Origin of the sequence: Bacillus sp. 5mfcol3.1 (assembly GCF_900114335.1) — a bacterium.
Classification (GTDB): Bacteria; Bacillota; Bacilli; order Bacillales; family Bacillaceae_G; genus Bacillus_A; species Bacillus_A thuringiensis_S.
Genome location: NZ_FOST01000009.1, coordinates 1 through 57,671, shown reverse-complemented (window position 1 = coordinate 57,671; position 57,671 = coordinate 1). Strand labels below are relative to the sequence as shown.

The window sequence follows — 57,671 nt, the reverse complement described above, 5'->3', positions numbered from 1 at the left end:
CTACGCCATTTACAGAGACGCCTGATATAAATGAAAACGATAGTGTGCTCTCATCTGCTTTTGATTTCTTACCAATTCCAGTAAATTCCTTACTAAGTGCTGGACTTGATACTTCTAACGGCGCAAAATGAGCCATACTCCATAATTGAGGTGTTAACTCTAATGCTAATAATGTACTTTCAGATTTTAAAGTTGTTATTTCTTTTAATGGTTCAATACCATCTTCCTTACTTACTAACGCCATAATACAAACCGCTACTGCTGTTACTAAAAGTCCTTTTATCATAGCTGAAACACCGTAATAAACAGACGCTCCATATGGCATTAACTCTTGAAATGCTGCTGCCATATTGTTTTTGCTTGTATGAGCAATAAATCCTAATAAGGTAAATAATGTCCCACATACAAAACCACTCAATAAACTCTTAATCGCTGAATAGCCAACCGTAATCTTACCTGCTTCTGAGAATGGAATTGCAAAAGATTGTGATGCTATAAAACTTATAATGAATAAAAAGATGCCATAAATAATACCAACTGTTGATGCCATAAAAATTTGATCTTTAATCGTTTTCGCAACATGCTGCTTCCCTAACCAAATTCCTGTACCAGCGAAAATAATAAATGGAATGATTAATAGTAATGTAAATGGAGTATGCCAAGATAAAGAAAATATCAATCCACTATCGTCGTTAGCTGTAAAACCAAGTAAATGATAACTTAACATCGTAGAAGTTGCACTCGAATAAAAATTCGGCAACATATCTAATTCTTTCGCAAATTTGCTAAACATCTCACTTATTATAGAAGCAAATAATAAACTACCAATCCAACCAGCAATTAACATGAGAATACTTGCAACAGCCCCACCAATAAAACCTTTTTGTAAAACGGCTTTATCTGCTTTAAATTCAACTTTAGGAGCACCATCCATTGTAGGCAATTTTACAGATTGTTCTTTTTTCTTCGCAACAAATAAAGAATACCCACACTTTTGACAATATAAATTTTTTTGAGCATTTTCATTGCCACAACCTTTGCAGTATTTTGCAGTATCTTTTTCTAATGTTATTGCATCTATAGCTCCTGCAATCTCCATACTACCTTCATTTGGACAATAATTTACTTCTTCACCATGTTGTTTTCCACATGTGCGACAATACATTTAATTCACTCCCCACTTTGCTTAATTCCACAAACTGGACAGTAAGTAGAGTTTTTATCGATATGCTCATTACATGAAATACAATTTACCGTTTCACCTTCATTTTCTACTGCTAACATCGGGTTAGGCTTTCCACACGAACCACAAAACTTATCATTTATTGATAAAGGTCCACCACATTCACATGTAGCTTTTTCACCTTGTTGTTTTTGCAATTCAACAATGCGTTTTCTTGCTTGATAAATAGCTACATCAAATTCTTGAACTGGAGCAATCATTTCTTTTAAGCTCGCTTCATTTACTCCATTTCCTCTTAATTGAACGTACACTTGCTGTCCAACCTCTAATAGAACCTCTGCTTTTTTCTGCATTTGCACTTGCATTCCTTTTTTCAATTGAGCAATTTCTTGTGCAACTTGCAACTTCATTTTCCCTTGTTCTATTCCTTCTTGTAACTTATTCATTCCACTACCTAACTTCGTCTGTAAATCTGACAAATCATTTCTCCTCCTATACGTATATATTCATATATAAAATTAACATTTTATATATTACCATGATTTTCAAGTTATGTAATCCAAATTTCATTTTTTCTGTTTTGAGCATTTTTTGTTTATAATGGTAAAGGAAAGAAATATGTGTACGGAGGAATATTATGCTGCAACACTCAATTACGAAAGATGAAATTATGATGATTGCGAATGAGTTCGTTCAAGGACTAGATCCACAGCAAACAGCTGATCAGGAACATGTCGCTACAGCTCGGCACCTATATCGTAGTGGTGTTGTCTACAATGTTGACTTTGATGGTTATACACTATCAGGAACTGTAGATGCGGAAGGCAACGTATTTAGCGTTCATATTCCGATTCGTAACGTCGCTGAAAGTTATTGTGATTGCTTCGCACCAACACAATGTGAGCATATGCTTGCTGTATTACTATCTGCAGCGTCTAGTTTCGGGCAAGTAGGAGATGTATTAACTTTATTTAAAAATAATACGAAACCTTCCCTTCCTCCTATTCGAACTGCAAGACAAGTATTGCAATCATCAGCTTTTGAAGAAACCGATTATAAAAGTTGGCAATCGTATTTTGAAAAAGAATATGAATCATTTAAAAAAGAACAAGCTCGGCTTACTTATAAACAAATGTATTTTCTTATGAGTATCTTTACAGATTTCTATACGAAACTTGAGCGGAAAGCTCCGCGTGTCATTGCGATACATGAATTATTCAGGTTACACGCAGCACTTTACTGCTTTCAAAAGTTATTAGAAGAAATTCAGGCATTCGACGCAAACAAAACGTATTCTTATCACCAACCTGTTAATGTCATTCGCCTATTTGTAGACAAAGTGGAATCCATCGTTCGGGACTTACAATCAGAAGCGATTCCTTCAGAGTCTGAAATAATTTTACAAGAAACAGCTCGTCTCGTTCATGAAGTATTCTTCTCTACCGACACTTATACGCAAGAGCGATTTTTCATTTATCGTCACATATGGAGTGAACTTTTAAACAATAAAGAGAAAATACAAGAAGAAGAAAAACGAATCGATACGAAAATCAATCCACTATCCAAAGCGTTAGCGTCTTCCCATCTTCTCTTTTTGAATGACGAAGATCTACTAGCGATGGACTTACTAAAAAAACAGCCTGCTTCTGTTGTGAGTCTATACTTCTATTGGTTAGAAGAACTATTAAGTGCCATGCAGTGGGATCGTGCGAAAAATTGGCTTTCCTTTACGTATAAACAAGTAAAGAAAACAATCCAAGATCACGAAAATACGATTTTTATAAAAGATGTCGTTCGCCTATTTGTAATCATGTATGAAACATATGCAACACATACAAATGAACAAGCGGGTTTCGAAATGATCTTACAAGAACTATTACCGTATAGTTTCACAAACTATGAACAGTACGTACTCGCGAAAAAACAGTATCGCACATGGGCAGAGCTTCATCTCCTATATGGATTTGAAGCAATTGAACTGTTAAAAGAGCCACTGAAAGATATTGAAAAAGAAGCGCCAGAAGCGGCACTTCCTCTTTACCATCTTGCTGCTGTAGAGGCGATTGAAGAACGAAATCGCAAATCATATAAACGCGCAGTTCGTTACTTAAAGAAATTACGCACATTATATAAACGATTAAAACGCACCGATGAATGGGATGCTTTCATTATTCACATCGCCAATCTCCATTCACGTCTGCGTGCACTACAAGAGGAATTACGGAAAGGAAAATTAATCGATGATCAATCAAACTGAAGTAACAATTAGGCTCCAGCATGTTAGTCAAGGTTGGTTCCTTTGGGGAGAAGATGACAGCGGTACTCCATTATCCGTAACAAGTTGGAAACGAAATGCATTCACATGGCACTCCACTTCTTTCTACGGTACTTCTCTAAAAGAAGCAACCTTCGAAGGAAAACAAGGTGTGCTGCTAACAAATGCACAAGCCTTTGAATACATTGCAAACAAACCGATGAATTCATTTGCACATATGCAAATAAACGGACCTATTACAGCCCTTACGAAAGATGCAAATGAATTATGGGATGCCTTTACGAGTGGTAGCTTCGTACCAGATATGAATCATTGGTCCAAACAACCATCTTGGAAAGTTCAAAATACACCAATTGAAGATGACACATTAGCATCTCTTTTCTCAGCAGCAGTTAATGAAAGCATATTACAAGATAATCGCTCAAATGACGGCTGGGAAGATGCCAAAAGACTATATGAACATTACGACTTTACGAAAAGACAATTGGAAACAGCACTACATGAAGAAGATTGGCTTCGAAAAATTGGTTATATTGAAGATGATCTTCCGTTTACAATCGGACTAAGATTGCAAGAACCACAAGAAGAATTTGAAATGTGGAAGCTTGAAACAATTGTGACACCAAAGCGCGGGGCGCATCGCATATATGTATATGAAAACATCGATTCCTTACCGAAAAGATGGCACGATTACGAAGAACGGATTACAGAGACACAAGAAGGTTTTAGTAAGCTCATACCGTGGTTAAAAGAAGGAGATACGTTCCGAAATGAGCTCTTTGAAACCGAAGCGTGGAACTTCTTAACAGAAGCAAGCAATGAATTACTTGCAGCCGGCATTACAATTTTACTACCATCATGGTGGCAAAATTTAAAAGCAACAAAACCGAAATTACGTGTTCAGTTGAAGCAAAATACAGCACAAACACAATCGTTCTTCGGTATGAATACGCTCGTTAATTTTGACTGGCGCATTTCGACGAACGGCATTGATTTATCGGAAAGCGAATTTTTCGAACTCGTTGAACAAAACAAACGTCTATTTAATATAAACGGTCAATGGATGCGACTAGATCCAGCCTTTATCGAAGAAGTAAGAAAACTCATGAACCGTGCCGATAAATACGGACTAGAGATGAAAGATGTCCTGCAGCAACATTTATCAAATACGGCTGAAACGGAAATTGTAGAAGATAATAGCCCGTTTACTGATATTGAAATCGAACTAGATGGATATTATGAAGAACTCTTCCAGAAGCTGCTTCATATTGGAGATATTCCAAAAGTAGATGTCCCTACTTCACTAAACGCAACACTTCGTCCGTATCAACAACACGGTATTGAATGGTTATTATATTTACGAAAGCTTGGATTTGGAGCATTGCTAGCTGACGATATGGGACTCGGGAAAAGTATTCAAACAATCTCTTACTTACTATATATAAAAGAAAACAATCTCAAAAAAGGCCCTGCATTAATCGTAGCACCGACATCTGTTCTTGGAAATTGGCAAAAAGAATTTGAGCGTTTCGCACCGAATTTACGTGTTCAATTACATTACGGAAGTAATAGAGATAAGGGCAATTCATTTGAAGATTTCCTTCAATCAGCAGATGTTGTATTAACATCTTATGCATTGGCTCAACTCGATGAGGAAGAACTGACTTCATTATGCTGGGATGCTGTTATTTTGGATGAAGCACAAAATATTAAGAACCCACATACGAAACAGTCGAAAGCAGTACGAAACTTGCAAGCAAATCACAAAATCGCTTTAACTGGTACACCGATGGAAAATCGCCTCGCTGAACTTTGGTCCATTTTCGACTTTATTAATCATGGATATCTCGGAAGCTTAGGGCAATTCCAGCGCCGCTTCGTCACACCGATTGAAAAAGATCGTGATGAAGGAAAAATCCAGCAAGTTCAACGGTTTATCTCACCATTTTTACTGCGCCGAACGAAGAAAGATCAAACAGTCGCATTAAATTTACCAGATAAACAAGAACAAAAAGCTTACTGTCCTCTTACTGGTGAACAGGCTTCCTTATATGAACAACTTGTTCAAGATACACTGCAAAATGTAGAAGGATTAAGCGGAATTGAAAGACGCGGCTTTATATTACTTATGTTGAACAAGCTAAAACAAATTTGTAATCATCCTGCTCTTTATTTAAAAGAAGAAGAGCCACAAAATGTCGTTGAACGCTCCATGAAAACAAAAATATTAATGGAGCTCATCGAAAATATAAAAGATCAAAATGAAAGTTGCCTCATCTTCACTCAATACATCGGCATGGGGAACATGCTAAAACGTGTGCTAGAAGAAAAATTCGGCCAGCGTGTCCTCTTCTTAAACGGTAGTGTACCGAAAAAAGATCGTGACAAGATGATTGAGGAATTTCAAAATGGAACGTATGACATTTTCATCTTGTCCTTAAAAGCTGGCGGAACAGGACTAAACTTAACCGCTGCCAACCATGTCATTCACTACGATCGTTGGTGGAATCCAGCTGTGGAAAATCAAGCAACAGACCGCGCATATCGCATTGGTCAAAAACGGTTTGTTCATGTTCACAAACTCATTACAACAGGAACATTAGAAGAAAAAATTGATGAAATGCTAGAAAGAAAACAATCTCTAAACAATGCGGTCATCACAAGCGATAGTTGGATGACTGAACTATCAACAGACGAACTAAAAGAATTACTTGGTGTATAAAGTGAAACTTTAATCAGTGGGGGGTTTGTTCATCCCCACTGATTATTAGTTGAACCAATCGGGCTTTTACGGGCAGTTGATCACCTCCCTAACTCCTTTGCTTTCGCTGAATTTTGAGGTGGGGGTCTTACTGCCCGTTAATGCGGGATAAAGTGAAACTTTAATCAGGCCAGTTACGGGAAATTTTACTACCCGCAAAAAAAGCGCTAATCTCGAAATGAGATTAGCGCTTTTTTCTATTCCAAAACCAATTACTTATTATAATCCCCGTTAACCCGCCGCATGTATCAAGCAATGAATCTTGCCACATTGGTGTACGGTCCCCCGTATACCATTGATGGATTTCATCAAATGTTGCATAACCTGCAACGAAAAGAAGGGCATATATAAAACATCTTTTCCTCGAATGACCTGATCGATGAAAAGCGTAATAAATCAATGAACCTAGCATAAAGAACACCATAAAATGAGCACCTTTACGAAGGAAAAACTCAATAAATCCGCCTACACCTTTATTCGCAATACTAACAGGGGTTCCTCCACCATAATCGATAGATACCCATGAAAAATGCTCTTTCACAAATTCAACATTCACATATTGTTCAATATCTGAACGCATATCCTGCTTTTTATATGGTTGTGCCGAAGAATAGAAAATCAGCCCCATCCATAGTAATACAGGAATCCAAAATAACCATTTACGATTCATTATCCAGAATTCTCCTCTCTTAATCTTTTAAGGGTACCAAAAAAAAGAAAAAATTTCACGCCAAAACATGACATTTGTACCCTATTTATAAAGTGAAAGGAGGTGATACACATGGCAATTGAAACAATCGTAATGGATTTAACTTTACGTCTTGTCTTAAACAACGGATTAGATAAGAACGGCAAAACAGTTTTCAAGAGCAAACAATTTAAACGTGTTAAAACAAATGCGAGCTTAGATCAAGTACACAACGTAGCTCATGCTCTCGCTTCCTTACAAGCATCACCACTTCACGCTGTACAACTTGTTAGCACATCAGATCTTTCTAAACTATAAAGTAAAACTCGGATCAGTGGGGATTTTATTCATCCCCGCTGATTATTAGCCGCAATTTAACCAGCAGACCCGAGTCCCGTAAATAGCGGGATAAATACAAAGGAGGGAATAACACATGCAAGTACTAGAGTTAATTTTCGCGAAAGAAGATGGAAAAACAGTCGTTTTTTCTATCGATACGCCCATCACACCAATCGATGCACAAGTCGTAAATCAAGTAATGGATACAATCCTTGCCTCATCTGTATTTTCATCCATTGATGAAAATACAAGAAAAAAGGGAGCTCGCCTTGTAGAAAAAAATGTATCTGAAGTTCCAATTACTCTATAAAATGAAAAAGACGAATCTGCATCATTTTGCAGATTCGTCTTTTTTCTTCGGCATTTCAATCGGAATAAAAATCTTTGAAAAACCGACGCATACGTACTTATAATGTTCTTCACCTATATCAAACTCAGTCGTATATGTTGAGAAGAATATATAATCATTTCGCTTCGTATAATGATCAATTAATAACCCAACTTGTGGCTCAACATACTTTTTCGCTAACTTTTTACCGGCCGATGCCAAGTCGCCAAGGAGACCCTCTTCATTCTCTTTTTGAACTTCATCTAGCTTCTTACTCACATCATTACGCTTCATAAACTGCTTCGCTGCCCATTCTGTATATTCTCCTTTACTCGGATTGCTGTTTGCTAAATATACTAGGAGAATGACAACTAAAGCCATAATAATATACTTTTTCTTCATACTATATCACCGCCTACTCTTTTCTATTTTCATATATATGTACAAGCGATGCAAATTAGAAAGACTATCACCTATTGATTGTAAACGAATAGCCAAAATTTACAATATGAAATAGAATATTAACAATCAATTTACTTAATTTATATATAATTATATTCAGAATGAGAATTATAAGGGAGGATATAGAATTATGGATAATGAAAACAACATTTTTATTTCTAGTTCTACAATGATGCTTGAACCATGTAAACACCCTTATTACCGTACAAAAATCATCGACAGTAGCGGAAACCATCTTTACTCCTGTCAGACTGCTCTCCAACTTATACAGAAATCTTGTCTAACAAATATTCATTCTACTTATCAAGGGAGACGTAATGCCGTAAAAACAAAATTTAAATTTAAACAAAACGTCCCAATTCCGATCAACCATAGAGAATATATTTGTGCTTTCCCAACAGAATCTCCTGCTTCTCCAAATTGTATTTGGCTTTTCTTCAAACATGTTCATACAATAGAGTTTTTCCAAAAAGCTAAACAAGCTAAAATTCATTTTTCAAACGGAGCTACCGTAACGATACAAATTAGTTCCCATAAGTTAAGTCAGCAATTATGGAAAGCTGGATATGTATTATCCCAAATGAACATGCAAGATTCATCACCTTAATAACAAATAGAATGGAAGGTAGTATTTCCTTACCTTCCATTCTATTTGCTATTTTTATCCTCTTACACTATCTCGCATTTTCTCGAGTGCTTGCCGATACATCCATCTTACTTGATAATATGTCATTTCCGTCTCTAAAGCGATTTCTCCCATCGTCTTTCCTACAAAAAAACGTTCAAAAATAATATACTTCTCCTTCTCATCTAACACACTCATAAAATCCTTCACTCTTATTTCAACATCTTCAAAATGAAAAATATCCTCATACTCACCTACACATACACATCTTTCTTGTACAGTAGATTCTTTCTTCAATCTTTCTAATATATAACCACGCACCGTTACAAGTGCATATGCAGGGAAACACCCCTTCTCCGCATCAAATCTTTCATATGCATGCCAAAGACCAATTAAACCACATTGATAATACTCTTCATAATCTTGGCGAATACCTAATTTCTTTATTTGATTTACAATCATCCCTTCATACAAAACAACTGCCTCTGTAAAAGTCGCTGGCTTCACACAGTACCCGTTTCTAAAAGGTATACCTTTCTAGTATTCCGCGGTACCTTCACAATATAAAAATAAAGAAAAGATTTCACTGTGATTAATTTCAAATACTACCGACGGAATTTGAAATTACACTAGATAGTATTTGAAATTTTGTTGGTGGTATTTGAAATAGGGGTAAAAATAAAAAAGGTGACTCTCTTGAAGAGTCACCCTTTCTATTTTATTTCCTTATTGGAACATACCTTGTAAAGCTCCCATTCCAAGAGTTAAAACAAAGAAAACAATAGTAATAATTGTTGCCTGCTTTTTAGTTAAACCTGCTGTAATTTGAAGACCTAGCCATGTAACTGCATATCCCCAGATTGTAAACACTTCAAATTTACTTACAATACCTTTTACAACACCACTACTTGAGGCGAAAATCGGTTCTAGGCCAGTGTACATTTCTTGACCCGTTCCACCTAAAATATATGCTAAAATCGTATTTATTAATAAACCAAGTAATGAAATAACACTTGAATATACAGTAATCGCTAATAATTTTTTATAAGAAGTATCATTGCTTATAAACACCATTAACACTTTATACACCACGGCACTAAGTAGAAAGACAAATGCCATACTAATAGCAATTACCCCAAATCCCATACCGTATGTCATTGCAGCTGAAACAGTAACACCTAATTCCTTATTAAGGTTAATTGCCTCAGGTGTTAGAGAATATACATAAGCAGCAAATCCCCCAACAAGCCCAGCTATTAAAACAAGTAGCCAAAATGCACCCCAAACTGCATTACTCGTCTTCATTCTCTCAAACTGCTCACCTGGAGAAGTAATCATTCCAAATAATGATGGCTTTTTTGAAACTACATCTTGCGTATTAATATTCGCTTCCATTATAACGCCTCCTTCTATTTATATAACCCGTTCTAACGGGCGGTTCACTTCCTCATGCAGAGGCTACGAACCGCCCACTAGAACGGTAATGTGTAGTTCTACCACACTATTAATTATTCATAACGCAATGCTTCAATTGGATCTAATTTCGCAGCTTTGTTCGCTGGAATTAATCCGAAAATAATACCAAGTGTCATCGAGAACAGTACGCCTCCAACGACAACTTCCCATGAAACGAGTGGTGGCCATTTTGCGAATGTAGAAACGATATATGCTCCGCCATACCCAAGACCAATTCCGATTAAACCACCTAGAAGTGTTAACATAACTGCTTCAATTAAAAACTGTAATAAAATTTTACTACGCGTTGCTCCAAGTGCTTTACGTACACCAATTTCACGCGTACGCTCCGTTACAGATACAAGCATGATGTTCATAACACCAATTCCACCAACGACTAATGAAATACCAGCGATACCACCGATGATCATTGTCATAATACCGGTCATCTTCGAAATACCTTCTTGAATTTCTTTTAAATTCATAACTTCATATTTACCAGTTGCATCAGTCGGTTTACGACTATTTAAAACATCTGCAGCTTTTTTACCTGCTTTTTCTAGATTATCTACATTTTTTGCTTGAACAGAGATATTTTGAATTTCATCTTTCCCATACAGTGTCGGCCATAATGAAATTGGAACTAGTGCTTCTGATGGTCCCATTCCCATAAACTCATTATCTGATTTGTAGACACCGATAATTTGCATCGGTTGACCTTTCATTTCAATAATTTTACCGACTGGATTGGCATCCTTAAACACCTTTTCTTCCATTTGTTTACTAATCATGACAACGTTATTACCTTGATCCACATCTGATTCTTGTAAAGAACGTCCCTTTAACAACTTTACTTTATTTACTGCAAAGTACTCACTATCTAATCCAGTAATACTCACCATTTCTTTTTTATCTTCAATATCAAGTGGTTCCATGGTTGAATTTGTTGTTACCACATGTGCGATTTCTGGAATTTTTTTAATTTCAAAAATGTCTTCTTCAGTTATCTTCGGTGCTTCTACCATTCCCATACCGAAAGGATCGTTTATATCTGCACTATAATGAATCGGAACTGTTTGATTACCTGCCCCAACAAACTGCGATTTCAATGCCGCTTCCCCGCCTTGCCCGATTGCAACGACCGTAATAATCGAACCTACCCCGATAATAATACCGAGCATCGTAAGAGCTGAACGTAATTTATGAGCTAAAATAGAAGATAGGGCAATTTTTATACTATCTAGTAAACTCATACCGCACACCTTCTATCTTCTGTAACTTTCCCGTCTCGCAGTACAATGCGGCGGGAAGAATACGCTGCTACTTCCTCTTCATGCGTAACCATAACAATTGTTGTACCTTCTGCATTAAGCTTCGTGAAAATATCCATAACTTGCTCACCAGACTTCGTATCAAGTGCACCAGTCGGTTCATCGGCCATAATGAACGTTGGGTTATTCGCAATCGCTCTTGCAATCGCTACACGCTGCTTCTGTCCACCGGATAACTCATTTGGTAAATGATGCACGCGGTCTGCTAATCCAACTTTACCTAACGCCTCCAAAGCACGCTTGCGACGCTCCGCTTTCTTCACGCCACCGTATACGAGCGGAAGCTCAACATTTTCCACTGCGGAAAGACGAGGCAGTAAATTAAAATGCTGGAATACAAAGCCAATATATTCATTACGAATTAAAGCAAGCTTTGACTCGTCTGCTGTTAAGATATTCACGTCATTCAGCACATATTCGCCTTCTGTTGGACGATCTAAACAACCGATAATGTTCATAAGCGTTGACTTACCAGAACCAGACGGTCCCATAATCGAAACGAACTCACCACTCTGAATCGTTAAACTAATACCATGCAAAATCGGCACCGCCAATTTTCCTTGATAATACGTTTTAGCAATATTATTTAACGTAATCATTTCTCTTTCACTTCCATTCCGTCATACACATCGTCGGAAGGATTTTTAACCACCTTTTGCCCCACTGTTACGCCTTCTACAACCTCTGTCCAGTCTCCATCAGTAGAACCTTTTTTCACATTTTGTTTACGAAGCTTCCCTTTATCCTCAACATAAACAAATGCATCATCACCTTTTTCTACAATGCTTTTACTTGGAACAGCAATCATCGTCTTATTCTCTAAGTTTACTTGCAGGGAAACGTGATAACCTGGAGATAAACCATCTTGACTATCAAGGCTAGCTTTATATGTATATTGGGACATATTTTGAGTTGCTTCACCCATGCCGCCAGCTTGCGCCATCTCTGCACTTGTTGGGAACTCACTTACCTCTGTAATCTTACCTGTCCACTTCTTCTTATTATTTGCTTTTGCCGTTACAGTGAATGTTTGATCCTTTTGAATTTGTGACTTCTGAAGCTCAGTTAACGTACCTTGAACTTGGAATGGTTCTTTAGAAGCTACTTGTAAAAACGCTTTTCCTTGACCACCTAACGCTTGAGATGAACTTTGTGCCGCATCTTTATCTAACTTTTGAACAACACCAGCGAAATTACTATAAATCGTAAGCTCTTTCTGCTTCTTACTTAACTCTTCTTTCTGCAACTTTCCTTTTTCTTTCTCAAGATCAGTTGTCTTTTGAGCTATCTCTAACTCGTTTACTTGCTCGTCCATCGGATCCGTTACTTCTTTCCCAGCTCCGCTATCTTTCGCCTTCTTAATCTCTTTCTTTAACGAATCAATCTTCTTTTTTCCTTGATCATAACGCATATCCGCCATCTTCTGATCAAGCTCAGCTTGCTTCATTTGAAGGTTAATCTCTTCATTGTCATAAGAGAATAACTTCGTACCTTTTTCCACCTCTTGCCCTTCTTTTACCTCAATATCTTTCACTTTTCCTTTGGCCGGATCTGCATAAAAACTTTCAATATTACCAGGCTTTACCTGACCAGAAATTAACTTCGTATTATTCAGCTTACGCTCTGTCACTTTCTCAAAACTTACAGCATCAGACGTTGTTGATGCACCCTTCTTCTTACCTTGCATAACAAAAATATTAATTGCCGCTACAATAACAATTAGTGCAATAACCCCAATAATAATCCATTTCTTCTTCTTGTTTGGAGTACGAACCGTATTTGGTAACATATTCTCTCTCCCTTTATAAATTAATAGTTTAATAAATAACATAATTGTATAAAACTTTCTGAAAATAAACTGTATATTATTACAATCTTTTTACAAAGTTTTACACATCCATTTATATTGTAACAAAAATTCCAATGATTAGAAATATGACATTATATCTTTTAAGATAGATTTAAGGAAAGATTATATTATATAGAAAAAGCCATCCAAAATAATAATTGGATAGCTTTTTCAAATAAAATATTACGCTACTTTAGGATCTTTTCTCTCATGCCCACGTTGAACAATAAATAAGAAGATTGTTGATAAAACCGCACCTGTTAATAGTAAGATGAAACAACCATCCCAGCCAGAACGATCAACAATAACACCAATTGCTGCGTTAGCTACAAGACTTCCGCCTACATAACCGAATAGACCACACATACCAACTGTCGTACCTACTGCAAATTTAGGTACTAATTCCATCGCACTTAAACCGATTAAGAACTGTGGTACATAAATTAAACAACCGATAATAGAAACTGCAATACTTACAACAAGTACGCTAGTTGCTTGCCAATATATAAACGTACCAATAACAACTCCAACCATACTAATAATACATAATGGCATACGTTTTCCTTTAAATAATTTATCACTTAAAAAACCAACGATTAATGAACTTGGAATTGCCATACCTTCAAAGATTGCATATGCCGCATGCGCTTCTGCTTTTGAAAATCCTTTAACTGTCGTTAAATAAAGTGGAACCCAGTTAATAACACCGAAACGAATTAAATAAACAAAAGCATTCGCAATACATAAGAACCATACAAATTTATTTTTCACTACATACTTCATTAAAATTTCTTTTGGTGACATCTTGTTAGCATTATCTGCTTTTTCAAGATTTTCATAGTCATTACGATACTCATCAATTGGAGGAAGACCTTCAGATTCTGGTGTATCCTTCGCATTAATCCAAACAAGAACTGAAATTACCATTGCGATAATTGCAGGGAAAATAAACACGCCGCCTTGCCAATGGTTTTCACCAAAAATACCTACACCAATTCCGACAAGTGGTGGCACAAGCATTCCACCAACGTTATGTGAAATATTCCAAAGACCTGTTTTCGTACCGCGTTCTTTCTTCGAGAACCATTTCGTCATAACAATACTACAAGGTGGTGCTCCCATACCTTGTACAATACCGTTAACAACAAGTAATGTAACAATCATCCCAAATGATGATGCAAAGCCGAAACAAATATTTACAAGCCCTGATAAGAATAAACCGACTGCGATAAAGCGCTGGGCGAAAGCTTTATCTGATAAATTACCCATAAAGAACTTACTAAATCCATAAACAATTGCCATTACTGAACCTAGTAGACCAATTTCAGCTGTACTAAAACCATATTCTTGTACTAAATACGTACTTGATAACGTAAAGTTACTACGAACTAAATAATAAGCAGCATATCCAACTGAAATCCCGATTAACACACGAATACGTAGTAATCGATATACACGGTCGATCATATCCGCTGGCAATCTTTCAATTGCAGGTGCTGGCTTGAGCCATTTAAACATATATTTTCGTCTCCTTTTCTCACTTCAGAGAGAGACGCTGTCTATTCCATATCTCGATTATTCCGCTATTTGATATATTTTGGTTCGTCCTTCTAACCGGCTGTCCTTCTATTTCTTTCTCATTCTTCGCAAACATCGTTGGTACGCCAAACGACACTTTTTCTAAAATGTGACCCGCTTCTTCTGATAAACAATAATCAATAAATAAATCCGCAATAATACCACTCGGTGCACGTTTTAGTTTAGAAATCGCATTAACGGATAACCCTGTTTGCTCAGGTTCGTTACTTAAAATCGGAAAGCCTTGTTTTTGAAGCATTCTCTGATCTCCCATAAAGTTGATGCCTATCATATATTCACCACTCGCAACAAGTTCTGCTGGGATGTAACCATTCACTGTTACTTCTCCCACTTGTTCTGCCAGATTCTTCACATATTCCTTCGCTTCCTCTTCACCTAACGTATCAATAAGTGATTGAAAAAACGTATATGCTGTACCTGAAACATTTGGATCGGGCATGACAATCTTTCCCTTATATACTGGATTTAATAAATCTTTCCATCTTAACGGATACGAGAGTCCGAGCGGCGCTATTTCCTCGTTCCACCGCTCTTTATTAATCGCAATTGCCAGCTTCTCCACTTCATAACCGTACCAATAACCATCTTTATCTTTAACAGTTTTTGAAATACGATTTGCATGTTGGCTTATCACAGGAATAGAAAGATTTTTTTGCTTCATCATTTGATGCGCATCTACTGTACCGCCAATAATAATATCCGCCTTCGGATTTCCAGCTTCTTCTTCCACTCTACGAAGAAGTTCTTCTGTTGAAAGACGAATAAATTCATACGTACATCCGCGCGGTTTACAAAATGATGAAAGTAACGCTTCACCAACTTCCTCACGAGCCGCTACATACGCAACAATATGACGATCATCCAAAATAGGGAGACCATTTTTACTATATTTAATAGAGGTTGTATCTCGAGAGCAACTAGACATCGCTCCTCCAATTACTAGCAAAAAGAAGAAAAAGGCTATCTTTCTCATGACGCATTCTCCTTTACGAGTAACTCTGCTAGAGAGCCTTTCATATACATGACATTCCCGTTATTATCACCGAGATATTGCACAACAAAGTACGATGGATACACAGAAATCGTAAGAATATCTTCACGATCATTCTTTACACGCTTACCTGTTTTATAAGCTGTAATATAAGCAATCGGTTCATTCTGCGATTGTAATAACTTCTGAATTTCTCCGTAATCTGTAATTTGCTTTGCGTACCGAATAGAATCAAGTATGTGCGTAAGATTGATAGTACGTACCACATCGCCTTGACGTATTACGACGTCCTTTGCTGAAGCAAAGAAATCACTAATACGCTCTGGCGTGTAATACAGGCTTAATAAATACGTTTGAAGTGCTGAAATCATCGGATCCATGCCATTCTTTCCGTATACATTTTCCCCATACTGGAACAAGTCACCTACTGCAAAAGTACGCTTATGTCCATTCAAGTACGTTACTTCTCCAGTAAATACTTGTTCTTGGCTCTTAACGCCCTCAGGCTCTATTCGAATTCGGTCAAAGAATGAAACAATCGTATGCAAACGAACTTCATCCGTTACAACAATTTCTCCCCACTTTTCATGTCTTACTTTCACTTCAATTGGAAGAGATTCATTCACCCTTTGTAAAACGGCTTGTTTATCATTTACAATGTTAATTCGATTATAGATTTGCTTCTCCATAACATAAAACAAAACAAGAGAAACAATCATACAAATGACAAACATAAGAATTTGAAATGATAGCCTTTTCATTTCTGCCTACCTCCAAGATAAAAAAACGTTGTTTCGAAAATACCGCATAATTGTTTCATAAATGTATCATTTAACCGCTTTCAAGTTTTTTATGTCTTCCATCCTTCTCGGAAGCAAAAATGTAATGAATATTGTAGTACCTATTTCTTCACTACTCTCAATCCGCATGCTTCCGCCCTGCTTATTCATAATCTCCTGACAAATATACAAACCATAACCATTCCCGTAACTAGACGGAAGTGCCTTTCCTTTCGGAGACTCATTCCACTCTGCAAGCACCACTTCATCTATACCGATCCCATCATCATGAACAAAAACCTTCGCCTCCTGCTCATTTACAATTACATTCATACGAATGTGCGAAGCATCACTATACTTAATTGCATTATCAAGCACATTTAAGAAAATTTGCTTCGTCTTATCAAAATCTGCAACAACATGTACATCCGTTAACTCATTTATCACTTCAATTTCAAACTGATTTAGACGAGGTTTCACAATTGAAACTGCTTCTTCTGCCAATTCCTTTATATTCACAACTGTAGGAGACACCTCAAACGTACTCGTCCCATATTTCGAAGACTTAAGCAGTTCCTCTACAAGTGATAATAAACGCTCACTTTCCACCGCCACATAACGAAGACTTTCCTGTACATCTTCTTTCGATTGTAACTTCGGAATTAAATCAACATAACCGATAATTGCCGTTAGCGGTGTTTTTAGCTCATGCGTAATGCGGTCTAGGAAATCTTTCTGCTTCTCTTTCTCCTCCTGCAATTGCTTAATATGCAGTTCAATTCCATCGGCCATCGCGTTAAAAGATGCGGAAAGCTGAGCGATTTCCACGTACTCATTTAACTCAATCTTACTCTTATAATCACCATTCGCGAGCCGCTGTGCCATTTGTCTCAACTGATCAATTGGTTTATGAAGAGACTTCGCCAAACGAATCGCAAAGAAAATACCGGTAGCTACTAGGCAAAGAGACGTCATTAAGAAAGTCCAGCTCACATTTGTTAAAACTTCCTTCTCACCCGTTAACTCATTTATAAAACGAATACTTCCAATGACATCGTTTCCATAATAAACCGGGCTTGAAAACAAAAGAATGGGAGCAGGATCCGCCTCCTCAAAAACATAAGACTTCTTTCCCTTCAAGGAACTCTCAATGTCGATGTTACGGTGAAGCAATGCTCCTTTTTGTGTATCTGCAACAACATCGCCATTCTTCCCGATCATCTGTACACGGACATCCATACGCTTCGCTAAATACGACGCAATTAAAAGTGAATTAGGACCAAGCGTATCCACTTCTGCTTCCTTCTCTAAATAATTCATCGTGTAAATTTGTGCTTCTACACTTAACTTTTCTAAAGAATCTGCTGCGTTATGATACATATTCTTTTCTAACGTAATATAAACAACTGCATATAAAAGAACAAAAATCGGAATTAACAGCCCAACTATTCCGAACACCATATTTCGCTTTAAAGACATACCATCACCACTTAACAATCCAGTTTATAGCCAACGCCATAAATTGTCTTAATATATTCTCCGCTCGTCCCAAGCTTCTTTCGAAGTCTCTGCACCATAATATCAACTGCTCTCGTATTTCCGATATACTCAAACCCCCATACTTTCTCAAGCAACTCATCCCTCATAAACACACGCTGCGGATTTGAAACAAACAACTGACATAAATTAAACTCTCGGTACGTTAACTGAATCTCTTGTCCACTCACATGTACCTTTCTTTCCTTAGGACAAATCACTATCTCTCCAGCCTCAATTACTTCATGACTTACAGCCGCCTCCGTCTTCTTTACACGCCGTGCCATATTCTTAACCCGAAGAATAAGCTCCGCATAATTAAACGGCTTCGTCACATAATCATCAGCACCAAGCTGCAAGCCAAGCAACTTATCATTCATCTGACTCTTTGCCGTTAACATAAGCACCGGAATATCCCTATCCCTCTCACGGAACAAACGAAGCAACTCATACCCATCCGTATCTGGAAGCATAACATCCAAAATCAATACATCCGGCCCTTCATTCCATCGCTCTAAAGCTTCTCGCCCATCAGCCGCTGCCAATACTTCATAACCTTCCATCTCCAACTGCATCCGAATCAAATTACGAATACTCGATTCATCATCAACCACAAGTATTTTCATTATTTTCCTCCTTCCATCATGTATTATAGTACAGTTTAGTATAGCAAAAATCGTACAAAAAAAGAGAGGGTATTGTCGAACATATTTTGTCGACGATACCCTCTCTTTCACTTATTATATTTATTTAGCATATCCATTCGGTTGCTTTTGATGCCAATTCCAAGCATGTTCAATGATTGTCTTAACATTTACATACTTAGGATCCCATCCTAGCTTCTCTTTCGCTTTCTTAGAAGAAGCAACTAAACGTGCTGGATCGCCCGCACGGCGCGGTGCTACCTCAGCAGGAATTTCATGATTTGTAACTTCTCGAACTGCATCAACGATTTCTTTTACACTGAAACCATTGCCATTTCCTAAGTTATAGAAATCACTCTCTCCGCCGTTCTGCAAGTCTTTAAGCCCTAAGAAATGAGCCGCTACTAAATCTTCAACATGAATATAATCACGGATACAAGTACCGTCTGGTGTATTATAATCATCACCAAACATCATAATCTTCTCACGTTGACCTAAAGCCACTTGCAGCACAAGAGGAATTAAATGTGTTTCTGGACGGTGATCTTCCCCAATAATACCATTTGGAGTTGCACCAGCCACGTTAAAGTATCTGAAAATCTTATAACGTAAATTAGAAGCTTGGCTATACCAATGAAGCATCTTCTCGATTGCTAACTTCGTCTCTCCGTACGTATTCGTAGGATTTGTCATCGTTTCCTCAGTAATAAGATCCACATCTACCTCACCATACGTTGCCGCAGTAGAAGAGAAAATGAACTTATCTACCTTAAACTCATCCATTACCTCTAATAAACAAAGTGCACCATACACATTGTTATTATAATATTGAAGAGGCTTTTCCATACTAACTCCAACTAAAGAATCAGCTGCAAAATGCATAACAGCCTCAATATTTTCTTGTGTAAAAACATCTCTTAAAAATGCTTTATCACGAAGGTCGCCATTATAAAACTTCGCGCCTTCCGTAATTGCATCTTCATGACCAGTTTGTAAGTTATCTACTACTACTACAGATAAACCTTCGTCTACTAATTTTTTCACAGCGTGAGAACCGATGTACCCGGCTCCGCCGCAGATTAGGATTGAGTTCATTGTTTTCCTCCTACTATTTTCAAATCTCTTAATTATAAAAGGACAAGGTATACGAGAACTCGTACACCTTTTATCTCTCCTTCATTACTTAGCTACAAAATAATCAGTTACATATTGTGCCCAAACTTCATAACCTTTAGCAGTTGGGAAACCAAACTCTTCTTTTAAATATGGTAGGATAGCCTTTGTCGATGCATCTGGCCATGCTCCCCAATGATCAATATATGTATAATTATTTTGCGTTGCAAATTGTTTTAACGCTTCAATCGCTTTCGGATAATTTTTCGCACCATACACTGGATTTGATGGTTGAATCATAATCGTAGCACCCTTTGCACTAGTAGAAAGTGCTTGAACGAACTTCTGTGTATTTGCTACAGAGTTTCCATTACCAGTTTTACCGTTATCAGTAATAAATGGTGGCTCAAATAAAATCACATCTGGATTCTCTTTCGCAATCTCTTTATCACGCTTATTCGCGATTAGCTCTTCTGTGCTTTCGCCCTTATATTCCTTTACAGTCACATTCCATAAACCTTTACCGTAAGCAGTTTCTAAATTAGTCGTTAACTTAGCTGCCCAAGCACCTTTTTCAGATGAAGAACCTTCATCACCAACAATAATAAGGTTTACTGCCTTTTTATCCTCAGCAGCTTTCTTTAACTTCTCTTTCACTGCATCTGGCAAGTTCTTCGCATATGCCTCATTAAAAGATGACTTCGCATCTTGTTTTTTCTCTTCTTTCTTCTCTTCTTTCTTCTCTTCTTTCTTTGCCCCGCTATCTTTCACTTCAGCCTTTGTTTTCGTTACTTCACCCGTTTGTCCTGTTGCATTCGCAATCTTCTTATTCCAGTACAATTTACCGCTCACAATCGAAGCGACAAACAATACAAAAATAACAAGGACAAGTACCGCTTTCTTATTCATCGATTCACCTCATCTATTAATCTCACAATATATAATACTAATATAAATCCATGCAAAAATAAACCCAACTCCTTCCAAAGGAGTTGGGTTATTACATATTATTTAGTCACTTCAAGATGCGCTCTTAACTTATTCGTTAAATCTTGTTTTGCTGCCTCTGGGACATAGTAGTACCAAATACCATCAGCGGCTTTGTGACCGTCACCTGGGATTTGAATATCTTCACTGTTTTCCAGACAATTTTTATAATTCTTTTGCATATCAAACATTTGATCTTGCGTTAAGTTTGTCTTCACATTTTTTTGAATTGCTGTTAACACATCACCATAACTTGTTAAAGAAGAGAAAGTTGCGCCTTTCTTAATAACAGCTTGCATCACTTGGCGCTGACGCATTTGACGTCCGAAGTCACCGCGGGGATCTTCATAGCGCATACGTGTGAATGATAGTGCCTCATCACCTGTTAAATGAATATTTCCTTTAGCAAAATGATGCTTGTCTTGTTTAAATTCTAAATCATTATTGACATCTACCCCGCCAACTGCATCCACAATATCTTTAAATCCTGCCATATTCACTTCAATATAATAATTAATAGGAACATTCAAGAATTTTTCTACTGTCGCTACAGACATGTCTACCCCACCAAATGCGTAGGCATGGTTAATTTTATCACTCTTTCCTTTTCCAACAATTTCAGTATATGTATCACGTGGAATACTCACTGTCTTCATAGAATTATTTTTAGGGTTTAATGTAATAAGTATTAAAGAATCAGATCTACCTTTTTCATTCCCTCGTTCATCTACCCCTAATAATAAAATTGAAACGGGTTCAGATTTGCTAATTTTCACTTCTTCAGTACCTTTAGAATCTTTATCGCGTTTCAATGGCTTATGAACTTCATCTAATGTTTTTGAGACAGAAGAGTATATACTATAGGCATAAGCTCCTCCACCTATAATTAGGATTCCTATAATTCCCAATATCCAAAATAGGATTTTCTTTTTCATTTTTTATCCTTCTTTCTACTTATTCACTGTTCTCTGCATCTCATTTTTGAAAATACATATATTAAAATGTATTACCACGTTTCCTTAGAAATAACCTTAGGAAGTTTTTGGCAATCAAAGTTTTAATAAAAATAAATGTATCATTTGGATTTCATGAGCATTTTTATATTACTCCACAAATATATTATATCATTTTTCTTAATCATTAAGTAAATCATATATACTACCAGATAGGTGCATACAGCTGATATAACACTTAAATACCATGATATAATAATAAATATAATCGTTATAATTATCTCTAATATAATGTCCTTCTTAACTTCAATATCCAAGAACCTTGCTAGATAAATTTCTGCAATAATACACCTAAATGCCAATAAGAATATTATACATAAAATTGTTAAGTGCAAACTATTAAATACAAACACGCTTAGACACGTTAATAATAAACTCATCGCTACCGTAATTAAATTTATTATTAGCATCCACTTTTCCTTACGAAGTGTTTTCAAATAAGTATTAATTAACAATAACATTTTACTTTCATACAAACACATTGGAAATAGCAATGCCATATAAATTAAACTATCAGTATATTGCGGTAACCACGCTGATAGGATTACTTTTGCTGGATAATAAAAAACTAACAGCCCTACTAACGGTATCATAATTGTAGTTCTTATAGTTTTATAAATAAAAGGTAAATTTTCTTGTGATGTACGACGTAAAGCAGGAAATAAAACCACTGCTATTGCATTAATGAACAGTAGCAACATATTGGCGATACTTAAAGTTAATGAAATCTTACCAAATATTTCAATACTCCAATTACGCTCAATAAAAAAGCGTACTATACCAATAATAAGCAGGCTCGCAAAATTAGCAAATAATAATTTACTCCCAACAGATATATTTACATATATCTCTTTGGCACTCATCTTAATGGATTCAAACTTCCCAAACACTAACTCCCTACAAACAAAAAATGAATAAATTACGGAAGAAATTTTCCCAATAACATCCGCAAGAATAAGATATTCAAACTCCTTAACTCCATTCATTAAAAAAGCTATAACTAATATAAAATAGATGGATCGCTCTAAAATAATTATGATTGAAAACTCTTTAATTCGATTTGTCGCTTGCAACATAAATGTCAATAATGAACGTGGGACTACTAATACTCCAGTTAAACAAGTTAATGCTACGACAATAGTTTTACTTGTATCTGTAGCAATCGAAATATAATATAATAAAATTGCAGAATTTGCAATAATATCAAAAACAACTAGAAACCAATACTGTGAAACAAAAACGGGCTTACGCAAGTCGCTATATTCCCAACCTCCATAACGCAAATACGCCCCATCTGTTAAACCTAAAGACATATATGATATATATGAAGAATAAAAAATATACAATTGCCAATATCCATAATTACTAACATCAATAAATCTAGGAACGATTAAAAGTAATACTGTGGAAATAATTATAGACAAAATATTAGCAATAAATGTATAAGAGAAATTACGAGCAAATTTTTTCACTTTATAGTTCATTTTATTACCTCTTTAATTCTACGCAATAGCGTATATAACTAAACAACAGCCGAACCCTTTAAACTAAAATATAATTCTTAAACTATAAAAATGGTAGCCCTCTAAAGAACTACCATTCAAGATTTATATTTTCATTTCTATATTAACAATTTTAGTTACTTGGTTTAGCATTCTTCCAGATAAAATAATATAAATTAAGATTTAATCTAGCAAGCACACAAGAAAACTTAACAAATTTACTCGTTAACTCATTAATTTTAAATTTATACAGATTTTTCTTCAATCTTTCTTTGTCTTGTCTTCTAATCTTATCTTCGTGAATACCATTCATTAACAAACTAATATTTAAATGCATATAGTAGTTTTTATACTGTTCTAATTCAATTCCCTTTTGATCATTAAGTAAGTTTATAATATTATCCAAAGAGTTAAGGGCTGTTAGTTTTTTAAAACTAAAATTTGATTTAGAAGCATTATTATTGTGAATTATATAATGATAATACGGAGTTGAATCATATACAATTTGTTTAGACTCTAAAATTGCTTGACAACAAAATAATAAATCTTCACAAAAATGTATATCCTCATCCAAATATAAATTTTTTTTACGAAATAAATCTACTGAAAAAAGTTTATTACATAAGAAACCTCTAAAATCATTTGGATTAAGAATAGAATTTAATGTTTCTTCTTTATTTAAAATTTTTGTACTTAATTCAACAGGCCTGCTTATTAGTAAGCCGTTTATATCTTCTTTCACATAGCCACACATAGCAATATCTGCTTTGTGCTGAATAATTAATTCATATAGCTTATTAATCATATTTGGCTCTATCCAATCATCTGGATCTACAAAACCAATATAATTTCCATTTGCCTTATTCAATCCTACATTTCTCGCAGAGGAAACTCCTCCATTCTCTTTATGAAAGACAATAAAACGCTCATCTTTTTCTGCATATTGGTCACAAATCAATCCACTCTGATCTGTAGATCCGTCATTTACCAATACAATTTCTAAATTTTGATATTCTTGTTTTATAATGCTATCTAAGCATCTTGGTAAGAACCCTTCAACATTATATATAGGAACTATAAGAGAAATTAACATTTTAAACCTCTTTCCTATGAAATCCACCCAAATTCATAACTAATGAAACTACGTTGTCGTTTGGACCCTTTTTTTCTTTTGACCAGATAGTATTATTGTCCCTAATAAAATTAAACATATAGTTAAAATATTAATTAAACTAAATGTAGATACAATAAATGATGTAAAAGTATCTCGTGGTGCATAGAGTAATAAGCGAGTCATAGATAGACACATCCAGGCTCCTAAGATACCAGCCCTAAACAATTTATTCATACATCCTAAAATAATCCCTAAAATAAAGTTCCCAATAATTATACCGAAATAACTAAAATCCTTATATAGTTCAGCTACATAGCTCGATCCATATCCCCAGCCGTTCAAATATCTCTTAGGACTTAAAATGTATGAAACACTTTCCGCAAAGTTATTACCATATAATGCGGAATCCAGGCTCTGAGGAACATATTTTGGTACATCTATCAAAAATTGAGTTATAGCATTACTATTAATAAAATCAATGAGTCTACCAATAGTATATATTTTTCCCTCGGACAGTTGACCAGCCAATGTTTGAGCATAACCAATCAAATTGACACTTACACCTTGAGCGTAGAAGAATTCAATTATACCATCTAAAAATGAATGCTCTACTGAACTATCCATACGTAAATATGAAACTGTATTTAATAACAAAATCATAAAGGGTAATGCACAAATACAAGCAAGTATCTCTTTTTTTCCAAACCATTTTTCCTTCTTATCAGAATAATTTCGAAGGCAAAGATATACTAGAACTATCAATATATTTAGAACAAAATTATTTCTCTGTCCTACCGCTAATGATAAACAACCTAATAGAACATATAAAACTAAAGGAATAAAGGATTTCTTTTTTGTAGGTAGTGTACCTAGATATATAAATAACGCGGTCGGACACATTTCTGCCAATTTAATAACCCATCCTGGAAATGAAGATGCGTATGAAGCATAAAGTTCAGTATAACCAACATTATTTGTAAATTTCGCTTTATCCCATAGCACTAAAACATTAAAAATATAGGTAATGTAAAATAATGATTTACTTACTAGAGCTATATTTTTAATATTATTCTCAGTAAAAAACTTTGAATTTTTACCTTTATAAGCCCTGTTATTCTTCACTAATGCATATCCCAAAAAGAGAAACAACAAGCTGAAAAATAAACTAATAAAAATACTCCATATTACCTTTTCATCACCGAAATCTAAACCATAATAGCTATTATTATATTTATCATAATAACCAAAGAGTGGCTTAACTACCAATCTAGCTACTAAGAAAGTAAAAAAGGTACTATTAAAAGCAAAAAATATAATTCTCTCACTAAATTTTTCACAAGAATATAATAAATTGTGAATCAACATACCACAAATTGCTACTAAGAGAATATTAAGATTTAAAAATAGGGCCCCTATACCAAACATACTTACAGCAAAAAACAAAATTATATATCGAATAATTTTTTGCAAGTCCTATTACCCTCCTATAAAATTTACACATAATCATTTTAGATAATATCTACAAGGACCCAGAACTAGACTTCCCAAGTTTAGTAGCAAATTCGGAATAAAGAACCTTAGCATTACTTCTTTTCTTCCAAATATCTAATGCATTATCGCACATTTTCTTATACGACCCATTATCCATTATGTGGAATTCGTTAAGTGATTCAACAATTTGTGAAACTGTACAATCTTTATCTAATAGGTATCCATTTTTTCCATTTTCAACAATTTCTCTTGTACCACCAACATCTGTAGCGATAACTGGAAGCCCCATAGATATTGCTTCCATGATTGCTACAGGTACTCCTTCGGATGCAGATAAATTAACAAAAACAGTTGCAGGATTTTCTTTATACCAATTTAAAACTTCTTGATTTTTAACGAATCCAGTAAATTTAACTTGTTTCATATTAAGCTTACTTTTAGCTAATTTTTTTATACGTTCAAATTCTGGGCCTCCACCAATATGAGTCCAGACATATGGAATATTCTTCTCTTCTAACTTCACTAAAGCTTCTATTAGTAAATCAATTCGTTTTACCTTACGTACTACAGAACAGCTCACAATATATAACTTATCGTTCATAGTATTACTAAGTACATTAGTTGAGATTGTTCCCAATCTTTCTACACTTACCTTATCCTTATATGCAGGATATGTTTGATTTAAGGCATCTACTCCGTCTTGCGAACAAGGATATACTGCATCAAGAGACTTTAATAAATAGTCTCTCTCCGGTAAATATTTCAAAGGCGCCGCATCTTCATACAAATCATATCTATGCGCGCGCGAAATTGTATATGGATTTCTTTCTTTAAAATATTTATGCTTTAATTCTACAGCAACTCTTGCAGTTATGTATAACCAATAACTATATATTGTAATTGAATCATACTGTTCAAAATCATACTCATTCAATTGATGCTCCGCTCGATCATATACATCCATTGCACGACTTTCAAAATAATAACAATATAATTTATGCGACAGTTTCCCTTTAGAATCCGCTTTAATCATTTTTGTTTTTAATTTATCTTTATTAATAGTACTAAATTGCCTTAATACCATTTTGGATTTTCCTGCAATGGAATGTTTTATTCCTATTGGTAAAATTACAACATTTTCAGGGACAGTCCTAGTCTGTTGCATCTCATTAGATACCATAGTTGAAATAATATAAATCTTTTTATAACTCTTAGATAGGTACTCTATTTCTGATTCCAAATATTCCTCACCTTTATGAAAAGGGTAATAATTGGTCAAGAGTATCAAACAATTATTCACTAATTTCCCACCTTTTGTTTTTCATCGTTATTTCTATTTATATTTTTTGATTTTATTACAGAGGCTGCCGTTAAGAATATAACCTTTAGATCTAACATAAACGATACATTTTCTACATAATACACATCATTTTTCACACGTTGCTCCATTGTAGAATTATTTCTTAAGACCGCTTGATTATAACCTGTAATACCAGGACGGACATCAAATTTTTTAAAGAATTCTTTTGGATAAATATCCTTATTTCCTAATGGACTTGGTCTTGGACCTACAAAACTCATATCACCTTTTAGTACATTAAGTAGTTGTGGAAGTTCGTCTATACTTGTCTTCCTTAAAACATTCCCAATTTTTGTTACCCTTGGGTCGTTATCAGAATTAAATGTACTACCATCTTCATTACGAATATCCGGTGCATTTACTTTCATCGAACGAAACTTATACATAGGAAATTCTCTCATTCCTTTTCCCAATCTAGGCGCATTATAGAAAACAGGTCCCTTATCTTCTAATTTAATCATAATAACTACCGGTATCATGATTATTAGTAAAAAAGGAAGTAATAATAGAGAGCCTATTATATCAAAAACGCGTTTAATACCATAACGGTACATCATCCAACCCCCGCATTAATAAATGTATTTCCTCTACAGCTGTGGCAAAATTATAATCTGTTGAAAAATCTAGTAATTCCTTTGCTTTACTACTATCCATATAAGAAGAATGTATTCCTTCATTAGCATTAGGATCTTTCACTAATAAATTATCTTTGTTTCCAAACGCATTATTAATTGTATTTGCAACTTCATAATTTGTTAAAGCATCCCCACTACCTATATTAAAAGCACCTGAAAGCTTCTCTTGTTTTAATGCACAAATTACAGATTTTGCTGCATCTTTTGCATATAAAAACTCTCTTTTTGCAACACTATTAGCATGTAAAGTTAATTGTTCACCATGAAATGCTTGTCTGAAAAACCTATTAATCATATAATTATTTTTTTCATTAAACCCATATAAATGGGCGAATCTCAAGTTTTTAATAAAAAGCCCTTTTTTTCTAGAATAAATATTTCCAATATGCTCACAGGCCAACTTACTAACACCGTACATTAAATCAGGTAACGGTAATTCCTTCTCATTCCACGGTAGGGACGTTTCATCAGAGTAGGCTGATATTGTAGATGCATACACAATATTACTAATATTATTTTCATAGCATGCATCGTATAAATTTTGTGTTAGAATTTCATTATCATGAAACTCAGATATCTTCCCTTGGCTACCTCTTGTGGCTGCAAGATGCACCACTGCATCTACATCATTTAATTGATTTATCAAGTCTTCCAAAGTATAATCCGAAACTCTGTATTCGTAATCATTTATCGCTTTACTACTAATACTTCTTGTTAAAATGATAGGAGTATTCCCATCATTTTTAATGCTTTCAACAACGTATTGACCTAGAAAACCCGTTCCACCAGTAACAGCTATTTTCATCTTAGTCTCTCTCTCCGTAATTTGTTTTTAATCCTAACCAGCACTACTCTCAAATTATTCAATGGCCTTATTTAATCTTTATAAATAAAATATCCAATCTTATCATTTTTACCATTTACTGGACGGATATTATCTCCTTGTTTGTAATAATTAAAGCTATCTAGGGAATTTTCTATTTGGTTTTCAAATGCCAAATAATCTGCTGCGGTATTTGGTTTTTGACAGATAAATTCCAAAATATATTTATCATTTGGATTTTTTTTGATATTCTCCAATTCAGAAGTATCCCCATTTAATAAGTGCTCAAATGTTAGCTTCATTAAATTAACTTCATTATAATAAGATAGTAAATTCCACATATGGCAACCATCTAAACGAGGGGTTATTTCAATAATATATGGCATTCCCTCTTCTAATTTCATTTGTGCATAAACAGGTCCATTTTTTATTTCCAATTTGGCACATGCAGCTTCTATTATGCTATTTAATAAACTCGTAGTATTAGAAGTAAGGTTTACAGTTGGGACAATGTGTTTATGAATTAATCCCGTATATTCAGGCCAAGTTTCTCTATCGGACGCAACTAAATACTTCACTTTTCCATTTACTAGATAACCATTTACAGAAAGTTCTGGACCAGAAATATATTGCTCTAATATTACTAATCCTGAACGAGAATATTCTGTAGCAGCCTTATAGCTTTCTACATATTCCTCTCGATTTTGAACTAATTTTACCCCTCTTTGCCCTTGTGAATCAGCTGGTTTTAAGATAAAAGGAAATTCCATTTTTAATTCATCATCTTCACTTTTTACAACCTGAAATTTTACATTTCCTTCAAAGTCGTTCCCCAAAGTTTTTCTCATTAAGTCCTTATTATTACATATACGTGCCGTTTTTTCTGATACAAAATGTGGCATTTCTAACTTTTCACTGATTAAAGATGCTATCGGCATAGCTAAGTCTGAACCTGTAGAGTAAACAACAGAAATTTGATTTTTCTCGATATAATCAATAATTGCCTCTGAGTCTAAAATATTTATTTCGGCAAAGTGATCTGCTACATCTGCTCCTGGTCCATCTTTAGCCATTGCACAAGCATAAGTTTCATATCCCACTTTTTTCAGTTCCAAGATTGCATCCATCTGAACTGCTGCAACTCCTAGAATTAGAACTCTTTTTTTCATATATTTATAGTTCTCCTTATCTATTGTTTAAAATCTCTTTAAAAGTATCAGTAATATATTTTACCTCTTCATTTGTTAATCTTGTATGTAAAGGTAACGTGATTTCATTTTTATACATATTAAATGCATTAGGATAATTCTTTATATCAAATCCTAAGTTTTTATACGCTGTAAACATAGGCAATGGTTTATAATGTACATTGCTTGCAATTCCCATCTCGGCTAACTCAATAATAATTTTATTTCTTTCAGACTCTTCAATCCCAGGCATTCTTGCTAAATAAAGATGTCCCGATGAAGAGAAATCATCCCCATAATGTTTCAGACTTTGAATTCCATATGGCAACAATTCTTTGTCATACATTTCAATAATCTCTCTACGTCTACCCATAAGAGATTCATATCTATCCAACTGGACTAATCCAATTGCTGCCATTATATCTGTCATATTACATTTATAAGCTGGGTAAACAATATCATACTCCCATGCGCCTTTTTGAGTCTTTGCTAGGGCATCCTTAGATTGTCCATGAAGGCTGTATAACATAAATTGTTGATATACCCACTCATCGTCTAAACCTAAATCATTGCGCCATACAACGCCCCCACCTTCTGCCGTTGTTAAATTCTTCACAGCATGGAAAGAATAGCAAGTAAAATCAGCAACTTGTCCACATCTCTTTCCTTTTCGTTCAGCACCAAATGCATGCGCTGCATCGGTCATTACAATTATTCTTTCAAATAACTCTTGAGTTTTATTATTAGGTTTGAATAAATCTTTTTTGCTTTCTACTACGCTATATATTGTATCGTAATCACACATTTTACCCGCAATATCAACTGGAATAATTACCTTAGTCTTTTCAGTAATCGCATCAGCAAGTTTTTCATAATCCATTTCAAAAGAATCAGGAGCTGTATCAACTAAAACAATTTTTGCCCCTACGTGCTCTATAATTGATGCAGAAGCTGTATAAGTATAAGCTGAAGTAATAACCTCATCTCCAGGTCCTACTCCTAAAATTCGAAGTGTTAACTCCATGGCAGCTGTAGCTGAATTCAAACAAACTGCTTTATTTGTTCCAACGTATTCAGCAATCTTCTTTTCAAGTTCCTTTGTTCTAGGACCTGTTGTAATCCAACCCGATTTCATCGCCTTTATTACTTCTTCTATTTCTACTTCTGTAATGTCTGGTGGAGAAAACGGAATATTTCTTATCGCATTATTAATCATTTAAGCTTCCTCACTTTACTTATTAATGTTCGTTTTAAAACTAGCTAGCTTATCTTAAATATCTAGCAAAAGCCTCTTGTTATACTCAATGTTTTAAATTTAGCTATTTACTTCAACTTTATTATTCGCAAAATCTAATAAGGTTTTCCTAATGTTCTCTTGACTCATCTGCTCAAACTCATCTATAAATTGTTGAATGGATTCAAAATCTTTTAAAACAGCCTTTCCTATATGAATTTTAGGAAATACTTGTTCCTTATAGATTTCATTATCATTTAACAACTCTTCGTACATCTTCTCTCCCGGTCTTAGTCCACTATACTCAATTCCAATTTCTTCAACAGAATAACCTGACAGCTGAATTAAATTCTTTGCCAAATCTGCAATTTTAACAGGTTCGCCCATATCCAATACAAATAGTTCCCCACCTCTTGCCAAGGATCCAGCTTGAATCACAAGTCTTGATGCCTCTGGAATTGTCATAAAGTATCGAGTGATATCTGGGTGGGTAACTGTAACTGGTCCCCCACTTTGAATTTGTTTTTTAAACAATGGAATCACACTTCCACGACTACCTAATACATTTCCAAACCTAACAGCTACAAATCGTGTTTGACTTATCATAGCCATGTGTTGAACAACCATTTCTGCAACACGTTTTGTTGCTCCCATTACATTTGTTGGGTTTACCGCTTTATCTGTTGAGACCATAACAAATGTATTGATTCCAAACGTATCTGCAGCTTCTGCCACATTTTTGGTACCAATTATATTATTTTTTACAGCCTCTTCAGGATTCCGTTCCATCAATGGAACATGTTTATGTGCAGCTGCATGGTATACCACAAATGGTTTGTGCTTTTTCATTATTTCAAATATTTTATTTCGATCTTGTATATCAGCAATTTCCGTTACAAATTCTGCTTGCTCTTTATACTTAGTTCTCAATTCCATCTCGATATGGTAAATACTATTCTCTCCATGTCCTAAAAGAACCATTTTTGCTGGTTTATATTTTAAAATCTGACGGCAAATCTCTGATCCAATAGAGCCTCCAGCACCCGTTATTAAAACCGTCTTATCTTTAATTTTCTCACCTATTCCCTTATCATCTAATTGAACAGGCTCTCGCCCTAGTAAATCTTCCACTTGCACATCACGAAATTCATTTACAGACACTTTTCCATCTAATAAGTCTTCTAACATCGGCACAATTTGCGTTTTCGCCTTCGTTTTTCTACACTTCTCAAAAACCTCATTTATTTGCCCTCTATTTAATGAAGGGATTGCAATAATGATATGTTCTATATCATTATCTTCTACAATTTCTTGAATATGATTTGTTGTACCAATAACCGGCACATTATAAATCTCCAATTTTTGCTTATTTCTATCATCATCAACAAACGCAATTGGATACAAATCTGCTTCTTTATTATGTTGTAATTGACGCACCACCATTGTCCCTGCTGAACCTGCACCAATAATTAATGTTCGTTTTTTATCAGTTGCTTTTGAAATATATGTATCACGGAACATACGCCATACGAAGCGAGAACCACCAATTAATAATAAATGTAACATCCATGCAATAGCTAAAATTCGAACATAAATATCATGATTTATAATTTGTTGAACAATTGCTGTTACTAAAATTGATAATGTAATTGCTTTAAATATTTGTTTTAATTCTCCAATACTTGCATATTCCCACGCCTTGTTGTACAACTTGTAAATAGCTGCAAAAACATGATGACTACACAATAATGTAATAGAACTAATAACTACTGTCATAGGAATTTTGTTTAATACATTTGGATGTATAAACCAATAACTTAAATACACGGCAGTTAATACGATAAATGAATCTAATAAAATCAATAATGAGAGCCGTCTTCGATAACTCAATATACCTGTTCCCTTCTTTATATAATTCTTATCTTATTCATAATAAAAAAGGACATTCTCCTATGAATGTACCTCTTCCTTTTTTACAAGTTCCTTCATATACTTCATTAACTCTACATTTAATTCTTCATTTTGTAGCGCCATCTCAATCGTCGTCTTAATAAATCCAAACTTTTCTCCAACGTCATAACGCGTACCCTCAAAGTCATAAGCAAATACACGTTGAACTTCATTTAATCGTTGAATCGCATCTGTTAATTGGATTTCTCCACCCGCACCTGTTTGTTGATTCTCAAGAAACATAAAAATTTCTGGTGTTAATACGTAACGCCCCATAATTGCTAAATTAGATGGTGCTGTACCTTCTGCTGGTTTTTCAACAAATTGACGCACTTGATAACGGCGATCGCTTTGTTCAATCGGATCGATAATACCGTAACGGTGTGTTTCGTTTTCAGGCACTGTTTGTACACCAATAACTGATGACTGTGTACCTTCATATTGATCCATTAATTGACGTAAACATGGCGTTTCTGCTTGAACAATATCATCACCAAGTAATACTGCAAACGGCTCATTTCCAATAAACTTACGCGCACACCATACTGCGTGTCCTAGCCCTTTTGGTTCTTTTTGTCTTATGTAATGAATATTAATTTTTGAAGAAGCTTGTACCTTTTCAAGCATTTCATACTTTCCTTTTTCTAAAAGGTTTTGTTCTAGTTCAAATGAATGATCAAAATGATCTTCAATCGCTCGCTTTCCTTTTCCAGTAACAATAATAATATCTTCAATTCCTGATTCTATCGCTTCTTCTACTATGTATTGAATTGTTGGTTTATCAACGATAGGTAACATTTCTTTCGGCATCGCTTTCGTTGCTGGTAAAAATCTTGTTCCCAGACCAGCTGCTGGAATAATTGCTTTTCTTACTTTTTTCAATTGTAGTCCCCCTGCATCCTTTTATTTATATGTAGCAATAACAAAAACCCTACCTATAGAGTCATGTTTATAACTCCATAGGTAGAGTTTCTATTACAAATAAATTATGGGCATCTAACCCACCCTCACGTCATACTCCCGACGACAAGCGTCTAAGGTAGGTTCGAAATAAAAATTTCTACCCACAGCACGACCGAGTGCCCCCATTGATAACGGTTAGGAGACATCACCAATTTTTATTTAAAAAATACCGAACAATTTTTTACGGCGAATTTGTTCTGGATCTTCTTTGTAAATTGCCTTCCCGCTAATTAATAAGTACGGATTTTCTTTCAAATCACTCATAACACTTGTTCCAAATTCTTTCTCAATTAATTCATAGCTTTCCGCTAAATGAAATCCTCTTGACGTCGTATTATGTGCATCTGAAGCGACCATATGTGTTAAATTATGTTCTACAAGTTGTAGTGAAAACTTTTTGATTTTCTTACCAAATTTACCCAATAAACTACCTGCCGTTACTTGCGTTAATGCCCCTTTATTTACAATGTTATATAACTTATCTGGCCGCTCGATTAACTCGGCATTACGTTCTGGATGAACAATAATTGGAATCATTCCCTTTACACGTAATTCGTAGAATAATTGTTCGGCATAACGTGGTACATGATTAGATGGAAATTCAATAAATATATATTTATTTGTTTCGTTTAAAGTAACGATTTTACCAGCTTCATAGTCTTCTAATAAATCTCCATATAACCTGACTTCCTGCCCAGGTAAAATAGTAAGTGGAATATTATGTTGTTGTAGTTCATCATTTAGTTGTTTTACGTGATGAATAATTGGGGTACGTTCATTTACATATTTTCCATTTTGATGATGCGGCGTTGCGACAATTGTATGTATTCCTTCTGACACTGCTTGTTGTGCCATTGCTAAACTATCTGTTACTGTCTGTGCACCATCATCGATACCAGATAAAATGTGACAATGTAAATCTATCATTTGTTTCATCATCCCTCTCTCATATAAAAATCTTTTTTCCCTTGAATATGAGATATCTCATATTCAAGGGAAAAAAGGAGATATGTTTCAACCATATCTCACTCTTTTAATTAGTTTGCACCGTAATAATAATATAATCCTTGTTCACGTTCACGGTCATTTAGAACGACACCTAACAATTTACCTTTTGCAGACTCCAATAATCCTTTTGCTTTTACTGCATTTTCCTTCTCTGTTGATTCACTACGAACAACAAGAATAGAAGCATCACATACATTTGCCATAATTTGTGCATCCGTTACAGCTAAAATTGGAGGCATATCAAAAATAACTAAATCGTACATACTGTATGCTTGTCCAAGAAGTTCTTTCATTGATTTTGAGCCTAACAATTCTGCTGGATTTGGTGGGATTGGACCACATGCTAAAAAGCTTAGATTATCTATAGATGTCGTTTGTACACATTTCTCTAAACGTTCACTATGTGTTAATACATTCGTGAGTCCAAAAATATTATCTACTTGGAACATTTGATGCATTGCTGGTTTACGCATATCTGCATCAATTAATAATACTTTTTTTCCTTGTTGAGCAAACACAACTGCCATATTCGCTGTCGTTGTCGTTTTCCCTTCACTCGGATTAGCAGATGTTACCAGTAATGAATGTAAATTCATATCAACAGCTGCGAATTCAATATTCGTTCGAATATTACGATATTGTTCTGAAATTGGTGATTTCGGTTGTTGATGAGCAATTAATTGACGGCGTTGACGATGATTCTTTTTCTTTTTAAATAAATTAAGAGCCAATTGTTTGTCCCCTCACTTTTCTTGATGATGGAGCGTGTGATTTCACGTTCATTGTTTCTTCATCCATACGAGCTACGATACCTAATACTGGTAAACCAAGTAAAATTTCTACATCTTCTTCTTTTTTCACTGTGTTATCTAGGTATTCTAGTAAGAATGCAAGACCAACTGAAGCCATTAAACCAACAACGAAAGCGATCGCTACATTTAACATTGGACGTGGTTTAATTGGAGATTGATTTTCTGCAACTTCTGCTTTAGATAGCACTGTTACGTTATCAACATTCATAATTTTTGCAACTTCATCTTTAAATACATCTGCAGTTGCATTTGCAATATCACGAGCTAGTTTCGGATCTTTATCCTCAGCTGTAACAGAAATAACTTGAGAATCCTTTTCATTCGCAATATTAATCTTCTTTGTTAAAGTTTGTGCTGTCATATTTAAATTTAATTTTTCATTTACCTGTTCTAAGATTACTGGACTTTTAATAATAACCTTATATGTATTCGTTAATTGAATATTTGATTGAATTTCCCCCAACTGAATTGCTGCCCCTTCTTGCTTCTTCTGATTAACCAGAATTTGCGTCGAAGATTGATAGATTGGTGTCATGAAGAAAAAGCTAATGATAGCACTTACAATAGCTGCACCAAAGGCGATTACGAGGATCATTGCTAAACGTTTTTTTAAGATATGAAATAAATCTTTTAAACTAATTGTTTCTTCCATAGGTTCCTCCAACTTTCTAAAATTTACACATAGGAAAAATTATAACATATAAATCTTACATTTTTTATTTTTAATAATTCAGTTCTATATTTGTTCACAAGAAACAAGTTTAATCTTACAAAATAATCTTAAATATGACAACACATTCCAATCATTTTCCAAAATTTTTATTTTATCACGTTTTTTACACTGTGTAACTTGATAAAGAATTTTCAGAAAAAAGTAAAAAGCCAACAAATTTTTGTTGGCTTTTTCATATTTTAGTAATAACCATACTGCTCTTTTTCTTCTCTTTTATCGTTTAAAACGACACCTAGTATTTTGCCTGATGCTTTATCTAATATTTGTTTCGCTTTTACGATTTTATCTTTTTCCGTCTTTTCACTTCGTACAACGAGTACGATTCCATCACATTTATTCGCAAGTATTTGTGCATCCGTAACCGCAAGGACAGGTGGTGTGTCAATTAATATAATATCAAACATGTTATATGCTTCTAGAAACGCCTCGTCCATTGCCCGGCTCCCTAATAGTTCTGCTGGGTTTGGAGGGATTGGACCTGCTGCCATTAAGTATACGTTCTCTATATCTGTTTTTTGAATGCATTGCATAAGTTTTGCTTGTCCTGATAATAAGTTCGTTAACCCATTTGAACTATGAACGGCAAATAAGTTTTGTATCGTCGGCTTACGCAAGTCAGCTCCAATTAATAAAACTTTCTTTCCTTGTTGTCCGAAAACAACTGCTAAGTTTGCGATTGTTGTTGTTTTCCCATCACCTGGATCTGCTGAAGTAACAATAATAGAACGAACATGATTATCTACAGATGTAAACTCAATGTTTGTACGAATGTTACGGTATTGTTCTGTAATACGCGATTTAGGCTCTTTATGTGTAATTAATTGTCGTAATGGTTTTCTTTTCTTTCTCCCGAACATATTCATAATCTCCTTTTGTGAAATTCGACATTTCCCTTTTCTCTCTCTTATGCTCGATTTCATACGTCTAATTAATATTCTTGCTGATTTCCCCACATTTCATCATAATCAATAACATTCTACTTTGTCTTATTTAAGTACCTTAACAATATGACAATGCCCTTATTTCTTTATTACCTTTATCACTTATCCTGTTTTCTAGATAAACAATAAAGTAAGTATATGGTAATTCCCATCTATTTACAAGTAATTTTCTGATTAGTTTGTATATTATCGTTTCATCGTTATATAGCAGAAATTAAAAAAATCTCCTTGTCTTTTTACAAGGAGATTTTTTAGTACTATCTATTCTTTTTTATCACCAATCGCAAATGTAATTTCTGCCTCACATGCAACTTCACCATCTACTGTTGCGATTGCTTTTCCTTTTCCAATCGGGCCGCGTACGCGTGTCATTTCTACTTCTAGACGAAGCTGATCACCTGGGCGTACTTGTTTTTTGAAACGGCAATTGTCGATACCTGCAAAGAAAGCAAGTCTTCCGCGGTTTTCTTCTTTCTTTAATACTGCAACTGCTCCGACTTGTGCTAATGCTTCTACAATAAGTACACCAGGCATAACTGCATAGTCAGGGAAGTGTCCGTTAAAGAATTCTTCGTTTGCGGATACATTTTTAATCCCAACCGCTCTTTTGCCTTCATCTACTTCTAATATTTTATCAACAAGTAAAAATGGATAGCGGTGAGGAATGATTTCTTTAATTTGTTCTATATTTAGCATGTAACAATCGCCCCTTTTGTAATATTGGTCTTACCACTTGGACATATTGCTATTATCCCATTTTGTTTATTGTTTGTCATTACAAAGTAACATTTTATATTTAGCACAACTTCCTAAAAAAAAAATGCACACACTCTATTCCATTAAAATAGTTGCACATTTTTGCAACTGACACGGAGGTGGAAAAGAGTGTATGCCCAAATTAGGGAAAGGCAATATGTATTGAAACATTATTTGCCTTAATGTCGTATTCGACTCATTATATTATAAACGTTTTCAATTAAGGAAATATTAAATTTAACCATATATATGAATATTTTACCTGTTTCCTTCATATTTCTCTATTTTCCTTCCATTTTCGCAAAAAAACAAAATAAAAAAATATAAAAACGAAAAAAAGAACTAAGGCATCAGCCTTAGTTCTTTCAAATTATCTCAAAGCACGCTTTGGTAATCTGTCGATATTCTCTAACATAATACCTGTACCAACCGCAACGCAGTGCATTGGGTTTTCAGCAATTAATACTGGTACTTTTAGTTCTTCTGCTAGAAGCATGTCGATACCGTGTAGTAAAGCTCCACCGCCTGTTAGAATAACACCGCGATCGATGATATCTGCAGATAATTCTGGTGGTGTGCGCTCTAATACGCCTTTTGCAGCTTGTACAATAACAGCTGCATTTTCTTTTAATGCTTCTGTAATTTCTTCAGAGCATACTGTAATTGTACGTGGTAAGCCTGTTACCATGTCACGTCCGCGAATTTCAAGTTCTTCGCTACGTGCACCTGGGAATACTGTACCAACTTTAATTTTAATATCTTCTGAAGTACGTTCTCCGATTAATAGCTTATACTTACGTTTAATATAGTTTAAGATCTCCATATCAAACTTATCGCCAGCCATTTTGATAGAGGAAGAGGTAACAATATCACCCATAGATAGTACAGCGATATCTGTTGTACCTCCACCAATATCAACAACCATGTTACCGCTTGGTTGGAAGATTTCCATACCAGCACCAACTGCGGCTACTTTTGGTTCTTCTTCTAAAAATACTGTTTTACCACCTGAACGTTCAGCAGCTTCACGAATTGCTTTTTGTTCTACTGATGTAATATTTGTTGGACAACAAATTAAAATACGAGGTTTTGAAAAGAAGCTCTTTACGTCCAATTTGTTAATGAAATACTTTAACATTGCTTCTGTAATTTCGAAATCTGCGATTACACCATCTTTAAGTGGACGAATTGCTACAATATTACCAGGCGTACGTCCCACCATACTTCTCGCTTCTTCACCGACTGCTAATACTTTACCACTATTACGATCAATGGCCACAACAGATGGCTCATTTAATACAATACCCTTACCTTTAACATGAATTAATACGTTAGCCGTACCTAGGTCAATTCCGATATCTCGCGCAAACATTCCCGTTTTTTCCTCCTCGATATTCAAAATCAGGTTACACCCGAATTCTTTTCACCTAATTTCTGATTTTATCATAAATTTAACAGAAACGTAATATTCGCAAAAAGAATTCTTCTGAAAAATATTACCGAATGTGAACGGAATGTTTGCTACTGTAACATTATTGACGTACAGGCTTCTCTACATCTTCTTTTCTATACTTTTGTTTTGTTGCTTCTCCACCTCTTAAATGACGAATAGACTTATGATAATCAAGAATTTCTTTTACTTCATTTGCGAGCTCTGGATTAATCTCTGGTAGACGTTCTGTTAAATCTTTATGGACTGTACTCTTTGATACCCCAAATTCCTTTGCAATGACACGCACTGTCTTTCTTGTCTCCACGATATACTTACCAATCTTGATAGTTCTCTCTTTGATGTAATCGTGCACACCACTCGCCTCCCTAATTTGGATGTGAGAAGGGTGAAATGAGCCTCGCTGCATACGACTAAGAAGTAAGTGTGAGTGCTGTTTGTAAGCGTTAAACATTCTTGGATTTATAATGAAATGATTCACGATTTCTCACCTCAAACACTCTCTTTGCTTTGGTTTATACCATTGTATTGCCCGCACTACTGATATATGCTACATGTTCACTATTTTTGCGGACTAAGTTAAGAAAAATTACATTTTTTTGTGAGAAATACGTTAAAACTGACTATTATGGCCAAAAAAAATGACACCTTGTATAAAAGGCGTCATTCTTCTCGTTCCAATTCTTCTTCTAACAACTGATGGTGGGGAACCTCTTTCTTACCGGCAATATAATAATATAAAGTGAATAAAACAAACAATAAAATAATAGCAGTCGACAGAACAAACAAAAATGACACAGTATCCCCTCCCTTTTGTAATATATATTCGAGAATCTCGTCATTTTTCCTTGTTTTTACAAATTTTTTCTCGAAATTGATTATTTTTATATAAAAATAAAAAAATCAATTCTCTTGATGAGAACTGATTTTTTCACTTTATTATTCTTGTGAAGAAGAATCGTTAGATGATTCTGTAGAACCGTTTGTTGATTTTTCTTCTTTCTTCGGTTCTTCTTTTTTGTCACTAGTTGAACCGCTTGTTGATTTCTCTTCTTTTTGAGACTTGTCTTCTGTTTTATTTTCTGGTTTCGTGCTCGTTGACTTCTCTTCTTTTTGAGATTTGTCATCAGCTTTTTTACCAGAAGCATTCGTAGCCTTTGCAGCACCTGCATCAGCTTTAATTTCTGTTACTGATTTATTTAAGTAACGTTCAGGGTTCACAGCCACATTGTCTTTACGTACTTCAAAGTGAACGTGAGAGCCTGCCTCTTTATTCATTGCACTTAGACCGGATGTTCCTAATACTTCACCTTGTGCAACTCTTGCACCTTTTTCTACTTTCACACTGCCTAAGCTTTGATAAGATACCGCTACACCATTTCCACTATCAACTGTTACAACATAACCAAGAAGTGAATCTTTTTCAGCTTTCGTTACTGTACCACTTAAAGCAGCGGCAACATTGAATTCTTTTCCATTCTTCGCAGCAATGTCAATTCCTTTGTTTGGGGAATATGTGTTGTTATAAAAGACAAGTGCTTTTTCTTGTTCCGCCTCAGTTGCTGCATCTTCATAGAATTTCTTTTGTACGACTACTTCCGCATTCGCGGCAGCTGGCATTTTCACTACTTCTGAAGATTTCGTTACTGGTACTGCTGGATCTTCCGATTGTGTATACGGTGTTGCTTGATCGTGGTTTGGAGTCTTCTTCGGATTAGCTCCTTGGAACCATAGCGCAACCATTAAGATTACCGCTGCACAAGCAATGTATAGTGCCGGAAACACCCATCTTTTTTGAAATAAATGTACTACCTTTTGCGACTTTTTATTATTTCTTCCTCGCATTCCATCATCACCTCAGCAATCATTTTGAACAATATTCACGTATCCTATACAACGTATAACTAATTACTTTTCGACAAAATTTGTAAAAATATGTATAAGAACTGTAAAATTTCCGAGGAAATGATAGAAAAAAGAAAAAACTGAGCGTTTCGGCTCAGTTTTTAGTCCATTTGTTTCTTCTTATATACGATTAAACACGCAATAAGCGCAATAATAAGCCACACTCCAACATTTAATACATGCCCACTAATACTACTAAACCCAGCTCCATCTACTAAGCTTTTGATTGCTTTTACAATATGAGATGTTGGAAGATACTCAATTAGTGTCTTAATTACTTTATTTTCAACCATCGGCTCAAATTGTACAGCTAAATACATCGTCATTAAAATAGGCATACCAATTAAAGATGTTTGTGGTACAGAAGATGCAAGTAATCCAATCATTGTTCCAAGCACGATAAACAAAATAGTTCCACATAAGAATACCAATCCTACCAATGGAAGATTAATATTTAACTGATCTAAAATGAATAAATTTGCAATACAAATGACCATCGTCAGACCCGATGTTAATAAACTCTTTCCAAGAAGAACTTCAACAGAAGATGCTGGGGATAACATCAACACACGCAGTGTATGTTTTTCTTTTTCTTCTGCAATTACCATAGATTGAACAAAGCCTGCGACAAATAGGAAGGCCGTTATAGTAGTAATGCCTAACATTTCCTTTCCCACTCCAAATCTGCTAAACAAAAATGAAAGTATAATTGGTAAAAATGCCATTAACAACACTTGTGAATTTGTCTTAAAATCTTGTACTTCTTTTCTAAAAATAGCTGATACACGTCTCATTGAAAAAGTCATTATAATCCCCTCCCAGTAACTTCAATAAAGATATCACCTAGCGTTGGTTCGTGTGAATGAATGGATAGTAATTCTCCTTTGTTCATCCATTCTGAAATACGTTTTGCACCTAATTCATCTTTTTGCACTACTTCTTTTTGTTTATCTTTTAATACGACCTGTATTTGATCCTTAGCGTATTGTAAGCGTAGGTTCTCTGGCGTATCCAGCGCTACAATTTCTCCGCCACAAAGGAAGGCAATACGGTTACAAAGCGTTTCTGCTTCATCCATGTTGTGAGTCGTTAAGAAAATCGTCGTTCCTTCTTCATTTAAGTCTTTTAAGATTTTATGAATGTTTTGTACGTTTACTGGATCGAGTGCAGATGTTGGTTCGTCTAAGAAGAGGATATCTGGTTTATGAAGGATTGCTCTTGCCAGTGTGACGCGTTGCTTCATTCCCTTTGATAGTTTCTTTACTGGTGTTTTTTTATCATCTAATAAATTTACTTGTGTTAGTACTTCATCGATTCTTTCTTTTTTGCAATCGTATAAGTCACAAAATAATAGTAAGTTATCATAAATGCTAAGTCTTTCATATAAGCCGCTGTTATCTGTTAAAATACCAATTCGTTTGTAATCGATGCTACTTGGTCCTGTAATATCTTTCCCTAATACTCTTACCGTTCCAACACTATGAAGCAATTGAGAAGTTAAAATTTTTACTGTTGTCGTCTTACCAGATCCACTCGGTCCGAGGAATCCGAATATCTCTCCTTGCTTCACCTCAATATTTACATTTCGAAGTGCCGTTTTTCCACTGAAACTTTTCATTACATCTTTCATTTCAATTGCCAATGTCATTTCTTCATCCCCTTTGTTTTTCTTCTTTATAGATGAAAGTCGCTTTAGTGCTTTTTGTTTGTTTCGCTTTTCTTGACTCAATCATATGAAAAACAAAGGGTTTACGCAGTAAAATACCGGTAAAAGGAGTATTTTTACCGGTGAATGAATCGCATGTTGAGCTTATTGGAGCACTTTTTATAGCCCAATCACGCCTTTTAATTCATCCATGCGTCCTTTTGAAAGCGGAATTGAACTTTTTCTTTCGTCGTCTAAAATTAAGCTAAAACTGTTACGAGTCCAAGTAATCACTTCTCGTACTCTTTGTAAATTTACAAGGTACGAGCGATGACATCTAAAGAAACCAAAACCTGTTAATCTCGCTTCTAGTTCACTTAATGTTAATGCACATACAAAATCGCCTTCACGAACGTGAATATGTGTCACTCCGTTTTGTGTTTCAATGAAATGGATTTCCATCGGATCAAGTAAAATGATTTTATCGTTCACTTTCGCAGGTATTCTTTCTAACTTCATTTGCGGAATTATTTGAACGACCTTCTCTTCATCGACTTTTTCTGCTTCCTCTTGTTCAATTTCTACTTTTTTCACACCATCATTGTTTAGTATATATACATCTTCCGTTAACGAAAGGGCATCCGATAGGAAAGATGACGTAATAAAAATCGCCTTTCCTTGTTCTTTCATTTTCATGATTGCTTTTCGAATAATAACCGTACTCTCTATATCTACATTTTGCTCTGGCTCTTCCAAAATAACTAAATCCGGATTATGAATCATCACTCGCCCGATATGAAGACGGCGTTTCTCTGAAAATGATAATTTTTCTATTTTAACGTTTAGTTTATCTAGGAGACCAACAGACTGCACAACTTCTTCTATACTTATCTTTGATTCATAAAGCCCTAATAAAAATTTGAAGTATTCTTTCACCTTCAAACGATCATATGCCTCATCTTTCAAAAAACAAAAACCGATGCGGGAATAATTTTTCTTTCCAATTGCCTCCCCTTCAAACAGTACATTGCCAGTCGACGCCTCTTCTTCACCAATAATGATGCGGTGTAACACTTTAGCTGTATGATTATTGCATTGCAAAACAATACATTGTCCCTTCTCCACCTCTAGCTCAATTGCCGGTAACTGGTTCGCCTTCCCTAATTGTTTCAACTCTAGTAACGCCATTTCATTTCCCCCAAATGCCTTTTTATCCTATTATATCAAACAGTTAATGGCAAATTATGATATTTTAAACAGAAAAAAATAGGTGCCAGAGTTCTGACACCTATTTCTTCACCATCAATTTTCCTTCATAATCATTCATCGTCTTTATTTCAACGCCTTTATAGTAATGAGCGACGATATCTGTATATTTCTTTCCTTCTGCTGCCATGCCGTTCGCCCCGTATTGACTCATACCAACGCCGTGACCGAAGCCTTTCGTCGTAACGGTGATTTTATCTCCTTGTTGTTTCCACGTGAAATCAGAAGAACGTAAATCTAACTTTTCACGAACTTCTTTTCCTGTTAATGTTTTTCCTTGAAAAGCTACATCCTTTACACGCTTTCCTTCCGTAAGGTCTTTAATGTTTCCAACCTTCCCGTCTGCTAGCACTTTCACACCGAGACGTTTTTGAAAATCAGCTACTGTAAATGTTTGCTCGCTCGTAAACTTTGGTGAGGCTTGATCCCACGGACTATCTACACTTTTCAAGTACGGATAATCATTTCCCCAATAGTCAGCTGCATTTTCTGTTCGACCATTACTCGTTGAAAAGAAGGATGCTGAAATTGGTTTTCCATCATACGTTAAAACTTGTCCTGCTGTTTTCGAAACAGCTTCTTCAATTTTCTTCAAATTATTTTCGTAGTTATTGCCCCATTGCTTCTTCAATTCATCTTTGCTTTTGTACACTTGATCTTTCACCGTATCTGTCACGTCTGCATTATTTTTCTTTCCTCCACTTAGCATACGTTGTACTACAAATGTTCTTGCTGCTAATGCCTGTGCCTTTAGTGCCTCTATTTCAAAACTGGCATTCATCTCAGAAGCTACTACACCGGTCACATACTCCTCCATAGGTAATGATTCTACCTTCTTTTGTTTCTCACGATATACAGCAACTTGAACCGCTGTATCTACTTTTCCTGGAGCTGGTATACTTTCTATCGCTGGAGGAGTTTTAGAGGCCGTTTCTTCCCCTACTTTTGCTTTCGCAAATGGGATAACAAGAGCTGCAGGTACAATGATAACGAGCGCTATTAAGAGCGCTACTGTAATAAAAAGTGGCTTTGAAAATTTCATCCTATTTTTCCCCCAATATAAAAGCTTTACTCCATTCATTCTTATGGAACAACTCTTTCTTTTAGAACACACTTAAGGGGAAGAGCATAAAACGGAAATTTTCTAAATATTTTTACTGGTACGTGCATAAGTATAGAATTTATTGACTATAACAGTAATAACCCAAAAAAAATAGCCCCTATGTCAAAAGACATAGAGACTATTTCAATTAAGCGTGAAGATCAGAAACTTCTTGTTCTTTCACTTCTTCTACTTTTTCGTTTACACGTTCAATAGTTGCACCTAATGCAGCTAATTTCTTATGGAAATCTACATAACCACGGTCAAGATGTTTTAACTCAGTTACACGAGTATAACCTTCTGATACTAAACCAGCTAAGATTAATGCAGCTGCAGCACGTAAATCAGTTGCGCCTACTTCAGCACCTTGTAAGCTGTTTGGACCGTTCATAATAACAGAACGACCTTCAATTTTAATATCAGCATTCATACGACGGAATTCTTCAACGTGCATAAAGCGGTTTTCGAATACCGTTTCTGTAATCATGCTTGTTCCATCAGCTTGTAGTAATAATGCCATCATTTGTGATTGCATGTCTGTTGGGAAACCTGGGTGAGGCATAGTTTTAATATCAACCGCTTTTAACTTATCTGGGCCGATAACACGTACACCTTCGTTTTCCTCAATAATTTTAACACCCATTTCTTCCATTTTCGCTGTAATTGAGCGTAAATGTTCAGGTACAGCATTTTCAATTAAGATGTCTCCACCAGTAATTGCTGCTGCAACCATGAATGTTCCCGCTTCAATACGGTCAGGAATAATAGAGTGGTTTGCACCATATAATTTATCAACGCCTTCGATACGAATCGTTCCAGTTCCAGCTCCGCGTACTTTCGCTCCCATCGCATTTAAGAAGTTAGCTAAGTCAACGATTTCTGGTTCTTTCGCTGCGTTTTCAAGAATTGTTGTCCCTTTTGCTAATGTAGCTGCAGACATAATGTTTTCTGTCGCGCCTACGCTTGGGAAGTCTAAGTAGATTTTAGCTCCTTTTAGTTCTCCCTCAACATATGCCTCAACAAAACCGTTACCAACCTGTACTTTTGCTCCCATTGCTTCGAAGCCTTTTAAATGTTGGTCAATTGGACGTGAACCGATTGCACATCCACCAGGAAGTGCAATACGAGCACGACCGTTACGTGCTAATAATGGTCCCATTACTTGAACAGATGCACGCATTTTACGTACATATTCAAATGGTGCTTCAATGTTTAGTTCTTTAGAAGAATCGATTGTTACTTGATTATTTTCAAATACGACTTCAGCATTTAAATGACGTAATACCTCATTAATTGTGTATACATCAGACAAAACTGGTACTTCAGATAGTACATTCTTTCCATCACTCGCTAATAGGGCTGCAGCGATTATAGGTAATACAGCATTTTTTGCGCCCTCAACACGCACTGTGCCGTTTAACCGCTTTCCGCCACGGACGATGATCTTTTCCAAATTATTCCCCTCCGTGTCCTTTTTTCAGTATCTATTCACTCAATACTCAGAAGTTATGATCGGTGTGCCAACCACAATTGTATCTTTGTTGTCTGTAGAACGTATTGCTATTTGCACATTTATTTTCTCTCTATTTGTTGAAAGAGCGTCATCCCACTTTTTATTGTATGCGGAGACTGACACAAATGCTCTTTCTTCTACTTGTTCGATCGCTCTTGCTGAAAGATCTTTCAAAACCTGATTGGTTTTATTTTGCAAAACACCTTCAATCTTATCATTCAGTACACCTTGAACACAAGTGTAAATTATAGGTTTTTCACTAAAAATTTTATTTACTTTTTGAACATACTTCGGGTCCCATTTCGCCCCACTTACTTCAAAGATAATGAAAGTGTTTTCTTTAGTATTTTCTTTACTCCAAGTTACTACTACTCGTTCTTCATGAGAAGCAAACTTTTTATAGGATGTAGCTTTATATCCATCTGGAGATTGCTCTACTTCCCACTTTTGAATATTTGCCTTGTCCTTCACATCATTTAACAACTTTTGAAACGTATGTATATTAGAAATTGTTTTTGTTTCTCTAGCTAACCATGACCATTTTTCTACTTTAGCATCATTTTTCTCTAAAGCCTTAATCATGCTCTCCATTTTCTGTTCATCGCTTATCGGTTTCATCTCTCTATATCCAACCAAAAATAAAACAACACTAAGTGCAACAATAAGAATGGCTTTAAGCTTCAATTTCATCCCCTCCTATCCCCATTGTTAACGGAGATTTGAGGTTCTATACACTTACTTTACTAAATACGTTAAACTCTTCGAATAGCCTAAATAATCAAGGAAAAAGTTACTTACAGATGTCCCAATTGCAATTGTAATTAAGATGAGTAATACTCGCGTCTGCAACACTTTTCCGGACTTCATTAAACGCTCAATGTGAATGCCTTGCAAAGCCCACCACGTAATGGTAATAAACAATAAATGCGAAACAATGGCAATCAGTGCTTGTTGCCCTAAAAGTTGTGCCAAAAAATCGACCCCTTTTTACTCAGCTACTACTTATGAAAGAATATAAAAACGATACCATAATAAGTAGGAGCCACACTTTTTCAAATGCACATAGACATCTTACATTTTACATCGTGATTTTCTTTCAAAAAACGTATATCTACATTACAAGTTAACACAAAATAAAAAGCGCAGAGTACTGACTCCACACCTTTTATTTTCACTATTGTACCACGTTCCCTAAGAAGAAGAAATCTTTCATTAATGGAAAATATTCATAAAAGAAATTGTACCCAATCATCGGCATAATCCCTAGTATTACAATCGAAATTGCACAAAGACTCATAACAACCTTTATATTTAACGGTAACCGTATCCTCTCTTCTGTCTCTCCGGTGCGGAAAAACATTTGTTGTAAAATACGGAAATAATATACGAATGAAACAACTGTCGTACCCATCATAATCGAAGCTAGTACGTAATGTGCTGGCTCTACATGAAGCGCGCCTAAAAAGATGTTAATCTTTCCAATGAAGCCAGCCGTCCCTGGTATCCCAGCCAGCGATAAAATAAAGATTGTCATCATGATCGCTGCAAATGGTGATTTCTTATATAATCCGGTGAAAATTGTTATATTTTCCTTATCCTTTTGTAAGATTAAGCCGTGGATAATGGCAAACGCGCCTATATTCATAAGCATGTATGCCAACATATAAAACCACATGCTATCCAGCGTAAATGGTGATAATGCCACAAGTGGAACGAGCAAATACCCAGCATGCGCAATACCTGAATAAGCAAATAAGCGTTTTATATTGTATTGTTTTAACGCGACTACATTCCCAACAATCATCGTAATACTTGCTAGCACCGCAATATATATACTCATATGCCCATATAAAGATTGCATATCTCCTTGTATTAATACACTTGCAAAAACCATAAGGAACAAACGAATAATGAGTAGGAACCCCGCAATTTTAGAAATCGTTCCAAGAAAAGCGGTAACAGGTGTAGTCGCTCCTTCATACACATCAGGTGCCCACATATGAAACGGCACTGTGGCAATTTTAAACGAGAGACCGACTAGCAATAAAAGAAATGCGAGAGCTAGCAATAACTGAATACCACTAGCGAGCTCCCCAGTGAGTACCTTTTGCATATCTACAATGTTAGTTGAACCTGTAATACCGTATAAATAACTCATTCCGAAGAGCGTGATCGCCGTTCCAATTCCTCCGCTAATGACATATTTCATTGCCGCTTCATTTGATGCACGGCTCTTTTTTCGTATTCCTACTAAAATATAAGAAGAAAGTGAAAGTAACTCTAAACCAACGAAAAGGGTGATAAAGTCAACACTAGAAGCCATGAACATCGCACCAAGAAGTGCCATTAAAAATAAGTAATAATATTCGCCCTTATCTTCAATCGGATTCTTCTTATCATCGCTCATTGCGATGCATAAAATGAGAGCTGAGGCTCCTAATAACAACGTTTTAAACCCTTTTGAAAATCCATCTAACACAAAAGATCCGTTTAAAATATCTCCAGCTGGTTCGCCATATAGCGTAATTAATGACACAAGTGCTAATACGATGGCAGCGATCGCACCAAGAGCTACATATCTATGATTCAGCTTAAAAAACAAATCACATATGGAAAGAAGGATGGCGGCGCCGAGAATAATAAATTCTGGCACCATTAGATGCCACGATAAGCTAAGTAACGTATTCATATCCATCCTACTTCACCCCCAATGTTTTCAATGTATTTTGAAGCGGATCCCCTAGTATCTCTGGCATAACTCCAATTGCAATAATACAAAAGATAAGTAGTAAGACAGGGACATACTCCCATCCATGTATATCAGATTTTGCTTCCCACTCTTTCTTTCCAAATGTCACTTGAAGTGTCGCTCTTAATACGTATACAGCGGTTAAAATGATGCCAATCACACCGATGGCAGCAATGACGGGCTCTCCTTGAAATAAACCGAGAAAGGCAAGAAATTCGCTAACAAACCCAGACATCCCTGGTAATCCAAGCGATGCCATTCCTCCTGCTAAGAAGAAGCCGCTAAGTACTGGGACACTTTTTGCGAGTCCACCAAGCGCTGTAATGTCTGATGTTCCGAAACGTTGTTCTATAACACCGAGTAAGAAAAACAGCAAGGCTGCAATTAAACCGTGCGATACAACCTGGAATAACGCCCCTTGTGTACCCGGTGCATTAAGTGCCGCGAGCCCCATTAAAACAATTCCCATATGCGAAATACTAGAGTAAGCCAGTACTTTCCTAAAGTCCGTTTGGATGAGCGCTAAAAAGGCACCGTACAATAAATTAATTACACCTAATATCGCAATTAGCGTTGCAACATCGTGAAAATATTCCGGGAATAGCCCTTTTCCAAAGCGAATAATACCGTACGCTCCAATCTTTAACAAAACACCAGCATGAAGCATAACTACAGCTGGATGCGCTTCTATGTGCACACTGACCATCCAGCGGTGCAACGGAAAAACAGGTAGTTTAATTGCAAAGGCAATCATTATGGAAATAAATACACCAAGTTGCAAGCTACTTGGGATGACGAGTTCTCCTTCTGCACTTACACTTCTTAATATCTCTTTCAGCTCCACAATATTTGTTGTACCTGTTTTCGCGAACAAAATTGAGAAAACAATGAGCAAAATAGCTGAGCCAATACCGTTATATATTAAATAACTATACGCAGCCTTTTCGCTCGACAATTTTCCCCACTTCCCAATCAATAAGAACATTGGTGGCAACGTAATTTCAAAGAAGATAAAAAACAACATTAGATTTTGAGCAGCAAAGACGCCGAGCATCCCTATTTCTAGCATGAGTAACAGCATATAAAATGCTTTTAAATTTCTTTTAATAGAAAAGGCTGCAATTGCTGCAAGCATCGCTAGAAGAGCCGTCAGCACCATCATAACAAGCGACAAACCATCAATACCGAGCTCGTAATAAATAGAAAACCACCTTTTATCCACCGCTGTAAAATCTCCGAACTTAATCCATTTCACCTTTTCATCAAATAGTGACAAACTCTTTCCAGAAGCATATGTACAAGCGAGGACGATAGCGATTCCAAATGGAAGTGCCGTCCCAAATAAGCCAAGCGCCCGCACTGTACGCAATTCCTTTTTCGGTGTTAATACAAGCAATAAAATTCCTAAAAGCGGGGAAAAAATGAAGAACGTTAACAACAAATCATTCATCGTAAATCCCCTCCTGTATAGAGCAAAATAATGACGAGTACAGCGAGCGAAACAGCCGTTACAGTACCGTACACTTGTACATTCCCGTTTTGAAGTTTCGATCCAAGATTACTTGTGCCTTTAACTACGCTTCCAATTAAAACTGCAATTCCCTCGACTACATACACTTCAAATAAGCGAAGCACATGAGCGATTCCTTTTGTAATAGGGATCACCGTCATGTTGTATAGTTCATCCACATAATATTTTTCTTTCAAAAGATTATAAAGCGAGGTTTCCGTACCCCCAGCCCAATCTCTAGAAATTGATTTCTTGCCATATATAAAATATGCAAGAGCGATTCCCGCAAATGAAACGAGCGTCGCAACAATCATAATCCAAACTGGCCCATGCGCTTCTTCAACCTTGAACTCTACATCTTTCGTCAACCAATCTCCGAGAAACGTACCGAACCATGGTGTATTTATATATCCTGCCACTACTGCGAGAACGCCGAGAACAATCATTGGATACGTCATAACGCGGGGCGACTCATGCACATCTTCCTTCGTCTTCGTTTCTCCGGTAAAGACAAGAAAGTATAAGCGGAACATATAAAACGCTGTCAAAAACGCCGCAATTACTGCTAAAGTAAATAAAACGTAATTGCCATTCATCCAAGTCGCCGCTAAAATTTCATCTTTGCTGAAAAAACCGGAAAGGAGCGGAACACCGCTAATGGCAAGGGTACCTATTAGAAATAACGTACCAGTTACTTTCATCTTCTTCTGTAAACCGCCCATTTTATTAATGTTTTGCGTATGCACTGCATGAATTACACTTCCTGCTGCCAAAAATAGTAGTGCTTTAAAAAAAGCATGTGTCGTTAAATGGAAGACACCGGCTACATAACCTGCAGAACCTAACGCAAGCATCATATATCCAAGCTGGCTAACTGTAGAATAAGCAAGTACTCTCTTTATATCTGTTTGCACGAGACCGATAGAGGCCGCAAAGATTGCAGTGAAAGCTCCAACGATTGCCACGGTCTGCATCGCCACTGTACTTGCTGAAAATAGAGGGAACATCGTCGCTACTAAATATACGCCTGCTGCAACCATCGTCGCGGCGTGAATAAGTGCCGAAACAGGCGTTGGCCCCTCCATTGCATCTGGCAACCACGTATGAAGCGGGAACTGACCAGATTTCCCCATCGCCCCGATAAAAATTAATATCGCTGTTATCGTAATCATGTAAGGAGGTAAATCCCCTGTATAAATCGCCCTAAATATTGCGTCATATTCAAAACTACCTGCGTACCAAAAAATTAAAATCATCCCGATAAATAAACCAATATCCCCAATACGGGTCATAATAAAAGCCTTTTTTGCAGCAGCCTTCGCTTCTTCTTTAAAGAAATAAAAACCGATAAGTAAAAATGAGCCAAGGCCAACTAATTCCCAAAATATATAAAGCTGTAATAAATTCGTTGATATAACAAGCCCTAACATCGCAAATGTAAAGAGTCCTAAATATGCGTAAAAGGTTGGTAATCGTTCATCACCTTTCATATAACCTTTCGAATACACATGTACAAGCAGACTCACAAGCGTAACGATAAATAACATTAAAGCTCCTAATGCAGTCACCTCAAAGCCGAATGATATATCCACATCTCCAGCTCTAAGCCACACCCACTTATGCTTCACGCTTGCTTCTGAAAACCTTTCTATTAACACAAGTACCGCAAGTATAAAGGAGAGAAAGACGAAAAAAATACTAAGTACGCTGCTTCCTTCTCTAATTTTCTTCCCGAATATAATAAGTAACAAAAACGAAACGAGTGGGAAAAGCGGTATGAGCCATGCATAATCGATCATTGTTTCCTTCCCCCTTTTTCGGTCACAATGCTATCCTTTGAGCGTATCCATTTCATCTACCTGAACTGTCGTACGATTACGATACAAAGCAATTAAAATAGCGAGTCCTACCGCCGCTTCTGCTGCCGCTACAGCCATTGTAAACAGTGAGAAAATTTGACCTGTTAAATTCGGAAATAGGCCTAATTTACTAAACGCCACTAAGTTTAAATTGGCAGCATTCAGCATTAATTCGATACAAACTAATACGATTACTGTATTCCGCTTTGTTAAAGCTCCAAATAGACCGATGCAAAACAAAATAATCGCAAGTGTTAAATATGCAGAAGCCGGAACGCTACTCATTGGAATCCTCCTCTTTCTCGTCCTTTTTCGCAAGTATAATCGCGCCAACGAGTGCTACAAGTAAAATAACTGAAGTTAGTTCAAATGGAATAATATATTTTGAATAGAGAAGCGTACCGATTTGAAGTGTGTTGTTTTCATGGAGAGGTAAACTTCCTTGTGTGCTTTCATTTGCAAAATCAACATTATTAACAGCGAAATACATAACCGCTCCAAATGCTACAACTGCAAAGAAGATAATCCATTTTCGAAGAGTAAGACGCCATTCATTTTCCGCGTTATGTTTCGTTAACATAATGCCGAAAATCATAATAATTGTGATTGCACCAGAGTAAAGTAAAATTTGTGCAACGCCTATAAATTCAGCTGATAAAAGAAAATACAAACCTGCAATGCTGAGAAATGTCAGAACGAGAGCTAGCATCATGTGCATAACTTTCGTTAAGTTCAACATAAGAACACCGCCGATAATTGCAGACAAGGATAGTATAAAGAATGCTACAAACTCGCCATTCATGCCTTATTCTCCTTCCTGACGTTTTCGTCGTTTTCGTCAAGCCACTGCAAATTTTTAAATAAGTCATCACGTGAATATTCCGCGAGTTCAAAGTTATTTGTCATGACAATTGCCTCTGTCGGGCAAACTTCTGTACATAAATCACAAAGAATACAAATTTCAAAATTAATATCATACGTGTCGATAATTTTTCCTTTTTTCGTAGGATCTGGATGTTTCTTTCCTGTTAACTGAATACAGTCTGTCGGACAAATGTTAGAGCATTGATTACAAACAATACATTTCTCCGGATAAAATTTTTGAATCCCCCGAAAACGGTCTGGCAACGGCAACGGCTGATTTGGATAATCATACGTTACCTTCTTCTTGCTCAAATTACTTAATGTATATTTTAATCCTTTAAATAGTCCTTTCATCTCTTACTGGCACCCCCCTCATAGATTAGAAGAATAACTCCTTAATCAATGCCGTTAAGAAAATATTTGCAAGTGCAATCGGCAATAATACTTTCCATCCAAACTCCATTAACTGGTCACCTCTTATACGTGGGAACGTAACGCGGAACCAAATTAATAGAAAGACTACACTGCTAAATTTCAAAGCAAACCATACGGCACCTGGGATAAATCCAAGAAACATGACTGGATTCCATCCTCCTAAAAAGAGCACTGTAATTAACGATGCCATCCCGAAGAAATATACGTACTCTGAAAGCATGAAAAACGCCCAGCGAAAACCTGAGTATTCCGTATGGTATCCAGAAACAAGTTCTGACTCCGCTTCTGGCAAATCAAATGGCGTCCTATTTAACTCTGCAACTGCTGCGATTAAGAAAACGACGAATCCAATTGGCTGTACGAAAATGTACCAAACCTTCTCCTGCGCCGCTACAATCTCATTTAAATTCAGGCTACCAGCTAGCAAAACGATACCAATTACACTCATTACGAGCGGAATCTCATAAGAAATCATTTGCGCCGCCGCACGCATCCCTCCTAAAAGGGAATATTTATTATTCGATGCCCATCCCCCAGTTACAACGCCTATTGTCGTAATACCGGAAACAGCAATATAATAAAGTAGCCCGACTCCAATATCGGCAAATTGAAATTTATCAGTGAACGGGATAACTGCAAGCACCATAAATGCTGGTGCAAATGCAATGACAGGCGCTAATATAAACAGCGGTTTATCTGCTGCTTTCGGAATACTATCTTCTTTCAATAATAGTTTTAAAACATCAGCTACCGTTTGCAGTAAACCGAATCGGCCTCCAACCTGGTTTGGTCCAATCCGCCCTTGCATAAACCCCATCACTTTCCGTTCTGCCAAAATTCCATATGTAACGAAGCCAAGGACTGCAAATAGTAGAAGCACCGCTAATCCGAAAAAAATGAAGAAATTCGTCCAGCTTGAAGGTGATTGTAAGAGCGTCTCAATCATTAGCCATCAACCTCCCCAAGTACAATATCAACTCCACCTAAAATCGTAATTAAATTAGCGATGTTTTCACCTTTTAATAACTTCGGTAAAATTTGCAAGTTATAAAAAGATGGTCTACGAAACTTCAAACGGTACGGCTCTTTCTTTCCATCACTTGCGATATAACAACCAATCTCTCCGCGCGGCGATTCTATACGTACGAACGCTTCTCCCTTAGGTGCCTTAATAATTTTCGGTACTTTTGCCAGCACAGCTCCATCTTTCGGGAACTGTTGAACCGCTTGCTCAACAATCTTTAAAGACTCCTCGATTTCTTGCATTCGGCAAACGTAGCGATCCCAAGCATCTCCCACACTTCCAACAGGAATATCAAAATCAAAACGATCATAAATCGAATATGGCTCATCTTTGCGAAGATCCCAGTTTACTCCAGTGCACCGCAAATTTGCTCCGCTTAAAGAATACGAAATCGCTTCTTCCGCGCTATATATACCAACGCCTTTCACACGATTTAAGAAAATCTCATTACCGCTAACAAGATCATGATAACCTGCCAATTGCTCTCTCATATACGGAACAAACTCTTCCACCTTTTCAATCCAACCATCTGGCGCATCCCACTTCACACCACCAACTCTCATATAGTTAAAAGTAAGCCGTGCCCCGCATAATTCATTTAATAAATTTATAATCATCTCTCGTTCACGAAACGCGTACAGAAACGGGCTGACCGCTCCTATATCAAGAAGATTCGTCCCCCACCAAACGAGATGGCTTGCAATTCTTCCTAGCTCCATCGCAAGTACTCGCAAGTATTCGGCACGCTCTGGAATTTCAAGCCCCATCATCGTCTCTACAGCATGGCAAATGACGTAATTATTCGTCATGGCTGATAAATAGTCCATTCGATCTGTATAAGGAATAATTTGCGTATACTGTAAGCTCTCAGCAATCTTTTCCGTCCCGCGATGCAAATACCCAATAACCGGTGTAGCTTCTTTAATAATTTCCCCGTCAATCTTAATTACAAGCCTGAACACACCATGTGTACTCGGATGCTGAGGTCCTACATTCAAAAGCATCTCTTCCGTGCGGATCATAGCTACACCTCCACATCATACGGTTCATAGTCTTTTCTAAGTGGATATCCTACCCAATCATCTGGCATTAAAATACGCGTTAAATTCGGATGCCCTTTAAATACAATACCGAGCAAATCGTACGCTTCTCGCTCCGGCCAGTCAGCCCCTTTCCAAAGCGCTGTCACAGACTCGACTTGCGGCACTTCCCGGTCTAGTTTTACCTTCACCGCTACCGATTGTTTCTTGCCATATGAAAACAAATGAACATACACTTCCATATGTGTCACAAAATCCGTCGCATGTAGCTCTGACATATAATCAAAAGCAAGTCCCTCATGGAATCGCAGTGACTCCATCACTTCATAATATTTTGCGGGATCCACCACAAGAGTTGGCACATCCTTTGACAATTTATTAATATAGGAATCTACTAATGCACCCTCTCCTAACTTCTCCCTAATAGCCTCAACATACTGATTTAAATGTGGTTGATTTACGGACGGTTCTTCCTGCTTCGGCTCATCCTCTTTCTTACCTTCAGCTCCCTTTGTCTTCGCTCTTGCAGCCGCTGCTGCTTTCGCTTTTGCCGCTGCAATTGCCTTGGCCTTTTCATCTCCCGAATCCCCATCACCTTGCGAGGCTTTCTGCTTCGCTAGTGCTGCCGCTTTTGCCTTGGCCGCCGCCACCGCCTTCGCCTTGGCTTTCGCTTTTTCTTCTTCTGTTACTTCTTCTGTCCCTTCTCTTTTCTGTTTCGCTAACGCCGCCGCTTTTGCTTTTGCAGCTGCTGCTGCCTTCGCCTTGGCTTTCGCTTTTTCTTCTTCCGTTACTTCTTCTGTTCCCTCTCTTTTTTGCTTCGCTAACGCCGCCGTTTTTGCCTT

Annotated in this window: 57 protein-coding genes (1 of these 57 running past the window's edge); 5 read left to right on the top strand and 52 right to left on the bottom strand. The window is 36.1% G+C overall.

The window, feature by feature from the left end:
* A protein-coding gene (locus BM089_RS26835; protein ID WP_090978559.1) for a zinc ribbon domain-containing protein crosses the window boundary here: on the bottom strand, positions 1-1,165 show its 5' portion. 386 nt of this gene lie to the left of the window's left edge; 1,165 of the gene's 1,551 nt are visible here — the first part of the coding sequence; it begins with the start codon at positions 1,163-1,165; its stop codon lies beyond the left edge, outside the window.
* A gap of 5 nt (positions 1,166-1,170) precedes the next feature.
* Positions 1,171-1,662: a zinc ribbon domain-containing protein gene (locus tag BM089_RS26830; protein ID WP_001281749.1), complete on the bottom strand. Its 492-nt coding sequence runs from the start codon at positions 1,660-1,662 to the stop codon at positions 1,171-1,173.
* A gap of 158 nt (positions 1,663-1,820) precedes the next feature.
* Between BM089_RS26830 and BM089_RS26825 the strand changes: the two genes are divergently transcribed.
* Together BM089_RS26825 and BM089_RS26820 are read left to right on the top strand one after the other, a co-directional pair.
* The gene (locus tag BM089_RS26825) at positions 1,821-3,440 is read left to right on the top strand and encodes an SWIM zinc finger family protein (RefSeq protein ID WP_000939126.1); all 1,620 of its coding nucleotides are present in this window, start codon (positions 1,821-1,823) and stop codon (positions 3,438-3,440) included.
* Positions 3,424-6,180, top strand: a complete 2,757-nt coding sequence (locus tag BM089_RS26820; RefSeq protein ID WP_090978557.1) for a DEAD/DEAH box helicase — start codon at positions 3,424-3,426, stop codon at positions 6,178-6,180. Before BM089_RS26825 ends, BM089_RS26820 begins: the two co-directional genes overlap by 17 nt.
* 223 nt (positions 6,181-6,403) lie before the next feature.
* Here BM089_RS26820 and BM089_RS26815 read toward each other — a convergent pair whose 3' ends face one another.
* Positions 6,404-6,889 carry a VanZ family protein gene (locus BM089_RS26815; RefSeq protein ID WP_001080707.1) on the bottom strand — a complete coding sequence of 162 codons (486 nt, stop codon included), beginning with the start codon at positions 6,887-6,889 and terminating at the stop codon, positions 6,404-6,406.
* 111 nt (positions 6,890-7,000) lie between these two features.
* Here BM089_RS26815 and BM089_RS26810 point away from each other — a divergent pair, with 111 nt between their 5' ends.
* Positions 7,001-7,225, top strand: coding sequence for a DUF1659 domain-containing protein (locus tag BM089_RS26810; RefSeq protein WP_000963861.1), 225 nt, complete (start codon positions 7,001-7,003; stop codon positions 7,223-7,225).
* Positions 7,226-7,340: 115 nt separating this feature from the next.
* Entirely contained in the window at positions 7,341-7,556 is a 216-nt protein-coding gene (locus BM089_RS26805) for a DUF2922 domain-containing protein (RefSeq protein WP_001197593.1), read from the top strand.
* Between the two features lie 21 nt (positions 7,557-7,577).
* On the opposite strand, the gene BM089_RS26800 is transcribed toward BM089_RS26805, so the two are convergent.
* On the bottom strand, positions 7,578-7,976 hold the full coding sequence (locus tag BM089_RS26800) for a DUF4359 domain-containing protein (protein ID WP_000731400.1): 399 nt from the start codon (positions 7,974-7,976) through the stop codon (positions 7,578-7,580).
* Between the two features lie 190 nt (positions 7,977-8,166).
* On the opposite strand from BM089_RS26800, the gene BM089_RS26795 reads away from it, so the two are divergent.
* Positions 8,167-8,643 carry a competence protein ComK gene (locus BM089_RS26795; RefSeq protein ID WP_029443634.1) on the top strand — a complete coding sequence of 159 codons (477 nt, stop codon included), beginning with the start codon at positions 8,167-8,169 and terminating at the stop codon, positions 8,641-8,643.
* A gap of 54 nt (positions 8,644-8,697) precedes the next feature.
* Here the strand turns inward: BM089_RS26795 and BM089_RS26790 are convergent, their stop codons facing one another.
* From BM089_RS26790 to BM089_RS26555, 48 genes are all read right to left on the bottom strand, one after another.
* A complete protein-coding gene (locus tag BM089_RS26790) occupies positions 8,698-9,168 on the bottom strand; it encodes a sigma-70 family RNA polymerase sigma factor (protein ID WP_071713997.1) in 471 nt (156 codons plus the stop codon).
* A 219-nt stretch (positions 9,169-9,387) separates the two neighbouring features.
* Positions 9,388-10,056 (bottom strand): YknW family membrane protein, encoded by a 669-nt coding sequence (locus BM089_RS26785; protein WP_061660879.1) that lies wholly within the window; start codon positions 10,054-10,056, stop codon positions 9,388-9,390.
* Between the two features lie 113 nt (positions 10,057-10,169).
* Positions 10,170-11,369: an ABC transporter permease gene (locus tag BM089_RS26780; RefSeq protein WP_053563340.1), complete on the bottom strand. Its 1,200-nt coding sequence runs from the start codon at positions 11,367-11,369 to the stop codon at positions 10,170-10,172.
* A complete protein-coding gene (locus BM089_RS26775) occupies positions 11,366-12,046 on the bottom strand; it encodes an ABC transporter ATP-binding protein (protein ID WP_000631630.1) in 681 nt (226 codons plus the stop codon). The genes BM089_RS26780 and BM089_RS26775 overlap by 4 nt, the downstream gene beginning before the upstream one ends.
* Complete coding sequence (locus tag BM089_RS26770; RefSeq protein WP_090978555.1) at positions 12,043-13,236, bottom strand: efflux RND transporter periplasmic adaptor subunit; 1,194 nt, start codon at positions 13,234-13,236, stop codon at positions 12,043-12,045. The genes BM089_RS26775 and BM089_RS26770 overlap by 4 nt, the downstream gene beginning before the upstream one ends.
* Before the next feature lie 243 nt (positions 13,237-13,479).
* A complete protein-coding gene (locus tag BM089_RS26765; RefSeq protein WP_000477603.1) occupies positions 13,480-14,814 on the bottom strand; it encodes an MFS transporter in 1,335 nt (444 codons plus the stop codon).
* A 19-nt stretch (positions 14,815-14,833) separates the two neighbouring features.
* Positions 14,834-15,868 (bottom strand): ABC transporter substrate-binding protein, encoded by a 1,035-nt coding sequence (locus tag BM089_RS26760; RefSeq protein WP_001225641.1) that lies wholly within the window; start codon positions 15,866-15,868, stop codon positions 14,834-14,836.
* Positions 15,865-16,647, bottom strand: coding sequence for a DUF3919 family protein (locus BM089_RS26755; protein ID WP_090978553.1), 783 nt, complete (start codon positions 16,645-16,647; stop codon positions 15,865-15,867). The genes BM089_RS26760 and BM089_RS26755 overlap by 4 nt, the downstream gene beginning before the upstream one ends.
* Before the next feature lie 66 nt (positions 16,648-16,713).
* Positions 16,714-18,144, bottom strand: coding sequence for a HAMP domain-containing sensor histidine kinase (locus BM089_RS26750; protein ID WP_063549099.1), 1,431 nt, complete (start codon positions 18,142-18,144; stop codon positions 16,714-16,716).
* An 11-nt stretch (positions 18,145-18,155) separates the two neighbouring features.
* Complete coding sequence (locus BM089_RS26745) at positions 18,156-18,827, bottom strand: response regulator transcription factor (RefSeq protein WP_000699553.1); 672 nt, start codon at positions 18,825-18,827, stop codon at positions 18,156-18,158.
* A 120-nt stretch (positions 18,828-18,947) separates the two neighbouring features.
* Positions 18,948-19,940, bottom strand: coding sequence for a UDP-glucose 4-epimerase GalE (gene galE / locus BM089_RS26740; protein WP_078994063.1), 993 nt, complete (start codon positions 19,938-19,940; stop codon positions 18,948-18,950).
* Positions 19,941-20,024: 84 nt separating this feature from the next.
* Positions 20,025-20,867: an SGNH/GDSL hydrolase family protein gene (locus BM089_RS26735; protein ID WP_090978551.1), complete on the bottom strand. Its 843-nt coding sequence runs from the start codon at positions 20,865-20,867 to the stop codon at positions 20,025-20,027.
* Positions 20,868-20,965: 98 nt separating this feature from the next.
* A complete protein-coding gene (locus BM089_RS26730) occupies positions 20,966-21,880 on the bottom strand; it encodes a polyisoprenyl-teichoic acid--peptidoglycan teichoic acid transferase TagU (RefSeq protein WP_000727039.1) in 915 nt (304 codons plus the stop codon).
* A gap of 140 nt (positions 21,881-22,020) precedes the next feature.
* Entirely contained in the window at positions 22,021-23,442 is a 1,422-nt protein-coding gene (locus BM089_RS26725) for a lipopolysaccharide biosynthesis protein (RefSeq protein ID WP_090978549.1), read from the bottom strand.
* Between the two features lie 151 nt (positions 23,443-23,593).
* Positions 23,594-24,553: a glycosyltransferase gene (locus tag BM089_RS26720; RefSeq protein ID WP_090978547.1), complete on the bottom strand. Its 960-nt coding sequence runs from the start codon at positions 24,551-24,553 to the stop codon at positions 23,594-23,596.
* 48 nt (positions 24,554-24,601) lie between these two features.
* Entirely contained in the window at positions 24,602-26,044 is a 1,443-nt protein-coding gene (locus tag BM089_RS26715) for an O-antigen polysaccharide polymerase Wzy family protein (RefSeq protein ID WP_090978545.1), read from the bottom strand.
* Between the two features lie 49 nt (positions 26,045-26,093).
* Positions 26,094-27,365 carry a glycosyltransferase gene (locus tag BM089_RS26710; protein WP_090978543.1) on the bottom strand — a complete coding sequence of 424 codons (1,272 nt, stop codon included), beginning with the start codon at positions 27,363-27,365 and terminating at the stop codon, positions 26,094-26,096.
* A complete protein-coding gene (locus BM089_RS26705; protein WP_000286451.1) occupies positions 27,365-27,979 on the bottom strand; it encodes a sugar transferase in 615 nt (204 codons plus the stop codon). Before BM089_RS26705 ends, BM089_RS26710 begins: the two co-directional genes overlap by 1 nt.
* Positions 27,960-28,865 carry an NAD-dependent epimerase/dehydratase family protein gene (locus tag BM089_RS26700; protein ID WP_090978541.1) on the bottom strand — a complete coding sequence of 302 codons (906 nt, stop codon included), beginning with the start codon at positions 28,863-28,865 and terminating at the stop codon, positions 27,960-27,962. The genes BM089_RS26705 and BM089_RS26700 overlap by 20 nt, the downstream gene beginning before the upstream one ends.
* A gap of 71 nt (positions 28,866-28,936) precedes the next feature.
* Positions 28,937-30,052, bottom strand: a complete 1,116-nt coding sequence (locus BM089_RS26695; protein WP_000747556.1) for an ATP-grasp domain-containing protein — start codon at positions 30,050-30,052, stop codon at positions 28,937-28,939.
* A gap of 16 nt (positions 30,053-30,068) precedes the next feature.
* A complete protein-coding gene (locus tag BM089_RS26690; RefSeq protein ID WP_053563328.1) occupies positions 30,069-31,286 on the bottom strand; it encodes a DegT/DnrJ/EryC1/StrS family aminotransferase in 1,218 nt (405 codons plus the stop codon).
* 99 nt (positions 31,287-31,385) lie between these two features.
* Entirely contained in the window at positions 31,386-33,194 is a 1,809-nt protein-coding gene (locus tag BM089_RS26685; protein WP_053563327.1) for a polysaccharide biosynthesis protein, read from the bottom strand.
* A gap of 60 nt (positions 33,195-33,254) precedes the next feature.
* Positions 33,255-34,136, bottom strand: a complete 882-nt coding sequence (bpsC, locus tag BM089_RS26680; protein WP_088022167.1) for a UTP--glucose-1-phosphate uridylyltransferase BpsC — start codon at positions 34,134-34,136, stop codon at positions 33,255-33,257.
* Positions 34,137-34,376: 240 nt separating this feature from the next.
* A complete protein-coding gene (locus tag BM089_RS26675; protein WP_090978567.1) occupies positions 34,377-35,144 on the bottom strand; it encodes a tyrosine-protein phosphatase in 768 nt (255 codons plus the stop codon).
* 110 nt (positions 35,145-35,254) lie between these two features.
* Positions 35,255-35,956: a CpsD/CapB family tyrosine-protein kinase gene (locus BM089_RS26670; protein ID WP_090978538.1), complete on the bottom strand. Its 702-nt coding sequence runs from the start codon at positions 35,954-35,956 to the stop codon at positions 35,255-35,257.
* Positions 35,946-36,689: a YveK family protein gene (locus tag BM089_RS26665; RefSeq protein ID WP_090978536.1), complete on the bottom strand. Its 744-nt coding sequence runs from the start codon at positions 36,687-36,689 to the stop codon at positions 35,946-35,948. Before BM089_RS26665 ends, BM089_RS26670 begins: the two co-directional genes overlap by 11 nt.
* Positions 36,690-36,949: 260 nt before the next feature.
* Positions 36,950-37,627: a CpsD/CapB family tyrosine-protein kinase gene (locus BM089_RS26660; protein ID WP_139213339.1), complete on the bottom strand. Its 678-nt coding sequence runs from the start codon at positions 37,625-37,627 to the stop codon at positions 36,950-36,952.
* 345 nt (positions 37,628-37,972) lie between these two features.
* The gene (fabZ, locus tag BM089_RS26655) at positions 37,973-38,407 is read right to left on the bottom strand and encodes a 3-hydroxyacyl-ACP dehydratase FabZ (RefSeq protein WP_000931959.1); all 435 of its coding nucleotides are present in this window, start codon (positions 38,405-38,407) and stop codon (positions 37,973-37,975) included.
* Between the two features lie 430 nt (positions 38,408-38,837).
* Positions 38,838-39,839, bottom strand: a complete 1,002-nt coding sequence (locus BM089_RS26650; RefSeq protein WP_000457978.1) for a rod shape-determining protein — start codon at positions 39,837-39,839, stop codon at positions 38,838-38,840.
* Between the two features lie 160 nt (positions 39,840-39,999).
* A complete protein-coding gene (gene spoIIID, locus BM089_RS26645) occupies positions 40,000-40,272 on the bottom strand; it encodes a sporulation transcriptional regulator SpoIIID (protein ID WP_000544012.1) in 273 nt (90 codons plus the stop codon).
* Between the two features lie 308 nt (positions 40,273-40,580).
* Positions 40,581-40,715 (bottom strand): hypothetical protein, encoded by a 135-nt coding sequence (locus BM089_RS26640; RefSeq protein WP_000008903.1) that lies wholly within the window; start codon positions 40,713-40,715, stop codon positions 40,581-40,583.
* Positions 40,716-40,856: 141 nt separating this feature from the next.
* Positions 40,857-41,762: a stage II sporulation protein SpoIIQ gene (locus BM089_RS26635; protein WP_001214922.1), complete on the bottom strand. Its 906-nt coding sequence runs from the start codon at positions 41,760-41,762 to the stop codon at positions 40,857-40,859.
* Between the two features lie 161 nt (positions 41,763-41,923).
* A complete protein-coding gene (locus BM089_RS26630; RefSeq protein ID WP_053563321.1) occupies positions 41,924-42,628 on the bottom strand; it encodes an ABC transporter permease in 705 nt (234 codons plus the stop codon).
* The gene (locus BM089_RS26625; RefSeq protein ID WP_090978533.1) at positions 42,628-43,470 is read right to left on the bottom strand and encodes an ABC transporter ATP-binding protein; all 843 of its coding nucleotides are present in this window, start codon (positions 43,468-43,470) and stop codon (positions 42,628-42,630) included. Before BM089_RS26625 ends, BM089_RS26630 begins: the two co-directional genes overlap by 1 nt.
* A 177-nt stretch (positions 43,471-43,647) precedes the next feature.
* Positions 43,648-44,655 (bottom strand): LytTR family transcriptional regulator DNA-binding domain-containing protein, encoded by a 1,008-nt coding sequence (locus tag BM089_RS26620; protein WP_053563319.1) that lies wholly within the window; start codon positions 44,653-44,655, stop codon positions 43,648-43,650.
* A gap of 100 nt (positions 44,656-44,755) precedes the next feature.
* A complete protein-coding gene (gene spoIID, locus BM089_RS26615; RefSeq protein ID WP_090978532.1) occupies positions 44,756-45,775 on the bottom strand; it encodes a stage II sporulation protein D in 1,020 nt (339 codons plus the stop codon).
* 208 nt (positions 45,776-45,983) lie between these two features.
* Complete coding sequence (gene murA / locus BM089_RS26610; protein WP_000411275.1) at positions 45,984-47,288, bottom strand: UDP-N-acetylglucosamine 1-carboxyvinyltransferase; 1,305 nt, start codon at positions 47,286-47,288, stop codon at positions 45,984-45,986.
* Between the two features lie 39 nt (positions 47,289-47,327).
* Positions 47,328-48,038: a YwmB family TATA-box binding protein gene (locus BM089_RS26605; RefSeq protein WP_003272396.1), complete on the bottom strand. Its 711-nt coding sequence runs from the start codon at positions 48,036-48,038 to the stop codon at positions 47,328-47,330.
* 45 nt (positions 48,039-48,083) lie between these two features.
* On the bottom strand, positions 48,084-48,320 hold the full coding sequence (locus BM089_RS26600; RefSeq protein ID WP_000057889.1) for a DUF1146 family protein: 237 nt from the start codon (positions 48,318-48,320) through the stop codon (positions 48,084-48,086).
* A 202-nt stretch (positions 48,321-48,522) separates the two neighbouring features.
* Entirely contained in the window at positions 48,523-50,037 is a 1,515-nt protein-coding gene (gene nuoN, locus BM089_RS26595; protein WP_346725743.1) for an NADH-quinone oxidoreductase subunit NuoN, read from the bottom strand.
* A 7-nt stretch (positions 50,038-50,044) separates the two neighbouring features.
* Positions 50,045-51,547 (bottom strand): NADH-quinone oxidoreductase subunit M, encoded by a 1,503-nt coding sequence (locus tag BM089_RS26590; RefSeq protein ID WP_090978528.1) that lies wholly within the window; start codon positions 51,545-51,547, stop codon positions 50,045-50,047.
* A complete protein-coding gene (gene nuoL / locus BM089_RS26585; RefSeq protein WP_090978526.1) occupies positions 51,544-53,406 on the bottom strand; it encodes an NADH-quinone oxidoreductase subunit L in 1,863 nt (620 codons plus the stop codon). Before nuoL ends, BM089_RS26590 begins: the two co-directional genes overlap by 4 nt.
* A 30-nt stretch (positions 53,407-53,436) precedes the next feature.
* Entirely contained in the window at positions 53,437-53,751 is a 315-nt protein-coding gene (nuoK, locus tag BM089_RS26580; RefSeq protein ID WP_000100079.1) for an NADH-quinone oxidoreductase subunit NuoK, read from the bottom strand.
* On the bottom strand, positions 53,744-54,268 hold the full coding sequence (locus tag BM089_RS26575; RefSeq protein WP_090978524.1) for an NADH-quinone oxidoreductase subunit J: 525 nt from the start codon (positions 54,266-54,268) through the stop codon (positions 53,744-53,746). Before BM089_RS26575 ends, nuoK begins: the two co-directional genes overlap by 8 nt.
* Positions 54,265-54,684: an NADH-quinone oxidoreductase subunit NuoI gene (gene nuoI, locus BM089_RS26570; RefSeq protein ID WP_000677191.1), complete on the bottom strand. Its 420-nt coding sequence runs from the start codon at positions 54,682-54,684 to the stop codon at positions 54,265-54,267. Before nuoI ends, BM089_RS26575 begins: the two co-directional genes overlap by 4 nt.
* Positions 54,685-54,709: 25 nt before the next feature.
* Positions 54,710-55,711, bottom strand: a complete 1,002-nt coding sequence (gene nuoH / locus BM089_RS26565) for an NADH-quinone oxidoreductase subunit NuoH (protein WP_000573426.1) — start codon at positions 55,709-55,711, stop codon at positions 54,710-54,712.
* Complete coding sequence (gene nuoD, locus BM089_RS26560) at positions 55,711-56,811, bottom strand: NADH-quinone oxidoreductase subunit NuoD (RefSeq protein ID WP_000621434.1); 1,101 nt, start codon at positions 56,809-56,811, stop codon at positions 55,711-55,713. Before nuoD ends, nuoH begins: the two co-directional genes overlap by 1 nt.
* Positions 56,812-56,813: 2 nt before the next feature.
* Positions 56,814-57,671: NADH-quinone oxidoreductase subunit C (locus BM089_RS26555; protein ID WP_090978522.1), on the bottom strand; the 858-nt coding region annotated here is incomplete at its 5' end.

What these genes read in the sequence shown, in the direction of transcription:
- BM089_RS26825 (WP_000939126.1), top strand. Translation starts at nt 1,821, where the DNA reads ATGCTGCAACACTCAATTACGAAAGATGAAATTATGATGATTGCGAAT.
- BM089_RS26820 (WP_090978557.1), top strand. Translation starts at nt 3,424, where the DNA reads ATGATCAATCAAACTGAAGTAACAATTAGGCTCCAGCATGTTAGTCAA.
- BM089_RS26815 (WP_001080707.1), bottom strand. Translation starts at nt 6,889, where the DNA reads ATGAATCGTAAATGGTTATTTTGGATTCCTGTATTACTATGGATGGGG.
- BM089_RS26810 (WP_000963861.1), top strand. Translation starts at nt 7,001, where the DNA reads ATGGCAATTGAAACAATCGTAATGGATTTAACTTTACGTCTTGTCTTA.
- BM089_RS26805 (WP_001197593.1), top strand. Translation starts at nt 7,341, where the DNA reads ATGCAAGTACTAGAGTTAATTTTCGCGAAAGAAGATGGAAAAACAGTC.
- BM089_RS26800 (WP_000731400.1), bottom strand. Translation starts at nt 7,976, where the DNA reads ATGAAGAAAAAGTATATTATTATGGCTTTAGTTGTCATTCTCCTAGTA.
- BM089_RS26795 (WP_029443634.1), top strand. Translation starts at nt 8,167, where the DNA reads ATGGATAATGAAAACAACATTTTTATTTCTAGTTCTACAATGATGCTT.
- BM089_RS26785 (WP_061660879.1), bottom strand. Translation starts at nt 10,056, where the DNA reads ATGGAAGCGAATATTAATACGCAAGATGTAGTTTCAAAAAAGCCATCA.
- BM089_RS26780 (WP_053563340.1), bottom strand. Translation starts at nt 11,369, where the DNA reads ATGAGTTTACTAGATAGTATAAAAATTGCCCTATCTTCTATTTTAGCT.
- BM089_RS26775 (WP_000631630.1), bottom strand. Translation starts at nt 12,046, where the DNA reads ATGATTACGTTAAATAATATTGCTAAAACGTATTATCAAGGAAAATTG.
- BM089_RS26770 (WP_090978555.1), bottom strand. Translation starts at nt 13,236, where the DNA reads ATGTTACCAAATACGGTTCGTACTCCAAACAAGAAGAAGAAATGGATT.
- BM089_RS26765 (WP_000477603.1), bottom strand. Translation starts at nt 14,814, where the DNA reads ATGTTTAAATGGCTCAAGCCAGCACCTGCAATTGAAAGATTGCCAGCG.
- BM089_RS26760 (WP_001225641.1), bottom strand. Translation starts at nt 15,868, where the DNA reads ATGAGAAAGATAGCCTTTTTCTTCTTTTTGCTAGTAATTGGAGGAGCG.
- BM089_RS26755 (WP_090978553.1), bottom strand. Translation starts at nt 16,647, where the DNA reads ATGAAAAGGCTATCATTTCAAATTCTTATGTTTGTCATTTGTATGATT.
- BM089_RS26750 (WP_063549099.1), bottom strand. Translation starts at nt 18,144, where the DNA reads ATGTCTTTAAAGCGAAATATGGTGTTCGGAATAGTTGGGCTGTTAATT.
- BM089_RS26745 (WP_000699553.1), bottom strand. Translation starts at nt 18,827, where the DNA reads ATGAAAATACTTGTGGTTGATGATGAATCGAGTATTCGTAATTTGATT.
- galE (WP_078994063.1), bottom strand. Translation starts at nt 19,940, where the DNA reads ATGAACTCAATCCTAATCTGCGGCGGAGCCGGGTACATCGGTTCTCAC.
- BM089_RS26735 (WP_090978551.1), bottom strand. Translation starts at nt 20,867, where the DNA reads ATGAATAAGAAAGCGGTACTTGTCCTTGTTATTTTTGTATTGTTTGTC.
- BM089_RS26730 (WP_000727039.1), bottom strand. Translation starts at nt 21,880, where the DNA reads ATGAAAAAGAAAATCCTATTTTGGATATTGGGAATTATAGGAATCCTA.
- BM089_RS26725 (WP_090978549.1), bottom strand. Translation starts at nt 23,442, where the DNA reads ATGAACTATAAAGTGAAAAAATTTGCTCGTAATTTCTCTTATACATTT.
- BM089_RS26720 (WP_090978547.1), bottom strand. Translation starts at nt 24,553, where the DNA reads ATGTTAATTTCTCTTATAGTTCCTATATATAATGTTGAAGGGTTCTTA.
- BM089_RS26705 (WP_000286451.1), bottom strand. Translation starts at nt 27,979, where the DNA reads ATGTACCGTTATGGTATTAAACGCGTTTTTGATATAATAGGCTCTCTA.
- BM089_RS26700 (WP_090978541.1), bottom strand. Translation starts at nt 28,865, where the DNA reads ATGAAAATAGCTGTTACTGGTGGAACGGGTTTTCTAGGTCAATACGTT.
- BM089_RS26695 (WP_000747556.1), bottom strand. Translation starts at nt 30,052, where the DNA reads ATGAAAAAAAGAGTTCTAATTCTAGGAGTTGCAGCAGTTCAGATGGAT.
- BM089_RS26690 (WP_053563328.1), bottom strand. Translation starts at nt 31,286, where the DNA reads ATGATTAATAATGCGATAAGAAATATTCCGTTTTCTCCACCAGACATT.
- BM089_RS26675 (WP_090978567.1), bottom strand. Translation starts at nt 35,144, where the DNA reads ATGATAGATTTACATTGTCACATTTTATCTGGTATCGATGATGGTGCA.
- BM089_RS26665 (WP_090978536.1), bottom strand. Translation starts at nt 36,689, where the DNA reads ATGGAAGAAACAATTAGTTTAAAAGATTTATTTCATATCTTAAAAAAA.
- BM089_RS26660 (WP_139213339.1), bottom strand. Translation starts at nt 37,627, where the DNA reads ATGTTCGGGAGAAAGAAAAGAAAACCATTACGACAATTAATTACACAT.
- fabZ (WP_000931959.1), bottom strand. Translation starts at nt 38,407, where the DNA reads ATGCTAAATATAGAACAAATTAAAGAAATCATTCCTCACCGCTATCCA.
- BM089_RS26650 (WP_000457978.1), bottom strand. Translation starts at nt 39,839, where the DNA reads ATGTTTGCGCGAGATATCGGAATTGACCTAGGTACGGCTAACGTATTA.
- BM089_RS26635 (WP_001214922.1), bottom strand. Translation starts at nt 41,762, where the DNA reads ATGCGAGGAAGAAATAATAAAAAGTCGCAAAAGGTAGTACATTTATTT.
- BM089_RS26630 (WP_053563321.1), bottom strand. Translation starts at nt 42,628, where the DNA reads ATGACTTTTTCAATGAGACGTGTATCAGCTATTTTTAGAAAAGAAGTA.
- BM089_RS26625 (WP_090978533.1), bottom strand. Translation starts at nt 43,470, where the DNA reads ATGACATTGGCAATTGAAATGAAAGATGTAATGAAAAGTTTCAGTGGA.
- BM089_RS26620 (WP_053563319.1), bottom strand. Translation starts at nt 44,655, where the DNA reads ATGGCGTTACTAGAGTTGAAACAATTAGGGAAGGCGAACCAGTTACCG.
- spoIID (WP_090978532.1), bottom strand. Translation starts at nt 45,775, where the DNA reads ATGAAATTTTCAAAGCCACTTTTTATTACAGTAGCGCTCTTAATAGCG.
- BM089_RS26605 (WP_003272396.1), bottom strand. Translation starts at nt 48,038, where the DNA reads ATGAAATTGAAGCTTAAAGCCATTCTTATTGTTGCACTTAGTGTTGTT.
- nuoN (WP_346725743.1), bottom strand. Translation starts at nt 50,037, where the DNA reads ATGAATACGTTACTTAGCTTATCGTGGCATCTAATGGTGCCAGAATTT.
- BM089_RS26590 (WP_090978528.1), bottom strand. Translation starts at nt 51,547, where the DNA reads ATGAATGATTTGTTGTTAACGTTCTTCATTTTTTCCCCGCTTTTAGGA.
- nuoL (WP_090978526.1), bottom strand. Translation starts at nt 53,406, where the DNA reads ATGATCGATTATGCATGGCTCATACCGCTTTTCCCACTCGTTTCGTTT.
- nuoK (WP_000100079.1), bottom strand. Translation starts at nt 53,751, where the DNA reads ATGAGTAGCGTTCCGGCTTCTGCATATTTAACACTTGCGATTATTTTG.
- BM089_RS26575 (WP_090978524.1), bottom strand. Translation starts at nt 54,268, where the DNA reads ATGAATGGCGAGTTTGTAGCATTCTTTATACTATCCTTGTCTGCAATT.
- nuoI (WP_000677191.1), bottom strand. Translation starts at nt 54,684, where the DNA reads ATGAAAGGACTATTTAAAGGATTAAAATATACATTAAGTAATTTGAGC.
- nuoH (WP_000573426.1), bottom strand. Translation starts at nt 55,711, where the DNA reads ATGATTGAGACGCTCTTACAATCACCTTCAAGCTGGACGAATTTCTTC.
- nuoD (WP_000621434.1), bottom strand. Translation starts at nt 56,811, where the DNA reads ATGATCCGCACGGAAGAGATGCTTTTGAATGTAGGACCTCAGCATCCG.